53 protein-coding genes (2 of these 53 only partly in view) are annotated in these 56612 nt (G+C 66.8%); 24 read left to right on the top strand and 29 right to left on the bottom strand.

Annotation, left to right across the window (positions count from 1 at the left end; all coding sequences use genetic code 11):
• The 5 genes from CYU89_RS17840 to CYU89_RS17820 form a co-directional block, all read left to right on the top strand.
• Positions 1-433, top strand: the 3' portion of a protein-coding gene (locus CYU89_RS17840; protein ID WP_296282881.1) for an efflux RND transporter periplasmic adaptor subunit. The gene continues 773 nt to the left of window position 1, outside the view; the window shows 433 of its 1206 coding nt (coding positions 774-1206); its start codon lies beyond the left edge, outside the window; its stop codon occupies positions 431-433.
• Between the two features lie 139 nt (positions 434-572).
• On the top strand, positions 573-3743 hold the full coding sequence (locus CYU89_RS17835; protein ID WP_296282880.1) for a multidrug efflux RND transporter permease subunit: 3171 nt from the start codon (positions 573-575) through the stop codon (positions 3741-3743).
• 30 nt (positions 3744-3773) lie between these two features.
• Positions 3774-4523 carry an SDR family oxidoreductase gene (locus tag CYU89_RS17830; protein ID WP_296282879.1) on the top strand — a complete coding sequence of 250 codons (750 nt, stop codon included), beginning with the start codon at positions 3774-3776 and terminating at the stop codon, positions 4521-4523.
• Positions 4517-5932: an efflux transporter outer membrane subunit gene (locus CYU89_RS17825; protein ID WP_296282878.1), complete on the top strand. Its 1416-nt coding sequence runs from the start codon at positions 4517-4519 to the stop codon at positions 5930-5932. The genes CYU89_RS17830 and CYU89_RS17825 overlap by 7 nt, the downstream gene beginning before the upstream one ends.
• A gap of 149 nt (positions 5933-6081) precedes the next feature.
• Positions 6082-6600, top strand: a complete 519-nt coding sequence (locus tag CYU89_RS17820; RefSeq protein WP_296282877.1) for an acyloxyacyl hydrolase — start codon at positions 6082-6084, stop codon at positions 6598-6600.
• Positions 6601-6728: 128 nt separating this feature from the next.
• Here the strand turns inward: CYU89_RS17820 and CYU89_RS17815 are convergent, their stop codons facing one another.
• Positions 6729-7223, bottom strand: a complete 495-nt coding sequence (locus CYU89_RS17815; RefSeq protein ID WP_296282902.1) for a lipocalin family protein — start codon at positions 7221-7223, stop codon at positions 6729-6731.
• 171 nt (positions 7224-7394) lie between these two features.
• Positions 7395-7748: a BON domain-containing protein gene (locus CYU89_RS17810; protein WP_296282876.1), complete on the bottom strand. Its 354-nt coding sequence runs from the start codon at positions 7746-7748 to the stop codon at positions 7395-7397.
• Positions 7749-7915: 167 nt separating this feature from the next.
• Here CYU89_RS17810 and CYU89_RS17805 point away from each other — a divergent pair, with 167 nt between their 5' ends.
• Positions 7916-8956: an oxidoreductase gene (locus tag CYU89_RS17805; protein WP_296282875.1), complete on the top strand. Its 1041-nt coding sequence runs from the start codon at positions 7916-7918 to the stop codon at positions 8954-8956.
• 156 nt (positions 8957-9112) lie between these two features.
• On the opposite strand, the gene CYU89_RS17800 is transcribed toward CYU89_RS17805, so the two are convergent.
• Positions 9113-9703, bottom strand: a complete 591-nt coding sequence (locus tag CYU89_RS17800) for an HAD family hydrolase (RefSeq protein WP_296282874.1) — start codon at positions 9701-9703, stop codon at positions 9113-9115.
• A 4-nt stretch (positions 9704-9707) separates the two neighbouring features.
• Positions 9708-10172: a redox-sensitive transcriptional activator SoxR gene (gene soxR / locus CYU89_RS17795; RefSeq protein ID WP_296282873.1), complete on the bottom strand. Its 465-nt coding sequence runs from the start codon at positions 10170-10172 to the stop codon at positions 9708-9710.
• A gap of 65 nt (positions 10173-10237) precedes the next feature.
• On the opposite strand from soxR, the gene CYU89_RS17790 reads away from it, so the two are divergent.
• Positions 10238-10810 carry an NAD(P)H-dependent oxidoreductase gene (locus tag CYU89_RS17790; protein ID WP_296282872.1) on the top strand — a complete coding sequence of 191 codons (573 nt, stop codon included), beginning with the start codon at positions 10238-10240 and terminating at the stop codon, positions 10808-10810.
• Positions 10811-10862: 52 nt separating this feature from the next.
• Complete coding sequence (locus CYU89_RS17785; RefSeq protein WP_296282871.1) at positions 10863-12710, top strand: ABC transporter ATP-binding protein; 1848 nt, start codon at positions 10863-10865, stop codon at positions 12708-12710.
• 279 nt (positions 12711-12989) lie between these two features.
• On the opposite strand, the gene CYU89_RS17780 is transcribed toward CYU89_RS17785, so the two are convergent.
• From CYU89_RS17780 to CYU89_RS17750, 7 genes are all read right to left on the bottom strand, one after another.
• The gene (locus tag CYU89_RS17780) at positions 12990-13427 is read right to left on the bottom strand and encodes a hypothetical protein (RefSeq protein WP_296282870.1); all 438 of its coding nucleotides are present in this window, start codon (positions 13425-13427) and stop codon (positions 12990-12992) included.
• A gap of 65 nt (positions 13428-13492) precedes the next feature.
• A complete protein-coding gene (locus tag CYU89_RS17775; protein WP_343125270.1) occupies positions 13493-14803 on the bottom strand; it encodes a sorbosone dehydrogenase family protein in 1311 nt (436 codons plus the stop codon).
• A gap of 73 nt (positions 14804-14876) precedes the next feature.
• A complete protein-coding gene (locus tag CYU89_RS17770) occupies positions 14877-15071 on the bottom strand; it encodes a CPXCG motif-containing cysteine-rich protein (protein ID WP_296282869.1) in 195 nt (64 codons plus the stop codon).
• Positions 15071-15358 carry a DUF3247 family protein gene (locus CYU89_RS17765; RefSeq protein WP_296282868.1) on the bottom strand — a complete coding sequence of 96 codons (288 nt, stop codon included), beginning with the start codon at positions 15356-15358 and terminating at the stop codon, positions 15071-15073. The genes CYU89_RS17770 and CYU89_RS17765 overlap by 1 nt, the downstream gene beginning before the upstream one ends.
• Before the next feature lie 62 nt (positions 15359-15420).
• A complete protein-coding gene (locus tag CYU89_RS17760; RefSeq protein WP_296282867.1) occupies positions 15421-16098 on the bottom strand; it encodes a type 1 glutamine amidotransferase domain-containing protein in 678 nt (225 codons plus the stop codon).
• Positions 16099-16155: 57 nt separating this feature from the next.
• Positions 16156-17064 (bottom strand): phosphogluconate dehydrogenase (NAD(+)-dependent, decarboxylating), encoded by a 909-nt coding sequence (gnd, locus tag CYU89_RS17755; protein WP_296282866.1) that lies wholly within the window; start codon positions 17062-17064, stop codon positions 16156-16158.
• A gap of 37 nt (positions 17065-17101) precedes the next feature.
• Positions 17102-17872, bottom strand: a complete 771-nt coding sequence (locus tag CYU89_RS17750; RefSeq protein ID WP_343125269.1) for an alpha/beta hydrolase — start codon at positions 17870-17872, stop codon at positions 17102-17104.
• Between the two features lie 41 nt (positions 17873-17913).
• Here CYU89_RS17750 and CYU89_RS17745 point away from each other — a divergent pair, with 41 nt between their 5' ends.
• The 3 genes from CYU89_RS17745 (at position 17914) to CYU89_RS17735 (ending at position 20514) form a co-directional block, all read left to right on the top strand.
• Positions 17914-18813, top strand: coding sequence for a TIGR01777 family oxidoreductase (locus CYU89_RS17745; RefSeq protein ID WP_296282864.1), 900 nt, complete (start codon positions 17914-17916; stop codon positions 18811-18813).
• Between the two features lie 392 nt (positions 18814-19205).
• Positions 19206-19679: a GNAT family N-acetyltransferase gene (locus CYU89_RS17740; RefSeq protein ID WP_296282863.1), complete on the top strand. Its 474-nt coding sequence runs from the start codon at positions 19206-19208 to the stop codon at positions 19677-19679.
• Between the two features lie 316 nt (positions 19680-19995).
• A complete protein-coding gene (locus tag CYU89_RS17735; RefSeq protein WP_296282862.1) occupies positions 19996-20514 on the top strand; it encodes a transposase in 519 nt (172 codons plus the stop codon).
• A 396-nt stretch (positions 20515-20910) separates the two neighbouring features.
• Here the strand turns inward: CYU89_RS17735 and CYU89_RS17730 are convergent, their stop codons facing one another.
• The gene (locus CYU89_RS17730) at positions 20911-21303 is read right to left on the bottom strand and encodes a low affinity iron permease family protein (RefSeq protein ID WP_296282861.1); all 393 of its coding nucleotides are present in this window, start codon (positions 21301-21303) and stop codon (positions 20911-20913) included.
• A 176-nt stretch (positions 21304-21479) separates the two neighbouring features.
• Complete coding sequence (locus CYU89_RS17725) at positions 21480-21953, bottom strand: hypothetical protein (protein ID WP_296282860.1); 474 nt, start codon at positions 21951-21953, stop codon at positions 21480-21482.
• A gap of 198 nt (positions 21954-22151) precedes the next feature.
• Between CYU89_RS17725 and CYU89_RS17720 the strand changes: the two genes are divergently transcribed.
• From CYU89_RS17720 to CYU89_RS17710, 3 genes are all read left to right on the top strand, one after another.
• Positions 22152-22517, top strand: coding sequence for an MmcQ/YjbR family DNA-binding protein (locus tag CYU89_RS17720; protein WP_296282859.1), 366 nt, complete (start codon positions 22152-22154; stop codon positions 22515-22517).
• A 120-nt stretch (positions 22518-22637) separates the two neighbouring features.
• The gene (locus CYU89_RS17715; RefSeq protein ID WP_296282858.1) at positions 22638-23051 is read left to right on the top strand and encodes a VOC family protein; all 414 of its coding nucleotides are present in this window, start codon (positions 22638-22640) and stop codon (positions 23049-23051) included.
• Positions 23052-23142: 91 nt separating this feature from the next.
• The gene (locus CYU89_RS17710; RefSeq protein WP_296282857.1) at positions 23143-24405 is read left to right on the top strand and encodes an RNA polymerase sigma factor; all 1263 of its coding nucleotides are present in this window, start codon (positions 23143-23145) and stop codon (positions 24403-24405) included.
• A gap of 33 nt (positions 24406-24438) precedes the next feature.
• On the opposite strand, the gene CYU89_RS17705 is transcribed toward CYU89_RS17710, so the two are convergent.
• Complete coding sequence (locus CYU89_RS17705) at positions 24439-26598, bottom strand: DNA/RNA non-specific endonuclease (protein WP_296282856.1); 2160 nt, start codon at positions 26596-26598, stop codon at positions 24439-24441.
• A gap of 239 nt (positions 26599-26837) precedes the next feature.
• Here CYU89_RS17705 and CYU89_RS17700 point away from each other — a divergent pair, with 239 nt between their 5' ends.
• Positions 26838-27947, top strand: coding sequence for a patatin-like phospholipase family protein (locus CYU89_RS17700; protein ID WP_296282855.1), 1110 nt, complete (start codon positions 26838-26840; stop codon positions 27945-27947).
• A 3-nt stretch (positions 27948-27950) separates the two neighbouring features.
• Here CYU89_RS17700 and CYU89_RS17695 read toward each other — a convergent pair whose 3' ends face one another.
• A complete protein-coding gene (locus CYU89_RS17695) occupies positions 27951-28463 on the bottom strand; it encodes a DUF1993 domain-containing protein (RefSeq protein WP_296282854.1) in 513 nt (170 codons plus the stop codon).
• Between the two features lie 166 nt (positions 28464-28629).
• Here CYU89_RS17695 and CYU89_RS17690 point away from each other — a divergent pair, with 166 nt between their 5' ends.
• Positions 28630-29148, top strand: coding sequence for an adenine phosphoribosyltransferase (locus tag CYU89_RS17690; protein ID WP_296282853.1), 519 nt, complete (start codon positions 28630-28632; stop codon positions 29146-29148).
• 386 nt (positions 29149-29534) lie between these two features.
• Here the strand turns inward: CYU89_RS17690 and CYU89_RS17685 are convergent, their stop codons facing one another.
• A complete protein-coding gene (locus CYU89_RS17685; protein ID WP_296282852.1) occupies positions 29535-30020 on the bottom strand; it encodes a transposase in 486 nt (161 codons plus the stop codon).
• Positions 30021-30290: 270 nt separating this feature from the next.
• On the opposite strand from CYU89_RS17685, the gene CYU89_RS17680 reads away from it, so the two are divergent.
• The 3 genes from CYU89_RS17680 to CYU89_RS17670 all read left to right on the top strand — a co-directional run bounded on the left by CYU89_RS17680 (position 30291) and on the right by CYU89_RS17670 (position 32052).
• Positions 30291-30953: an ECF-type sigma factor gene (locus tag CYU89_RS17680; RefSeq protein ID WP_296282851.1), complete on the top strand. Its 663-nt coding sequence runs from the start codon at positions 30291-30293 to the stop codon at positions 30951-30953.
• A 167-nt stretch (positions 30954-31120) separates the two neighbouring features.
• Entirely contained in the window at positions 31121-31375 is a 255-nt protein-coding gene (locus CYU89_RS17675) for a hypothetical protein (RefSeq protein ID WP_296282850.1), read from the top strand.
• A 254-nt stretch (positions 31376-31629) separates the two neighbouring features.
• On the top strand, positions 31630-32052 hold the full coding sequence (locus CYU89_RS17670) for a hypothetical protein (RefSeq protein ID WP_296282849.1): 423 nt from the start codon (positions 31630-31632) through the stop codon (positions 32050-32052).
• A 101-nt stretch (positions 32053-32153) separates the two neighbouring features.
• Here CYU89_RS17670 and CYU89_RS17665 read toward each other — a convergent pair whose 3' ends face one another.
• Complete coding sequence (locus CYU89_RS17665; RefSeq protein ID WP_296282848.1) at positions 32154-32990, bottom strand: hypothetical protein; 837 nt, start codon at positions 32988-32990, stop codon at positions 32154-32156.
• A gap of 176 nt (positions 32991-33166) precedes the next feature.
• Here CYU89_RS17665 and CYU89_RS17660 point away from each other — a divergent pair, with 176 nt between their 5' ends.
• Complete coding sequence (locus tag CYU89_RS17660) at positions 33167-33604, top strand: hypothetical protein (protein WP_296282847.1); 438 nt, start codon at positions 33167-33169, stop codon at positions 33602-33604.
• A 113-nt stretch (positions 33605-33717) separates the two neighbouring features.
• Positions 33718-34296: a mechanosensitive ion channel family protein gene (locus CYU89_RS17655; protein WP_296282846.1), complete on the top strand. Its 579-nt coding sequence runs from the start codon at positions 33718-33720 to the stop codon at positions 34294-34296.
• Positions 34297-34304: 8 nt separating this feature from the next.
• Here CYU89_RS17655 and CYU89_RS17650 read toward each other — a convergent pair whose 3' ends face one another.
• On the bottom strand, positions 34305-35546 hold the full coding sequence (locus CYU89_RS17650; protein WP_296282845.1) for an MFS transporter: 1242 nt from the start codon (positions 35544-35546) through the stop codon (positions 34305-34307).
• A gap of 248 nt (positions 35547-35794) precedes the next feature.
• Between CYU89_RS17650 and CYU89_RS17645 the strand changes: the two genes are divergently transcribed.
• Both CYU89_RS17645 and CYU89_RS17640 read left to right on the top strand, forming a co-directional pair.
• A complete protein-coding gene (locus tag CYU89_RS17645) occupies positions 35795-38677 on the top strand; it encodes a serine/threonine-protein kinase (protein WP_296282844.1) in 2883 nt (960 codons plus the stop codon).
• 47 nt (positions 38678-38724) lie between these two features.
• A complete protein-coding gene (locus CYU89_RS17640; RefSeq protein WP_296282843.1) occupies positions 38725-39111 on the top strand; it encodes a DUF6165 family protein in 387 nt (128 codons plus the stop codon).
• Between the two features lie 25 nt (positions 39112-39136).
• Here CYU89_RS17640 and CYU89_RS17635 read toward each other — a convergent pair whose 3' ends face one another.
• The 6 genes from CYU89_RS17635 to CYU89_RS17610 form a co-directional block, all read right to left on the bottom strand.
• Positions 39137-40444, bottom strand: a complete 1308-nt coding sequence (locus tag CYU89_RS17635; RefSeq protein ID WP_343125268.1) for a glycoside hydrolase family 2 TIM barrel-domain containing protein — start codon at positions 40442-40444, stop codon at positions 39137-39139.
• A gap of 72 nt (positions 40445-40516) precedes the next feature.
• On the bottom strand, positions 40517-40717 hold the full coding sequence (locus tag CYU89_RS17630) for a hypothetical protein (protein ID WP_296282842.1): 201 nt from the start codon (positions 40715-40717) through the stop codon (positions 40517-40519).
• Between the two features lie 58 nt (positions 40718-40775).
• The gene (locus tag CYU89_RS17625) at positions 40776-42947 is read right to left on the bottom strand and encodes a hypothetical protein (protein ID WP_296282841.1); all 2172 of its coding nucleotides are present in this window, start codon (positions 42945-42947) and stop codon (positions 40776-40778) included.
• A gap of 145 nt (positions 42948-43092) precedes the next feature.
• On the bottom strand, positions 43093-43590 hold the full coding sequence (locus CYU89_RS17620; protein ID WP_296282840.1) for a hypothetical protein: 498 nt from the start codon (positions 43588-43590) through the stop codon (positions 43093-43095).
• Between the two features lie 193 nt (positions 43591-43783).
• Complete coding sequence (locus tag CYU89_RS17615; RefSeq protein WP_296282839.1) at positions 43784-47713, bottom strand: hypothetical protein; 3930 nt, start codon at positions 47711-47713, stop codon at positions 43784-43786.
• A 421-nt stretch (positions 47714-48134) separates the two neighbouring features.
• A complete protein-coding gene (locus CYU89_RS17610; protein ID WP_296282838.1) occupies positions 48135-51044 on the bottom strand; it encodes a hypothetical protein in 2910 nt (969 codons plus the stop codon).
• 186 nt (positions 51045-51230) lie between these two features.
• Between CYU89_RS17610 and CYU89_RS17605 the strand changes: the two genes are divergently transcribed.
• Entirely contained in the window at positions 51231-51614 is a 384-nt protein-coding gene (locus tag CYU89_RS17605; RefSeq protein WP_296282837.1) for a hypothetical protein, read from the top strand.
• Positions 51615-51997: 383 nt separating this feature from the next.
• Here the strand turns inward: CYU89_RS17605 and CYU89_RS17600 are convergent, their stop codons facing one another.
• From CYU89_RS17600 to CYU89_RS17580, 5 genes are all read right to left on the bottom strand, one after another.
• Positions 51998-53017 (bottom strand): hypothetical protein, encoded by a 1020-nt coding sequence (locus tag CYU89_RS17600; protein WP_296282836.1) that lies wholly within the window; start codon positions 53015-53017, stop codon positions 51998-52000.
• Positions 53018-53080: 63 nt separating this feature from the next.
• Positions 53081-54268, bottom strand: coding sequence for a CDP-glycerol glycerophosphotransferase family protein (locus tag CYU89_RS17595; RefSeq protein ID WP_296282835.1), 1188 nt, complete (start codon positions 54266-54268; stop codon positions 53081-53083).
• Between the two features lie 107 nt (positions 54269-54375).
• Positions 54376-54765, bottom strand: a complete 390-nt coding sequence (locus tag CYU89_RS17590) for a hypothetical protein (protein ID WP_296282834.1) — start codon at positions 54763-54765, stop codon at positions 54376-54378.
• A gap of 3 nt (positions 54766-54768) precedes the next feature.
• Positions 54769-56049 carry a glutamate carboxypeptidase gene (locus CYU89_RS17585; protein WP_296282833.1) on the bottom strand — a complete coding sequence of 427 codons (1281 nt, stop codon included), beginning with the start codon at positions 56047-56049 and terminating at the stop codon, positions 54769-54771.
• 42 nt (positions 56050-56091) lie between these two features.
• Positions 56092-56612, bottom strand: partial view of a hypothetical protein gene (locus CYU89_RS17580; RefSeq protein WP_296282832.1) — the 3' portion only. It continues 262 nt past the right edge of the window; only the last 521 of its 783 coding nucleotides appear in the window; the start codon falls outside the window, past its right edge; it ends in the stop codon at positions 56092-56094.

The raw sequence follows: 56612 nt of genomic DNA, 5'->3' as shown, positions 1-56612 counted from the left end.
CGAAACCGACTTCCCGCATGCGGGCGTGGTCGACTTCCTCGACAACCAGGTCGACCGCAGCACAGGCACCATCCGCGCCCGCGCGCTGCTCGACAATGCCGACCGCACGTTCACGCCGGGCCTGTACGCCCGCGTTCGCCTGCTCGGCAGCGGCGAGTTCAAGGCCGCGCTGGTCGACGACAAGGCCGTCCTGACCGACCAGGACCGCAAGTACGTCTACGTGGTCGACAAGGAAGGCAAGGCGCAGCGCCGCGACGTGAAGATCGGCCGCATGGCCGATGGCCTGCGCATCGTCGAACAGGGCCTGGCCGCCGGCGACAAGGTGATCGTCAGCGGCGTGCAGAAGGTTTTCTTCCCCGGCATGCCGGTGCAGGCCAAGGCGGTGGCGATGGGCGCAGCGCAGGCGCCCGCCACGACCGTGGCCATGAAGTAACCGCATCACCCGCGCAGGCGGATCCGGGTCGCCCACGGGTGCGCGGATCCGCTGACATGCCGCGTCGAACCGCCGTTTCCGACCACCGCCCCTCGGCGGTGGCCAGCCCCTTGCATCTTCATTTCCAGGAAATCCACCCATGGACTTCTCCCGTTTCTTCATCGACCGGCCGATCTTCGCCGCCGTGCTGTCGATCGTGATCTTCGCCGCCGGCCTGATCTCGATTCCGCTGCTGCCGATCGGCGAGTACCCCGAAGTGGTGCCGCCGTCGGTCGTCGTGCGCACGGTGTATCCGGGCGCCAACCCCAAGGTCATCGCCGAGACCGTCGCCACGCCGCTCGAGGAAGCGATCAACGGCGTCGAGGACATGATGTACATCAAGTCCGTCGCCGGCTCCGACGGCGTGCTCTCGCTGACCGTGACCTTCAAGCCGGGCACCGATCCGGACGAGGCCGCCGTGCGCGTGCAGAACCGCGTGGCCCAGGCGCAGGCGCGCCTGCCCGAGGACGTGCGTCGGCAAGGCGTCACCACCCAGAAGCAGTCGCCCGTGTTCCTGATGGTCGTGCACCTGACCTCGAAGGACGGCAAGTACGATTCGCTGTACCTGCGCAACTACATGCGCCTGCACGTCAAGGATGAGCTGGCGCGCATCCAGGGCGTCGGCGATGCGCAGCAGTTCGGTGGCGGCGACTACGCGATGCGCCTGTGGCTGGACCCGGACAAGGTGGCCGCACGCGGCATGACCGCCGGCGACGTGCTGCGCGCCGTCCGCGAGCAGAACGTGCAGGTGTCGGCCGGCCAGCTCGGCGCCGAGCCGATGCCGAACGGCAGCGACTTCCTGCTGCCGATCAATGCCAAGGGCCGCCTGGAAACCGTCGAGGAATTCGGCAACATCGTGCTGAAGAGCGGCACGGATGGCGAGATCGTGCGCCTGGCCGACGTGGCCCGCATCGAGCTGGCCGCCGGCGACTACACGCTGCGCGCGCGCTTGGACGGCAAGAACGCCTCGGCGATCGGCATCTTCCAGGCCCCCGGTGCCAACGCGCTGGAAATCCGCGACGCGGTGGTCGCCAAGATGGACGAGATCCGCCCGACGTTGCCGCCGGGCGTCGAGATCCAGTCGATCTACGACACCACCATCTTCGTCCGCGACTCCATCAAGTCGGTGGTCATGACCCTGCTGGAAGCCACCCTGCTGGTGGTGCTGGTGGTGATCCTGTTCTTGCAGACCTGGCGTGCGTCGATCATCCCGCTGCTGGCGGTGCCGGTGTCGGTGGTCGGTACGTTCGCGGTGCTGTATGTGCTGGGCTACTCGATCAATACGCTGACCCTGTTCGGCCTGGTGCTGGCCATCGGCATCGTGGTGGACGACGCCATCGTGGTGGTGGAGAACGTCGAGCGCCACATCGAACTCGGCGCCACGCCGCTGGAAGCGGCCCACCTGGCGATGAAGGAAGTCTCCGGCCCGATCATCGCCATCGCGCTGGTGCTGTGTGCGGTGTTCGTGCCGATGGCCTTCCTGACCGGCGTCACCGGCCAGTTCTACAAGCAGTTCGCCGTCACCATCGCCATCTCCACGGTGATCTCGGCGATCAACTCGCTGACCCTGTCGCCGGCGCTGGCCGCCAAGCTGCTGAAGTCGCACCACGCGCCGAAGGATGGCCCGTCGCGACTGATCGACCGCCTGTTCGGCTGGCTGTTCCGTCCGTTCAACCGTTTCTTCAACCGCAGCTCGGAACGTTACGAGGGCGCAGTCTCCCGCAGCCTCGGCCGTCGCGGCGCCGTGTTCCTGGTCTACGCCGTGCTGCTGGTCGGTGCGGGCGTGATGTTCAAGGCGGTACCGGCAGGCTTCATCCCGGTCCAGGACAAGCTGTACGTGATCGCCGGCGTGAAGATGCCGGAAGGCGCCTCGATCGAACGCACCGATACCGTGCTGAAGAAGATGGCGGCCCTCGCCAACGAGGTCGACGGCGTCGCCAGCGAGATCGCGTTCCCGGGCCTCAACCCGCTGCAGTTCACCAACACGCCCAACAATGGCGTGATCTTCTTCACCCTCGACCCCTTCAATGAACGCTCGCGTTCGGCCGAGGAGATCACCGCCGAACTCAACCAGAAGTTTTCGACCATCCAGGAAGGCTTCACCTTCGCCTTCATGCCGCCGCCCATCCAGGGCCTGGGCAACGGCTCCGGCTGGTCGCTCTTCATCGAGGACCGTACGCGGCTGGGTTACGGCGAACTGCAGAATGCCGTCCAGGCGTTCCAGGGAGCGGCATCGCAGACGCCGGGCCTGGGCTTCCCGATCAGCAGCTACCAGGCCAACGTGCCGCAGCTGGATGCCGACGTCGACCGCGTGAAGGCGAAGGCGCAGGGCGTGCCGTTGACCGAGTTGTTCGACACGCTGCAGACCTACCTGGGTTCGGCCTACGTCAACGACTTCAACATGTTCGGCCGCACGTGGCAGGTGATCGCACAGGCCGATGGTCCGTTCCGCGACAACGTCGAGGACATCGCCAACCTGCGCACGCGCAACGCCAACGGTGAAATGGTGCCAATCGGCAGCATGGTCAGCGTCAAGCAGACCTATGGCCCGGACCCGGTGATCCGTTTCAACGGCTATCCGGCCGCCGACCTGCTGGGCGACGCCGACCCGCGCGTGCTGTCGTCGGGCGAAGCGATGGCCAAGGTTACCGAGCTGGCCCAGCAAGTGCTGCCGACCGGCATGGGCATCGGCTGGAGCGATCTCAGCTACCAGCAGATGACGCAGGGTGGCGCGGCGCTGGTGGTGTTCCCGCTGGCCGTGCTGTTGGCCTTCCTGGTGCTGGCCGCGCTGTACGAAAGCTGGACGCTGCCGCTGGCTGTGATCCTGATCGTGCCGATGACGCTGCTGTCCGCCCTGTTCGGCGTGTGGCTGGCCGGTGGCGACAACAACGTGTTCGTGCAGGTGGGCCTGGTGGTGCTGATGGGCCTGGCGTGCAAGAACGCGATCCTGATCGTGGAGTTCGCCCGCGAACTCGAAATGCAGGGACGCGGCATCGTCGAAGCGGCCCTGGAAGCCAGCCGCCTGCGCCTGCGCCCGATCGTGATGACGTCGGTGGCCTTCATCGCCGGCACCGTCCCGCTGGTATTGTCCAGTGGCGCCGGCGCCGAGGTGCGCTCGATCACGGGCATCACGGTCTTCGCCGGCATGGTCGGCGTCACCCTGTTCGGTCTGTTCCTGACCCCGGTGTTCTACGTGGCCCTGCGCAAGCTCGCCAACCGCCCACTGGTGTCCCACGCCCCCGTCGCCGACACGGCGACGACACATCACTGATTGAATTCCCCCACCCAACGAGGTCACACCATGAACACGTCTTCCAAGATCGCGCTGGTCACCGGCGCCACCCGCGGCATCGGCCGTGAAACCGTCCGTCAGCTGGCCGAAGCCGGCGTGCACACGATCCTTGCCGGCCGCAACCGCGACAAGGCCGTCGAAGCGGCGCTGGAACTGCAGTCGCAGGGCCTGCCGGTCGAGGCCATCGCGCTCGACGTCACCGACGCGGCCAGCATCGCGTCCGCCGTCAAGGAGGTCGAGCAGCGCCACGGCAAGCTCGACATCCTGGTCAACAACGCCGGCATCCTGGTCGACGACGCCACCCTGGGCGTCTCCGGCCAGTCGCTGGCCACGTGGCGCACCACGTTCGACACCAACGTGTTCGGCCTGATCGAAACCACGCAGGCGTTCCTGCCGTTGCTGCGCAAGTCCGATGCGGGCCGCATCGTCAACGTGTCCAGCCTGCTGGGCTCGCTGTCCGAGCACCAGAACCCCGGGTCCTTCATCTACGAGTTCAAGGGCGTGCCGGCGTACAACGTCTCCAAGAGCGCGGTCAACGCGTGGACCATCCACCTGGCGCACGAACTGAAGGACACCGGCATCAAGGTCAACACCATCCATCCGGGTTACGTGCAGACCGAAATGAACAAGTCCGGCGACCAGCAGAATGGCGAGCTGTCCGTGCCGGACGGGGCGCGCACCAGCGTGCAACTCGCGCTGATCGGCAACGACGGCCCGACCGGTGGCTATTACTACTTCGACCAGATGCTGCCATGGTGATCCGTCCGCTCGTCATCGCCGTCGCATCGGTGGTGCTGGCCGGTTGCGTCACCGTGGGTCCGGACTACGTGGCCCCGCAGACGGCACCCGCGGCGCTGCAGCAGGCGGGCGCCGTCGACTACGTGGCCGACCATCCGGTCGCCACGTGGTGGAGCCAGTTCGACGATCCGGTGCTCGACCAGCTGGTGCGCGAAGCGCTGATCGCCAACCTTGACGTGCGCATCGCGGTTTCCCGTGTCAACGAGGCCCGCGCGGTGTTCTCCGAACGCCGCCTGGACCTCGCGCCGCACGTCACGATGGGCGTCGAAGGCACCCGCACCAAGCAGCCGGTGGAAGGCCAGGGCCGCGTGGAGACCGACAGCTACTCGGCCGGCTTCGATGCGGCCTGGGAACTGGACCTGTTCGGCCGCGTGCGCCGCAGCGCCGAGGCCGCGCATGCGGACCTGCAGGCGCAGCGCAACGACCTGCAGGCGATGCAGGTGACGGTGGCCGCGGAAGTGGCGCGCAACTATTTCGAGTTGCGCGGCACGCAGCAGCGACTGGACGTGGCGCGTCGCATCCTGAAGACGCTGGGAGAAACGCAGCGCCTGACCGAGTCGCGCTTCGACCTGGGCGCCGGCAGCCAGCTGGAAGTACAGAGCAGCCTGGCCCGCGTGCGCGCGGTCGAAGCCGATGTCCCCCTGCTGGAAGCCGTCGAGGGCCAGTCGCGCCACCGGTTGGCCGTACTGGCGGGCAAGCGCCCCGGCGAGCTGGATGCCCTGCTTGCGCCGCGTCCCGCACCGGCCTTCGCCAAGGCCCTGCCGATCGGCGACACCACCGAGTTGTTGCGCCAGCGACCGGACGTGCGCGCGGCGGAGCGTCGCCTGGCGGCCGCGACCGCACGCGTCGGCGTCGCCACGGCGGATCTGTTCCCGCGGGTCAGCCTGCGTGGCTTCATCGGCTTCCTGTCCGGGGGCTGGGGCAACCTGGTCAACGGCGACAACCGCGCGTGGCAGGTCACGCCATCGATCAGCTGGGCTGCGTTCGACATGGGCAGCGTGCGTGCGCGGTTGCGCGCGAGCGAAGCACAGGCGGACGGCGTGGCGGCCCAGTACGAGAAGGCGGTGCTGGGCGCGCTGGAGGAAACGGAAAATGCCCTGCTCTCCTACGCCAAGCAGCAGGCGCAGCTGAAACTCAGGCTGGAACAATCCGTTGCCGCGCGCCGTGCGGCGGAGCTGGCCGAAGTCCGGTATCGTGCCGGCTCGTCGGATTTCCTGACGCTGCTGGATGCCCAGCGCACGCAGCTCGCCGCGGACGATGCGCTTGCGCAGGCCGAGGCCGGCGTCAACGTCGGGGTGGTGGCCATCTACAAGTCGCTGGGCGGCTGGGGGGAACAGGACGTCGTGCCTGCCCTGGCCGCACAGCCCTGAGCCGACCGTCACGCCGCCTCTCCGATAATCACGCGAACGCCGCGCCCCCGGCGCGGCCCCCTATCCCCCTCCGAGTGTCATCCGTGTCCGTTCCGCATCGTCGCGTCCCGCACCCTGCTTCGCCCGCCCCCTCCCTCCTCCCACTGTCCGTGCGCCGGCTGGCGCTCGCCGCGCTGCTGGCGCTGCCCGTGGCACCGGCCTTCGCGGCCGAGCCGCGCAGCGCGTGGTACGTGCAGGGCGGTATGGCCGAGGACGCACAATCGCTGACGGTCGGCATGAGCCGCGATTGGCGCTGGGAGAAGCAGTACCGCTACGGCCACATCAGTGGCCAGTGGCAGGGCGAAGCCGCGCGCTGGCACAGCGACAGCCAGAACAGCACGCAACTGGGCGTGACCCCGGCCCTGCGCTGGCGCCCGAACGGATGGGACCACGGCTGGTTCGTCGAAGGCGGCATCGGCGTCAACGTCATCTTCCCCAAGTACGACACGCGGAAGAAGGAATTCAGCACCACCTTCAACTTCGGCGACCACATCGCGATCGGCAAGCGCTTCGGCGCCGACCAGCAGCACGAGTGGTCGCTGCGCTTCCAGCATTTCTCCAACGGCCGGATCAGGAATCCGAACCCGGGCGAGAACTTCCTGCAGTTCCGCTACACGCAGCGGTTCTGAGGGCCACGGAGCCAGCTGTGGGAGCGACGTAAGTCGCGATCGCGAGACGCACGTATCACCCATCCTTCCGGCGCGACCAATCGCGACTTACGTCGCTCCCACAAATGCCGCCCCCGCCTCGATGCGACCTACTTCAGCGGCGCCGCCACGATCAGCGGCGACAGGTCGTACCCCATGGCCTCGGCTTTCGCCTTGAGCTGTTCGAACTGAGTACGGTCCATCGACGGCCCGCGCGACAGGATCCATAGGTACTTGCGGTCCGGTTCGCCGACCATCGCCCACTGGTAGTCCGGATCGAGCGCGATCACCCAGTAGTCGGCCCACACCATGGGCAGCCACGACAGCCATCCGGGCGCGAAGCGCACCTCCAGCCTGCCGGGATGGCCCTCGACCGGACGTGCCTCCCCGGTCGACTGGTCCATGCTGCCGTCCTTCGTGCGGCATGCGTTCACCACGCTGATGGTGCCGGCCTTCTCGACGCCGTAACGCGCGGTAATGTCGCCCACGCACTGGCGCTGGAAGAACATGGGCAGGTGTGCGATCTCGTGCCATTGACCCGCATAGCGGGCGATGTCGAGGTGCGGCACCGAGGTGACGGGTTCAGCGGCGTGCGCGGCGGTCATGCCGGCGGCCAGGCACAGGGCCAGCGCTGCGCGCGCGGCCAGGGAGCGATGTGTCATGCGGATGTCCCCTGTCGTGGGAAATGAGAGCGGCTTACGGCACATATAGAGAAGCGGATGCATCCTTCGCTGGGATGCACCCGCTTCGTGCCACACCAGTCGTGCGGAAAGGGATTACTTCGCAGCCAGGGTCAGGCCACTGGCGTCGACCTTCTTCACGCCCTTGATCTGCTTGGCAACGGCGATCGCCTTGTCCTTCTGCGCCTGGCTGGCGACAGCGCCGGACAGCATCACGGTGCCGTCGACGGTCTCGACCTTGATGTCCAGGCCCGACACGTTCTCGGTTGCCAGCAGATCGGCCTTCACCTTGGTGGTGATCCAGGTGTCGGTCACCGGCTGGTTGGAATCGTTCTTGGTGTTCTCTTCCGGCTCATTCGGCGGGTTGTCGGCCATGGCCTGCGCCGCGGAGAACAGCAGGGCGGCGGACAGCGCGGCGGCCAACATCGAGCGGGTTCGTGCATGGGTCATGATCGTCTCCTTGGTCGTGGTGCGGTCGCAGTGTCGGCGCCATCCCGTACAACACGCGTGAAAAACGCACGCGGATCCGGAAAGGTGTTGCGGGGGGTTCATGCTCGTGCACGTGAGGTCAACGCTCACCTTCGCTTACCATGCGCGCAGACACGGGAGCATCGCGCATGGGCACTCATCTGAATGTGGCGCTTGTCGGGTACGGCTTCGTCGGCAAGGTCTTTCATGCACCGCTGATCCACGCCACACCCGGTCTGCGGCTGCATGCCGTGGTATCGCGCGACGCCACCAAGGTGCATCGCGACTGGCCCGATGCGGTTGTCGTGGCAGACCCGCTGATGGCCTTTGCCGATCCGGCAGTGGACGTGGTGGTGATCGCATCGCCCAACGCGTCGCATGCGCCGCTCGCGATGGCTGCCCTGGGCGAAGGCAAGCACGTGGTGGTGGACAAGCCCTTCACGATCACGCTGCACGAAGCGCACGACGTGGTAGCGGCTGCATCGCGCGCCGGCCGCGTCGTCAGCGTGTTCCAGAACCGGCGCTGGGACGCGGACTTCCTGACCGTGCAGCGCCTGGTCGGCGACGGCACGCTTGGCCGCATCGCGGAATTCCATTCGCACTTCGACCGTTTCCGGCCCGTCGTGCAGGACCGCTGGCGCGAACACGACGCGCCCGGCGGCGGCCTCTGGTACGACCTGGGGCCGCACCTGATCGACCAGGCCCTCCAGCTGTTCGGCATGCCGGAAGCGATCTGCGTCGACATCGCCCGGCTGCGCGATGGCGCGCAAGCGCCGGATTACGTCCACGCGACGCTGCGCTACCCGACGCTGCGCGTGCACCTGCATGCGGGCACGCTGGTGGCCGGCAACGGCCTGCGCTTCGCCGTGCATGGCACGCGCGGCAGCTACCTCAAGCACGGCCTGGACGTGCAGGAAGACCAGCTGCGCGCGGGCGTGGTACCCGGCGCGCCGGGCTGGGGCGTGGACACGCGTGCGGGCGAACTCGTGCGTGAGCGCGACGGACGGCTCATCGCGGAAGTCGCCCATCCCGAGGCCGGCGACTATCGCCGCTACTACGCCGCGTTCCGCGATGCCGTCCTGCAGGGCACCGCACCGCCGGTAACGCCGCAGCAGGCGCTGGATGTCATGCGGCTGATCGAGCTGGGCGTGCGGAGCAGTGAGGAACGGCGCAGCCTTCCCGTGGACTGACCGCTTCTCTGTAGGAGCGACGTCAGTCGCGACCGCACGCCCGCCGCTCTGTGGAACGATCAAAATGCATGCGCAGGTGGTTCGCACGGAGAAAAGGCAACGACATGCGAGGTTTGCGGTCGCGACTCACGTCGCTCCTACAAAAAAGCAGAGCCCTCAGGCCACCGCCTGCCCGCGATAGGTCCGGTGATGCGCCATCGCCAGCATGGCGTTGTCTTCATGCGTATCGCCGTAGGCGTGGATGGCGGCGTAGGCCTGCGGGTCGCACAGCGCGCGCACGCGCCGCACCTTCTCCTCGCCGACGCATTGCGCCCCGGCATAGCCGGTGATGCGCCCATCGCGTTCGGCCAGCACCGAACACAGCAGTTCGACGCCCTGCGTGGCGCACCACGGCGCGAGATAGACATCCAGCCCACCCGACACCACGATGATGCGATCGCCGCGCTCGCGGTGCCACGCCAGTCGCGCCATCGCCTCCGGACGCAGCACGTCCGGCAGCACCTCGCGCGCGAAGGCGTCGCCCTGCGCACGCAGGCGCGAGGCGTCCACCCCGCGCAATCCCACCTGCACGATGCTGGCGCGGGTCGGATTGCCGGCCACCCAACCGCGCCGGTAGCCGAACACCACCGGCGCCAGCAGCACGCCGCCGACCAGCAGTCGTGGCCGCGCGACGGCGTAGCGCATGAAATCCGGAAACGTCTCGCGCGTGGTCAGCGTGCCGTCGAAGTCGAAAAGGGCCAGATCCATTGCGTCAGCCCTCCGCTTCCAGCAACCGCGCCCCGGGTCCGTCCTCGCCCAGTTCGTCCCATGGATTGCGCAGCGGGCAGGCCTTCAACGACAGACAGCCGCAGCCGATGCAGCCGTCGAGCTGGTCGCGCAGGCGGGTGAGGCTGGCGATGCGCGCATCGAGCGCGGCGTGCCAGCGCGCGGAGAGTTTCTTCCAGTCGGCGGCGTTCGGCGTGCGGGTCTCCGGCAGCGACGACAGCGCGGCCTGGATCTCCGCCAGCGGAATGCCGGTGCGCTGCGCCACCTTGATGACGGCCACGCGGCGCAGCACGTCGCGCGGATAGCGGCGCTGGTTGCCGGCATTGCGCCAGCTTTGGATCAGCCCCTTCGCCTCGTAGAAGTGCAGCGTGGACACCGCGACGCCCGCGCGCGCGGCCACCTGGCCGACGGTGAGTTCCGTTTCGATGGGCGGATGCTGCTTTCCAGGCATGGCAGATTGACCTCAAGAATGGTTGAGGTTCTAACCTGCCGCTCCCTCGCTTGGCAACCGTCACGATGCAAGATCCGCTTCATCTGGCCCTGCTGTACGGCAGCACGCGCGAAGGCCGCTTCTGCGACACCGTCGCCGACTGGTTGCGCACACAGCTGGCCCTGCGGCGCGACTACACCGTCGACGCCATCGATCCTGCCCTGCTCGATCTTCCGCACCGCCACGGCGGCGCACCGAGTGCCGACCTGGTGAATCTGCAACAACGCGTCTGGCGCGCCGACGCCTTCGTGGTGGTGGTGCCGGAGTACAATCACGGCTATCCATCCGCGTTGAAGTTCGTGATCGATTCGGTCCAGGCCCACTGGCAGGCCAAACCGGTCGCGTTCGTCGCCTATGGGGGCCACAGCGGCGGCGTCCGCGCGGCGGAACAGCTGCGGCAGGTGTTCTCCGGCCTGCATGCGGTGCCGGTCCGCGATGGCGTGTATTTCACCCAGGCGTGGGACCGCTTCGACACCGGAGGCAGGCCGCGCGACGGCGACGCCAGCGAACGCGCCGCACGCCGCATGCTGGACCAGCTCGCCTGGTACGGCCACGCGCTCCGCCAGGCGCGCGCGGCCTGGCCCTATCCCGCCGGCTGAGCCGGTACGTTTTCCCCGGCGCGCCGATGCGCGCCCACGATGGACCGACCCGATGTTCCGATTCTTCGAAACCCGCATCAATCCGTATCCGAAGGGCGAGCCGAGCACGCCGCCACGGAAGCTGCTGCCGTTCCTGCTGCACTATTCGCGGCCGCTGCTGCCGTGGCTGATCGCCATGTCGGTGCTGACCGGCGTGATCTCCGCACTGGAGATCACCTTCTTCGACTACATGGGCCAGCTGGTCGACTGGATGGGCAGCACCGGCCGCGACAGCTTCCTGCAGGTGCATGGCCAGAAGCTGCTGTGGATGGGCGTGCTGGTGCTGGTGGCCTACCCGCTGCTGGTGCTGGTGCAGTCGCTGATCATCCACCAGACCATCTTCGGCAACTACCCGATGATCGCCCGCTGGCTGTCGCACCGTTACCTGCTGCGGCAGAGCGTGGGCTTCTTCCAGGACGAGTTCGCCGGCCGCATTTCGCAGAAGGTCATGCAGACCGCGCTGTCGATCCGCGAGACGGTGATGAAGCTGATGGACGTGTTCGTCTACGTCGTCGTCTACTTCGTCGGCACCGTAGTGCTGGTGGCGCAGGCCGATGTGTGGCTGGTGCTGCCGCTGGTGGTCTGGCTGGTCAGCTACCTGCTGCTGGTGTTCCACTTCGTGCCGCGCCTGCAGAAGGTATCGATGGCGCAGTCGGACGCGCGCGCGCAGATGACCGGCCGCATCGTCGACAGCTATACCAACATCCAGACCATCAAGCTGTTCGCCCACACCATGCGCGAGCAGGACTACGCCCGCGGCGCCATGGACGAGTTCATGGTCACCGTGCACGCGCAGATGCGGCTGGTCACCCAGCTGACCGTCAGCCTGCACACGCTCAACGCGTTCCTGCTGGCGAGCGTGGCCGGTGTGGCGATCTGGGCCTGGCTGCAGTCGTCGATCTCGATGGGCGCGATCGCGGTGGCCATCGCCCTGGTGATGCGCATCCGCTCGATGTCTGACTGGATCCTGTGGGAAGTGGCCGGGCTGTTCGAGAACATCGGCACGGTCGAGGACGGCATGGGCACGCTGGCGCAGCCGCTGGCCATCGCCGACACCAAGGACGCGAAGGACCTGGACGTCGCGCATGGCGAGATCCGCTTCGATCACGTGACGTTCCACTACGGCCGCGAGGCCAAGGTGATCGACGACCTGTCGCTGGTCATCAAGCCCGGCGAGAAGGTCGGCATCGTCGGCCGCTCCGGTGCCGGCAAGTCGACGCTGGTGAACCTGTTGCTGCGCTTCTACGACGTGGAAGGCGGCCGCATCCTGATCGACGGCCAGGACGTGGCGCATGTCACCCAGGAATCGCTGCGCCGGAACATCGGCATGGTCACCCAGGACACCTCGCTGCTGCACCGCTCGATCCGCGACAACATCCGCTACGGCCGCCCGGACGCCACCGAGGAGGAACTGCTGCAGGCCTCCGAGCGCGCGCACGCCGACGAATTCATCCGCGGGCTCACCGATGCCAAGGGCCGCAGCGGCTACGACACCCAGGTGGGCGAGCGCGGCGTGAAGCTCTCCGGCGGCCAGCGCCAGCGCGTGGCGATCGCGCGCGTGCTGCTGAAGGACGCGCCGATCCTGGTGCTGGACGAAGCGACCTCCGCGCTGGATTCGGAAGTCGAGGCCGCCATCCAGGAACAGCTCTACGCCCTGATGGAAGGCAAGACCGTCATCGCCATCGCGCACCGCCTGTCCACCATCGCCGTGCTCGACCGGTTGATCGTGATGGATGGCGGCCGGGTGATCGAAAGCGGCAGCCACGAGGAATTGCTGCAACAGGACGGCTTGTACGCGGCGTTGTGGCGCCGGCAGTCCGGAGGCTTCATCGGCGTGGATCTGGAAGACGTCGAGGCGTAATGCTTCATCCCTCACCTGGTGCAACGGGAAGGCGATCACATCCCCCTCTCCCCGTGAAACGGGGAGAGGGTGCCGAAGGCGGGTGAGGGGCGACGAAGCCAGTGGCATCGACGCGGCATCGCACCCTCCGACGTCGCCATGCCAAAGCGCAGTGCTTTCCCGGTCCGTCATCGCGCGCGCCCCTCATCCGGCCTCCGGCCACCTTCTCCCCGCCGCGCGGGGAGAAGGGAACAAAAAAGCCGCCGGTTTCCCGGCGGCTTTTTCTTTATCCAGCGACGCTCAGGACAACCAGCCGCGCGCCTTCGCCTTGTTGGCGTACCACAGCAGGAACAGCGCGATCAGCAGTAGCACCACCGGCATCACCAGTCCGACGGGACCATACGCGGCCCATGCCGGCGTCACCACGTAGGCACCGATCATCTGCACCAGCAGCGCGATCAGCGACAACAGGAACATGGTGCCCGCCCAGCGCTTCTTCATCAGCAGCCCCAGCGCACCCAGCACGCCACCGAGTACCGCCACCGCGAACACGATGTTGATCCAGCCGGGCGTGCCCTCGTACACCTGCCGCTGCGTCTCCGGCATCGCCGCCAGTTGTTCAGGCGTCATGCTGACCTGCAGGTACCACATGGCCACGCCGATCAGATTCCAGACCAGCGCGAACACCGCGACAATCCAGTAACCCACCGAGCGCTTCGTCGCTGTCGTCGTCATCATTGCCCTCCCCAGGGTCGTTGTCGGAACCGGGGATGAGCATAGCGCCGGGACATGCGATACCGCCGTTACGGTCCGCCGGTCGGCGCTACCCGCCACACGACATTGCCCACGTCATCGGCCAGCAGCACGCCATTGCGCGCGTCCACCGCCACGCCCACCGGCCGTCCACGCGCGTTGCCGTCGGCGTCGAGGAAGCCGGTCAGCACGTCCACCGGCATCCCCTGCGGACGGCCATCGGCAAAGCGCACGAACACCAGCGTGTAGCCGGCGGGATCGCGCCGGTTCCAGGATCCGTGCTCGCCGATGAAGGCGCCACCCTGCAGCGCCGCCGGCCAGCCCGCGCCGTCATGGAAGGCCAGCCCGAGCGCCGCGACATGCGCCCCCAGTGCATAGTCCGGCGCGATGGCGCGCGCCACCAGATCCGGACGCGGCGGTTCGACGCGCGTATCCACATGCTGGCCGTAGTAGCTGTACGGCCACCCGTAGAACGCGCCTTCGCGCACCGAAGTCAGGTAGTCGGGCACCAGTGCGTCGCCGAGTTCGTCCCGCTCGTTGACCACGGTCCACAGCGCACCGGTCTGCGGTTCCCATGCCAGTCCGACCGGATTGCGCAGGCCACCCGCGAACACGCGGCGCGCGCCGGTCGCGATCTCCACCTGCAGCACCGCCGCACGGTCGACCTCCATGTCCATGCCGTTCTCGCCGACATTGCTGTTGGACCCGACACCGACATAGAGGAACCTGCCGTCCGCGCTGGCCAGCAAGCTCTTGGTCCAGTGATGGTTGAGCGGGCCACCCGGCAGGTCGACCAGTTTCACCGGCGTGGCGTCACTGCGGGTCTGTCCGTTGCGATACGGCACGCTGACGATGGCATCGGCATTGGCGATGTACAGGCGGCCGTCGACCAGCGACATGCCGAACGGCGACATCAGGTTGGCGAGGAATACGTCACGCACCTCCGCCATGCCGTCCCTGTCCGCGTCCCGCAGCAGCGTGATGCGATTGGCGCTGGGCACGGCGGCGCCGGCCTTCTTCATCGTGCGTTTCATGAACCAGGTGCGCAGCCCTTTCTTTTCGGCCGGCTTCGGTGGCGCGTTCGTTTCGGCGACCAGCACGTCGCCGTTCGGCAACACGTACAGCCAGCGCGGATGGTCCAGTCCGCGGGCGAAGGCGGTGACCCGCAGGCCAGGGGCCGGCGTGGGGGCGGTCCCCTCCGGCCAACCCACGGCGGGCGCCACGTTGACGGTGGGAATCCAGCGCTGCGACGGTGCGGGCAAGGCGGGCTGCGGCCCGGTCTCGCTGGGCGCCTGCGCATGGCTGGAACACGACAGGCAGCCCAGCAGCAACCACGGCAACAGGCAGCGGATCATCGTCATCGCACGCACTCCCGGGAGGAAGCGGCGAGCCTAGGCGCGCCGGTGCGAACGCGGCGTCAACCTGCCTGCCGGCTCAGGCGTCGTCCTGCCCCCACGCATCGACCTCGACCGCGCCGTCATCGTCGACACGCACGCGCACCTCGATCGGCTTGCAGCACACATGGCAGTCTTCGATGTACTGCTGGTCGCCGCCCGAATCGTCCACCACCAGCGTGATGGTCTCGCCGCAGTAAGGGCAGTCGATGTCGAAGGCGGGCAGGTGCGGCATCAGGCCGATCCCAATGCGGTGACCGACGCGATGCGGTCCAGCCACAGGTAGTGGGTGACGTCGGGCCGCGTGTGGTCCTCGATGCGGACGACCGCGTTGAATCCCTCCCCGCCCTGCGCGTCGCGGAAGACCTGCACCGTCGGACGCGCAGGCACCACGCCGGTGATCGTGCCGCCATCGGTGAGCACGATCTCCACCCTTGCTTCGTCCGGCAGTTGGCCTATCAGCGCCTCCATGCGCGCGATGTCGGCCTGCTGCGTGTAGAGGTGCCCTGGCCCATCCGTCATGTCGTGCTCCTGCGATCGGTGACGCACCCTAGTCCTTCCGGAGTAAGGCGCCGTGAATGGCGTCAGCGCAGCAGCCGCAGCACCTCGTGGGCCGCTGCTTCCGACGAAGCGGGGTTCTGCCCCGTCACCAGCCGGCCATCGGTCACCACGTACGACTGCCACACTGCCCCGCGCTCATAGCGGGCCCCGTTCCGCTTCAACGCGTCTTCCAGCGAGAACGGCACGATGTCGGTCAAGCCGACCGCCGCTTCCTCTTCATCGGAAAACCCGGTCACGCGCTTGTCCTTCACCAGCGGCTCGCCCAGGGCGCCACGCGGGTGGCGGAACACGGCGGGGCCGTGGCACACCGCCGCCACCGGCTTGCCGGCCGAGAAGGTCTGTTCGATCAGGCGGATGGAATCCGCATCCTCGGCGAGGTCCCACATCGGGCCGTGTCCGCCGGGGTAGAACACCGCGTCGAATTCCGCGTCCACCACGTCCTTCAATGGCCGAGTGTTGGCCAGCGCCGAGAGCGCCTCGGCATCTTCGTTGAAGCGCACGGTGGCAGCCGTCTGCGCGTCGGGGGCATCGCTCTTCGGGTCCAGCGGCGGCTGGCCGCCCTTCGGCGAGGCCAGCACGATGTCGGCACCGGCTTCCTTGAACACGTAGTACGGCGCGGCGAATTCCTCCAGCCAGAAGCCAGTCTTCTGCCCGGTCTCGCCCAGGCGGTCGTGCGAGGTCAGCACCATCAGGATCTTCATCGGCATCTCCTGCAATCGGGCGCACAGGCTAGCGCCGGATGCGATAAGACCGGGTGATCAGTCCGCCTTCTTCACGGCATGGCCGCCGAACTCGTTGCGCATCGCCGACAGCAGCTTGTCGGCATAGGCGTCGTGTTCGCGCGAGCGCAGGCGCTCCAGCAGCGACATCGTGATCACCGGCGCGGACACGTCCAGGTCGATCGCCTCTGCCACCGTCCAGCGGCCCTCGCCGGAGTCCGCCACATACGGGGCGATGCCGTCCATCGCCGGATTCTTCTTCAGGGCATCGGCGGTCAGGTCGAGCAGCCACGAGCGCACCACGCTGCCGTGCCGCCAGATTTCCGCCAGTCCCGCCAGGTCGAAGTCCATCGCCTCCTTCTTCTCGAGGATGGCGAAGCCTTCGGCGTAGGCCTGCATCATTCCGTATTCGATGCCGTTGTGGATCATCTTGGCGAAGTGGCCCGCGCCGCTCGGCCCCACCCGTCCCCAGCCGGTCTGCGGCGTGGGCGCGAGCGTGGCGAATACCGGCGCCAGCGCATGCGCGGCATCCACGTCTCCGCCGATCATCAGGCTGTAGCCTTCGGCCAGCCCCCACACGCCGCCGCTGGTGCCGCAATCGAGGTAGTGGATGCCGGCGGCGCCGAGTTCCAGCGCGCGGCGCTGGCTGTCCTTGTAGTAGGAGTTGCCACCGTCGATGACGACGTCGCCCGCGCCGAGCAGCGGGCGCAGCTGCGCCAGCGTGTCGTCCACCACCTGTCCGGCGGGCACCATCAGCCACACCACGCGCGGCGAAGGCAGCGCCGCCACGGCGTTCTGCAGGCTGGCATGCGGCACGATGCCGCGCGCTTCGGCCTGCTGGCGGGCCGCCTCGCCCGGATCGTAGCCGCGCACGGCATGGCCGCCGCGCACCAGCCGTTCGGCCATGTTGGCGCCCATGCGCCCGAGTCCGATCATCGCCAGTTCCATGTGTACTCCCGGGTATCTGCAGAAGGAAAGAAAGGGGTCATGCCGTCAGCCACTCGCGCAGCACGGCCGTGGTGTCCTGAGGCACTTCCATCGGCGGCAGGTGGCCGCAGCGCGGGAACACGTGCAGGCGTGCGCCGGGAATGCGCGCATGCATCAGCCGGGTTTCCTCCGGCAGCGTCATGCGATCGTCCTCGCCCACGCCGAGCAGGGTGGGCACGGCGATGGTGGGCAGCAGCGGTTCCGAATCGGGGCGGTCGAGGATGGCACGCTGCTGGCGCAGGAAGGCCTCGCGCCCGACGCGCTGCGCCATCGCCATCACGTCCTCGCCCACGTCGCTGTCCACGCGGCTTTCGTGCACCAGCTGCGGCAGCAGCTTGCGGGTGACGCCGGCGAAGCGCCCGGCCTCCGCCAGCGCCAGCCCGGCCTGGCGCACCAGCCGGCGCTTGGGGGGATCCAGCCGCGCACTGGTGTCCAGCAGCGCCAGCCGCGCGACGCGCTCCGGTGCCTGCCGCAGGATCTCGAACGCCACGTAGCCCCCCATCGACAACGCCGCCAGCGCGAACACGGGCGGCGCGGTCGCCAGCACGCGGGCGGCCATGCCGGCCACGCTGTCGTCCCGGGTCAGGTCGGCCTGGTGCACCGGGGCGATGTCGGCCAGCGCCTCGGCGGGGTCGCGCCACAGGCGCGCGTCGCACAGCAGACCGGGCAGCAGGAGCAGGGGGAGCGGTGACATGTGCCTAGTGTAGTGACCACGCCCGGGCAGGACCGTCGCCCGCCCTCCACGGTCCGTTCCACATCCGCAACACACGCCCCTGCGTATGCTGCCCCGGATTCCCCGCGAGACCGCGCATGCATGTTCTGATCACCGGCGGTACCGGCTTCATCGGCCAGGCGCTCTGTGCCCGGCTGCTGCAGGCCGGCCACACTCTGAGCGTGCTCACCCGCGACCCCGCCCGTGCGCGCGGCACACTGCCGGCACCGGTGCGGACGCTGGCCACGCTGGAAGACGCGCGCGACGTGGAAGCGGTGGTCAACCTGGCCGGCGAACCGCTGATGGCCGGCCGCTGGAATGCGACGCGCAAGGCCATCTTCCGCGCGTCCCGCCTCGACACCACGCGCAGCCTGATCGCCTGGATGGCGCGCCAGTCGGTACGACCGCGCGTGCTGGTGTCGGGTTCGGCCATCGGCTACTACGGCCCGCGCGGCGATGAAGCGCTGGACGAGTCGGCCACCCCGGGCGACGACTTCGCGGCCCACCTGTGCCGCGACTGGGAAACCGAGGCCATGCAGGCCGAAGGTCTGGACGTACGCACCTGCCGCGTGCGAACCGGCATCGTGCTCGGCACCGACGGCGGCGCCCTGGCGAAGATGCTGCCGCCTTTCCGGCTGGGCGTCGGTGGACCGATGGGCGACGGCCGGCAGTGGATGAGCTGGATCCATCGCGACGATCTGGTCGGCATGATCCGATGGCTGCTGGAACGCGACCAGACCGGCGGTGCCTACAACGGCACCGCACCCGAGCCGGTGACCAACCGCGACTTCGCCCGCACCCTGGGCAAGGCGCTCCATCGCCCCGCCCTGTTGCCGACCCCGGCGTTCGCGCTGAAGGCGGGATTCGGCGAAATGTCGCAGCTGCTGCTGACCGGCCAACGCGTGCTGCCCGCACACGCGCTGGCCGAAGGATTCACGTTCCGGTTTCCGACGCTGGACGCAGCGCTGGACGACCTGCTGCATGACCCGGTCGACTGATCACGGGATGCGCGAGGCTTTCCGGCGCTCGCGACAGGCTTGGTGAGAGAAGAACGGGCCTCTCTGGTCCTCGCGACATCCTTAGTGAGAGAAGAACGGGCCTTTTTGGTTCTCGCGACATCCTTAGTGAGAGAAGAACGGGCCTCTTTGGTCCTCACGACACCCTTAGTGAGAGAAGAACGGACCTCTCTGGTCCTCGCGACACCCTTAGTGAGAGAAGAACGGACCTCTTCGGTCCTCGCAACACCCTTAGTGAGAGAAGAACGGACCTCTTTCGTCCTCGCGACACCCTTAGTGAGAGAAGAGCGGACCTTTTCAGCGCTTGCGTCGGGCCATGTGTGAGTAGAGGCAGGCAGAATGGCGGCCAACAAGCGCCCTCAGCACCCCATCGCATGCCCATGCTCCGTCGCTACCAACCCGCCGACGCGACCGCACTGACCGACCTCTACGTCCGTTCAGTGCGGCACTACGGACCCCGCGCGTACACGCCCGAACAGGTCGACGCATGGGCGGCCACCGCCGACAGCGCGCGCACGGCAGCACGCTGCAGCGACGGCCGCATCGTGGTGGTCGCACAGGATCAGGCCGGCACCGTGCTCGGCTTTGCCGAACTGGAAACCGACGGCCACCTGGACATGCTGTACGTCGCACCGGATGCGGAAGGGCTGCACCTCGGCACCCTGCTGTACACCGCCCTCGAAACACAGGCGCGCGATCTTGGCCTGCACCGCCTGTTCGTCGAAGCCAGCGAACTCGCCCGCCCCCTGTTCGAACGCCAGGGTTTCACCCTTCTCGGCCGGAATGATCGGGTGCTGGCAGGCGTGGACATCCACAACTACCGGATGGAAAAGCGGCTGCCGCCGTGATGACACCACCGCCATCGTCCCGCACCGTAGGATGGGATGAAGCGAAGCGTAATCCCAGCATCCATGGACGGTGATGCGGCCCGGACAACGATTTACCGCGATGCTGGGATTCCGCGCTGCTCCATCCCAGCCTACAAACTATCCCGCCACCCTGACGTAGGCTGGGATGAAGCGAAGCGCAATCCCAGCACCCACGTTCTGTGATGCGGCACGGACAACGATGCACCGCGATGCTGGGATTACGCGTTGCTCGATCCCAGCCTACGACGATCCTGTCATCGTGGAATAGCACTGCGATCCCCGCTACCCTCGTGCGATGAGGACCTATCTTCGGGACAGGACGCCCGGCGGCTGTTACTTCTTCACCGTGAATCTGGCGGACCGGAAGCGCAGCACGCTGACTGAACACATCGATGCGCTGCGCGATGCCTTTCGCAGGACGTTAGCCGATCACCCCGTGCAGGTCGATGCCATCGTCGTGTTACCGGACCATCTGCATTGCCTGTGGAGACTTCCACCCGGCGATTTCGACTACCCGATGCGATGGCGATTGATCAAGACGCGCTTCGCGGCTCAGGTGGCAGATGATGTACTGCCGAATGCAAGCCGCCAGCGCAGAGGCGAGCGTGGCGTCTGGCAGCGCCGCTACTGGGAACATCTGATCCGCGACGATGCCGATCACGCCCGCCACCTGGACTACATCCACTTCAACCCCGTCAAACACGGACACGCGGCCAGCGCATGCGATTGGCCGTACTCCTCCTTCCACCGCTGGGTCGCACGCGGGGTTTATACCAAGGAGTGGGGCAGCGCATCATGCCCGCCCCCTCCGTAGGCTGGGATGGAGCGAAGCGTAATCCCAGCACCCATGGACGGTGATGCGGCCCGGACAACCATGCATCGCGACGCTGGGATTCCGCGATGCTCCATCCCAGCCTACGAGTCGTCCCGCCACCCTGCCGTAGGCTGGGATGGAGCGAAGCGCAATCCCAGCACCCATGGACGGTGATGCGGCCCGGACAACCATGCATCGCGACGCTGGGATTCCGCGATGCTCCATCCCAGCCTACGAATCATCCCGCCACCCTGCCGTAGGCTGGGATGAAGCGAAGCGCAATCCCAGCACCCATGGGCAGTGATGCCGAGAGGGCTACGACGTAACGCGATGATGGGGTTTCACACTGCTCCATCCCCGCCTATGCCCTCAATCATCCACGCTTCCATCCCGTGCTCAACGCAGCCGACGTGCCTGCTGCGCATCGCGCGCTTCGCGTGCCATCCGTTCATAGCGTTCGCGCAGCGCGTCGAGTTCCTTCTCTTCCAGTTCTTCCAGGTCGAGTAGCGCGTTGTTCGCGCTGCGCGAAACGCGGATCAGTTCATCCAGCTTGATCTGCATCGCCTCGGTGTCGCGGTTCTGGGTGTTCTGGATCAGGAAGACCATCAGGAAGGTGATGATGGTCGTGCCGGTATTGATCACCAGCTGCCAGGTATCGCTGAACTTGAACAGCGGTCCGGTGACCGCCCACACCGCGATGATGCCCAGCGCCAGCGCGAAGCACGCCGGGCGCCCGGTGAAGGTGGAGGCCTTCTTGGCGAGGCGGGTGAAGGCGGATGGGGTGGTCATGACGGGCTCCATGCGAAACCGAAACAGGGCTCAGAGTACCTTTTCCAGATCGCCATGCATCTTCAGAACCGCACCGTGCCTTTCGCTTCCGGCTGACTGATCACAACAAGGCCCGCTGATGCGGGCCTTATGCTTTAGAGAAGAAGGAAAAAACTACTCTGACCCCTGTCTCGGAGTCATTCGAGAGATGCCGCCTTAAAAGGCATCCAATCAGTTCGAGATACAACTTCATTGCCTGCAACCAGCAAAGCTCTGAACAGGTACTCCTCTTCTGGAGTAAGGCAGCGCGTGGCTGTCAGTGCCGTCAACTGAACGCGCAGGACTACTTCGTCGCCAGGCGACAAAGACAAACGAGATCCGGTGCCTACGTAGTCAAGGTAACCGCACGGCGCGACAACCGCTCCGCCAGGACGCGCAACTTCCACTTTGACAGAAGACTCCGCACTCAGACTAAACAAGCGGTCATCAATCACCAGCGCATCTTCAGATCTGTTACTGACAGTAACTATGAACTCTTTTCCTTCGACAGTATCAACTTCGACGTCCGTGCCATATCGCTTACAGGAAAGAAGAGATGCGGCACACGCCAACGCCATAAGAAAACACAACACCGTCGACTGCGAAGCGACACTTTTTCTCACTGCACTCATCTTGAATGCTCCCGATTTTCCGAAACCGAAACAGGGCTCAGAGTACCTTTTCCAGATCGCCACACGTCACCAGAATTCAGGCGCAAGCGGCGGTGTACTCCGCGGGCTGCAACGGCGGCATCCGCTTTAGGACACCCGCCGCCCTCGACCCACACCGTCCGCACACCATGCAACCCATCGCGGCGCTAGCATCCATGCATGGACGTCGCCGCCCTCAAACGCCACTGCCGTTCCCTTCCCGGCTCCGTGGAGGAATTGCACGCACCGCCCGCCAACATTCTGGTGTATGCCGTCGGCGGCAAGCGCTTCGCCTACTTCAAGACCAGTGAACCGGAGCGCTGGCGCTTCAGCGTCAAGGTCTCGCCGGAGCGCTTCCTGGAACTGACCGACCAGCCCGGCATCAAGCCGGCGCGCTGGCTGGGGCACCATCGCTGGGTCACGGTCGTGGACGTGTCCTCCGTGCCCAGCGCCTACCTCACGGAGCTGGTGGCGTGGTCGTACCGCCATGCCTTCGCGCGACTGACCCGCCGCCAGCGGGCCGACATCGGGGAGCCCGTCCTGTGAGGGCGGCGCATGGCGAATCCCTCTTCACTGCCGACGTTGTCGATCCCGGCCCTGCCGGTTCGTCGGAAGACATGAGCAGGCCATGCCGGCCCTGCATCCGTCCCACTCCTGGAGTCCACCATGAACGTCAATCCCTACCTGATCCTCAATGGCACCTGCGAAGCCGCCTTCACCTTCTACGCGCAGGCCACCGGCGGCACGCTGGGGCCCATGATGCGGTTCGACGGTGCGGAAGGCTGCGAGAACATGCCTGCCGAGCACCGGCAGAAGATCATGCATACCAACATCACGTTCGGGCAGACGGTGCTGATGGGCTCGGACAACCATCCGGACTACCCGTGCGAAGCGATCAAGGGCTTTTCGGTGTCGCTGTCGGTGGACAGCATCGCCGATGCCGAGCGCATCTTCGCCGCGCTGTCGGACGGTGGGCAGGTGAACATGCCGCTGGCGCAGACGTTCTGGGCGGTGCGGTTCGGCATGCTGGTCGACAAGTTCGGCGTGCCGTGGATGATCAACTGCGAAAAGGATGCGTGATGGCGGCGGAGGCGTGTCGTGGATACCGTGACGCCCTCCTTCGCTGCGCCGCGGCTTTCACCCGCCGCGGCGCCGTGGTCTGATGCACGGCATGTCCGATTCCGCAACCCATCGCGCCATCGATGCCGTATGGCGCATCGAATCTGCGCGCGTCATCGCCGGTCTCGCACGCATGCTGCGCGACCTGGACCTGGCCGAGGAACTGGCGCAGGACGCGCTGGTCGCCGCGCTGGAGACCTGGCCCCGTGACGGCGTGCCCGACAACCCGGGGGCGTGGCTGATGACCACCGCCAAGCGCCGCGCGATCGACCGCCTGCGCCGGGTGCAGTTGCTGGATCGCAAGCACGAGGAACTGGCGCGGGAACTGGACGACGCGCACGAGGACCGGCGCGCACGCGAAGAGGATGCGCTGGATCACGACATCGACGACGACCTGCTGCGGCTGGTGTTCGTGTCGTGCCATCCGCTGCTGTCGATGGACGCGCGCGTGGCGCTGACACTGCGCCTGCTGTGCGGGCTGACCACGGACGAGATCGCGCGGGCCTTCCTGACGTCCGAGCCCACCGTCGCGCAACGCATCGTCCGTGCGAAACGCACGCTGGCCGATGCCGATGTCGCCTTCGAGGTGCCCCGCGGCGAGGAACTGGAGGAACGGCTGTCGTCCGTGCTGGGCGTGGTCTATCTGGTCTTCAACGAGGGGTATTCGGCCACCAGCGGCGATGGCTGGACACGGCCTGCGCTGTGCGAGGAAGCCCTGCGGCTGGGCCGCATGCTGGCCGCGCTGTCCCCGCGCGAGCCCGAGGTGCACGGCCTGGTCGCGCTGATGGAAATCCAGGCGTCGCGCCTGCATGCGCGCACCGGCAAGGACGGCGCGCCGGTGCTGCTGCTGGACCAGGACCGCAGCAGGTGGGACTACCTGCTGATCCAGCGCGGCCTGGACGCGCTGGCGCGTGCGGAGCGGTTGGGCGGTGCATTCGGCCCGTATGCGCTGCAGGCCGCCATCGCCGCCTGCCACGCGCGGGCACGCACGGCCGACGCGACGGACTGGGTCCGCATAGCGACCCTGTATGCCGCATTGGCCCAGGTCAGTCCATCGCCCGTGGTCGAGCTCAACCGCGCGGTGGCAATATCGATGGCGACCGGGCCCGCGAGCGCATTGCCGCTGGTCGACCGTCTGCTGGACGAGCCGGCCATGAAGCAGTACCACCTGCTGCCCAGCGTGCGGGGCGACCTGCTGTTCAAGCTGGATCGTCGCGACGAAGCGCGCAGGGAGTTCGAGCGCGCCGCCACGCTGACGCGCAACGCACGCGAGCAGGCGCTGCTGCTGGCGCGTGCGCGGGACTGCATGGCGTGACAGCGCGCGGATCCGCGCGCGCCGGCTGCGCGGTCACGCGTCCAGGATGATGGACGGCAGTCCGTCCAGCGCGTGGTAGCCGGCGGGCTGTCCGCCCGCGACGGCCGACTCCTGCATGCGCACCCGGCTGCGCGATCCGCGACGGCGTGGCGATTCCAGCGGATCCAGGTTGCGCAGCAGGCCCGCCTTGCCGTAGCCGAACTGCAGGTCGGTCAGGCGCTCGATCTCCGAGATCTTTACCTGGAAGGTGCCGTAAGCACCGTAAGGCGCCTGCGGCGCGGCCTCGATGCCGTGCTCGGCGATGACGTCGCTCTGGTCCAGCAGGTAAGCCGTGGCGGAGAGCTGGCCATCGCTGCGCTTGGCGACCACCACCTTCCAGAAACGCACCGGATACTGGATGGTCGGGAACGCGTCGTGGACCGGGTCGTCTTCCTCCAGCAGCGGACCGGTGAAGACCTGCACGCGCAGTTCGTCATCCTCGCCAGCGGTCTGTTCCAGGATGTAGCGCTCCAGGCCGTGCCAGAGTGCAGGGTTCTTGTTGAAACGCTCGTGCTGCGGGGTGCAGTTGGTCCAGTGGCAGGTGTCGGCCGCCGACAGCAGCGCGGCCTTGCGGGTGGCGCCGTACTCCAGGTCTTCGCGACGGGTCAGATGACCCCGGTCGAAGCGGTTGTTGCGGTAGTAGAAGTTGCCAACCTGCGCTTTCTCGGCGATGCGCGGATCGAACCGCCACACATCGGCCGGCCGGGTCATGTGGTAGCGATGGGCGGCGTCGAGGTTGGCCGCGGTGTAGATGGCGAAGCGGCGTTCGGCATGCATCACCACGCTGAAGTTGTGGTACTTCAGGACGCAGTCGTCCTTGCCGGCACCCTTCTGCACGATCAGCCTGGCGGCGGCCGCCTGCAACGCGGGCGACAGGCGCGGAAGCGGAACGAGGCGTTCCTCGCGACCGAGGAAATCGGCGCGGTATCCCTTGCGATCGGCATAGGCATCATCGAAGGGGAGTTCCCTTTCCGAGACCGGCGTCCCCGGCGCACGGCTGGCCTCGCGCAGGGCGAAGGTGGATTCGTCGGCACCGGTACCCTGCCGGGCGATGCTGACCGAGCCGCGTGGATCCACTGCCAGGGTCACGGTGACGTAGCGGGATGACGGCGTGCTCATGGCGGACTCCGGCGGTTCGGCGGAAGGAAGGGGTGTGGGCGCGGCGGCATCGAGCTGCAGCCGGGTGTAATCGGGATCGGCGCGAAGCATGGGCTGCAGCAGCGGATGCGCGGGCAGTGCGCCGCGCAAGGTGTTGACGATGCGCGACACGCGGATGCCTTCGTTGGCGATCCACTTGATGTCCGACTCGGCATGGCGCGCAGGGTCGAACGGCTGTCCGTCGTGCGTCAGGATCTGGCCGTCGCGCGTCTCCGGGATGCCGGAATGGTGCAGCGCCACCACGTGCCAGTCGTTGTTGAACACCGGCGATCCGGACGATCCGCCCAGCGTGTCGGTCGAATACCAGAGCACGTCGTCGGTGCGCTTGAGCAGCTTGTTCTCGCGCACGCAGAGTTGCTTGCGCTCGCCGTTCGGATGCTGCACCACCGTCAGCCATTCGCCATCGGCGACCTTGCCGGTGACGCCGATCAGCGGCAGGAACCCGAAGGCATCCAGCGTGCCGTCGGCATTGTCGGAACGCGGCGCCACCGCCACCACGGCGAAATCCAGGGCTTCGTCGGCGAAGAACAGGCGCTGCGGCTCCAGCGCGAAGACCTGCGGCGCCATCGGCTGGTCGTACAGGTCGGTTTCGTAGCGGAAGTGCGCCTGCGAGGTCGCCGCCGTGGTGGAATCCGGCACGACGTGGTGATTGGTGATCAGCACGCCGGGCGCCACCAGGAAGCCGGTGCCCCAGCCGCGCAGCCGGCCTGCGCCATCACGGATGGCGATGCGGGCGACCGCCTCGGCGACCCGGACGCCCTTGGCGAGATAGTTGACCGGCTGGATCTCGTTGCCGTGGATGATGCGTTCGTAGACGCGCCTGGCCTCGCCCGCATCGCCCAGGCTGTCGCGCAGGAACCGCAACCGTTCGGCCTTCTGGCGGGCGGTGGCGATCTCATCGGGCGGCGCATCGCGACTGCTGGACGCGATCTTCCTGACATCGACGCCCGCGTCGCGCTCGAGTGCCTTCTGGATCTGTTCGGTCAGGATGCTCACTGCGCACTCCCTGCATGACGGACGCCACCATCGAACGGGTCACACCAACCGATGCCCGCCACTGCACTCCTGCCAACGCGCGGCCACGCACGCAACGGCCAACCGCTCACGACATACATGCATGTACTGGCGGTGCAGCCTGTCCGTCTCTTGCGCGTGGCCGCGTTGCCATGAAGGATCGCAAGGTGCGAGACCTCGCCGCGCGATCCTTGTCTCCCGTCCCTGCCGAGCGCCCCACCATGTCCGCATCGATCGCATTGAGCCTTTCCGGAGGCGGCTACCGCGCCACGCTGTTCCACGCGGGCGCGCTGCGTCGCCTGGCGGAACTGGGCGTGCTGGACCGCATCACCCATGTCTCCGCGGTATCCGGTGGGGCCATTGCCGCCGGCGTATGGGCCGACGACCTGCGCACGCATCCCGGCGGCGATGCGCGGGATCGCGCGCGGCGCATCGAAGCGCGCATCCTGGCTTTCTGCAAGGAGAAGATCGATACGGGCACGATCATCGGCGGCATGCTCAACCCGTTCAAGAGCGTCAACGAAACGCTGATCGGTGCCTACCGCAAGCATCTTTTCCGCGACGACCCGCGGCTCGACCAGCTACCTGCCGCGCCGCGCTTCACCTTCTGCGCCACCAACCTGGCGACCGGACGGCAGGTCTACCTGGAACGCGACGGCATCCGCGACTATCGCGTCGGCGAACATCCCTATGTCGCCACGCTGTGCGAAGCCGTGGCGGCCTCCAGTGCGTTCCCGCCCTTCCTTTCACCGATGGACCTCGTGCTGGATCCGGCGTTGTGGCGCCTGTCGTCACATCGTCGGGCCAGCGGCTTCGGCGCTCCACCCACCCTGCACCTGACCGACGGCGGCGCGTACGACAACCTCGGCCTGGAGCCGGTCTGGATGAAGGGGTACGACTACGTGCTGGTCAGCGATGCCGGCGCGCCCTATCTCGAGGACACCGAGGTGAAGACCGACTGGTTCTCGCTGGTCAATGCGGCGATGGAAATCGCCACGGACCAGTCGCGGGGGCTGCGGAAGCGCTGGCTGATTTCGCGCTTCAACCAGGCACCCGGAACGCCCGGCCATGCACGCGGCACGTACTGGGGCATCGCGAGCGACGTGGAAGACTACGGACTGGCGGACGCCATGCCGGTGAAGCACGCCAAGTCGCAGCCGTTGCGGCGCATCGCCACGCGCTTGGCACCGTTCGACAGCGGCGTGGACGAGCGCCTGGTCAACTGGGGCTACGCGATGGCGGACACCGCGATGCGCAAGTGGCGCGGTGACCTGATCGCCGTCACCGCGCCGCCGCCCGCGTGGCCATTGCCGGCGCAGTCGCTGGCGTAGGCCTCATTCGCCCAGGTAGTCGCGCTTGCCGAGAGGCACGCCGTTGTGGCGCAGGATGGCGTGCGATGTCGCCACATGGAAGAACAGGTTCGGCAGGGCGAACCCGAACAGGTAGCTGCGCCCGTCGAAGGTCATGTCGCCGCGCGTGCGCGTGGACAGCGTGACGGTGCGTGCTTCGCTGCCCTCCAGGGCGGCTTCGTCGAACGTGCGCAGATAGTCGCTCACCGCGTCCAGTCGCGCATACAGCTCGGCGAAGGTCGACTCCACGTCCTCGAAGCGCGGCGACTCCACGCCGGCCAGCCGCGCCGGCGCGAACTTGGCGGTGTCGGCCGCGATCTGTACCTGTCGCACCAGCGGCAACATGTCGGGATACAGCCGCGACTCCAGCAGCACCGCCGGTTCGTATCCCTGGGCAAGGGCGTGCGCTTCGCCCTTCGCCAGCGAGTGACGCAGGTTGCTCAGGGCACGCAGGAAGACGGGGACGGAGGCTTCGTACATCGACAGGACGGCGCTCATCAGGGGTTCCGGGCAGTGAAAACGCGAGGATACCCGCGCGCCTGCACCCCGATTAGCCGGTCGACGCGGGAGACTGCATCCCATGACGTGGCACCCGGGGTGTCGCGTTCCGGTGCGGTCACCGCGCATGCGCTAGCATCGCCTGCCCTTCCCACACCCTGCCCCCATGCCCGCCTGGACCGACCTGATCCGCGATGTCCCCGATTTCCCCAAGCCGGGCATCCTGTTCAAGGACATCACGCCGGTGCTGGCCGACGCAGGCGCCTTCGCCGATGCCGTCGATGCGATGGCCGCGCCATGGCGCGCGGAATCGCTCGCTGCGGTCGTCGGAGTGGAAGCGCGCGGCTTCATCCTCGGCGCCGCACTGGCGCGCGAACTCGGGGTGGGCTTCGTGCCGGTGCGCAAGCCGGGCAAGTTGCCCGCCCACACCCTGTCGCTCGACTACGGGCTGGAATACGGACGCGATCGCCTGGAGATTCACGCCGATGCGATGCCGGCGGGTGCACGCGTCCTGGTGGTCGACGACGTGCTCGCCACCGGCGGCACGCTGAAGGCGGCCGTGCAACTGGTCGAGCGGCAGGGCGGCGTGGTGGCGGGGACGGCCGTGCTGGTGGAGCTCGGGTTTCTCAACGCACGCGCGGGGTGGCGCCACGCCGCACCGCTGCATGCGTCGGCGGTGTACTGAAACCGCTCTACCTTGCCGTCATCTTCTTTTCCTTCGCCCCGATGCGGCGGCGCCGTGAGGGTCGCCATACACGGTTCAGCAGCGGCAGGACATCAGAGCAAGGGAGCGCTGCCTGTGTGTGACGGCAAAGAAAGAGGGGGAGGCATTGCACCTCCCCCTCCGGCGCCGTAGCGCGATGCCGGCCATGTGTCGGGCATGGACGGCCACGAGCCGCTTCTTGGGGATCGAAGCGGGTCGCCTAGCCGCCGACAGGGGATCGTCGGCGGTTAGCGGGGCGCGTGTGACGGGCCAAGGGCGCTTGCTTCACTGACCTCGGCCGGCACCGCGTGTTTCGCTGATTCCTTCTTCCCTCGTCTCCGTCGCGGCATGGGCCGCGTGGCATGCCTTCAGGACGCCCGCATCGCGCGGCTGAGATGCTTGGTGTTGTTGCGGTGGAGGTAGCGTTCCACCAGCGCGTGCAGGTCGATGGCGCGCTGGTCTTTCGGATCGAAGCGCGCGAGCACCTCATTCCAGTTGCCGTCCTGCGACCACCGGATGAAACGCACATAGATGCCATGCCAGGAACCGTAGTCGCGCGGCAGGTCCGACCAGTACGCGCCCGTCTGGGCGACCCACAGCACGGCCTCGATGAAACGGCGCGCATTGCCGCCATGGCGGGCGCGTGCGCCTACACGGCCCGGCAGTGCCTGCATCACCAGCTTCCACTCCTCGGCGGTCAGGCGCTGCATGATGGGCCACTGGCTGATCGCGCGCGGCCCCACGCCCTGCGGGACCGAAAGATTGGGGGCCTGGGGCACGACGACCACGGCGGGTTCGTCCCGCGTGGTGTCGCCTGCGACAGGAGGCGTGGTCGTGGTTCCGTCGTGCGTCATGCGCGATCCCCCATCGCCACCGCGGCGATGCCTGTCGCCGTCGGTTCGTACATTCCGATTACCGCTTGCCCGACCCTCTTCACACTCCGCATGACATCCCCTTGTGGATCCCGTTCTATCGATGTATCCCTGCCGTCCAGGCCCTGCCTCCGCGCAACTCCGGTTCTGATGGGCAAACAGCTGCGAAGCCGGCATTACGGCTTGCACGTTCGCCCCGCGGCGGTTCATATATGCAAGGGACGAGATCGTGATGAAGGACACAGTCCGGACATGGCACAACAACCAGACATCGACGGATCACCGCCTGCGGGGACCGGCATGCCTGGGGCGCTGGACATCGCGACGATTCCGCCGCCGGACCCCGACTCCGTCACCCAGTTGCTGGGGGAGGTCGAGAATGGACAGCCCGAGGCCTGGAACCGCATCTATGCCCTGCTGTACCGGGACCTGCACCAGATCGCGCGATCGCAGATCCGGCAGCAGCGCCGCGGCCACGTGCGGTCGCCGACCTCGCTGATCAGCGAGACGTGGCTGAAGCTGGCGAGTGCCGATTTCAGTGTGGAGAACCGCGCCCATCTGGTCGCCCTGGTCGCGCGCGCGATGCGCTTCGTCCTGCTGGACGAGGTACGCCGCGCATTGGCCGAAAAGCGCGGCGAGGGCATGGACCTGCTGCCGCTGGACGAGAGCACGGAGCCGGGCCAGAGCCCGCGACTGGAACAGTTGCTGATCCTCGATCAGGCGCTGAACGATCTTGCCAAGCTCGACGCACGGCTCGCCCAGGTGGTGGAGATGCGTTATTTCGGCGGTCTCAGCGAGCTGGAGATCGCCGACGTGCTCAAGGTGACCGAGCGCACCGTGCGGCGCGACTGGCGCAAGGCCCGCGCTTTCCTGTTCAGTCACCTGGGCGACGGCGAGCTCCCCGAGCCCCTGTGAGCCATCGGTCGATCGGCCTGCCGTGGGACGCACGTCCGGAATCCTTCCCGCGTGTCGAAAGCTCCTGGTGTGGACCCCCGACCTCGCCTCGAAGAAGCCCCGCACCGGACCGCGTCGCGCGCCCGGCAGCCCTCCGTCGCGGTCATCCGCAAACGTGGCCTGCGCGGATGAAACGTTCCCGCGCGCGCGCGATGTGCCTGTTCGACCTTTACTCGGACATGGCGGATGACGAACAGGCGCGTGCGCTGGCGCTGCTGAAGCACTCCGATACCGCGCTCCACGATGCGCTGGTGCAGTTGCTGGTCGCGGATGCCCTGGCGCACGATCTGGATGCGCCGCCCTGGCTCCGCCAAGCCGATGTGCAGGAAGCGCTTCGCGACCTGCAGGTTCCGGTCACCGCGCCGGACCGCCCGCACCGCTGATCGCCGGCGCGGCGCATTTTTCATCTCACAATGGGTGACCGGCTTCTGTCCGGCGCGGGCCTTGCGGCATACGCCGACGTGCGGTGCCTGCACGATGTGGCCGCCATCGCATTTCTCGCTTCAACCACTGTCATTTCCCGTCCCGGCGTGATCGCCGCATGCGGAATTGGGACCGTGTTGGCAGCCGCCATACCGGGGGGGCTCGCTAGCATGACCACTCCTTTCCGACCGGTCCCCGCGCACAAGGAGTGCAGATGACGATCCATGCCGCCGCCGCCTTCGAAGGCACTTGGGATTTGCTGCCCGAGCAGTGCGATTACCAACTCGGCCGCGCGCCCCGCAGCGCGCACTATCATCTCGCCTGCGCGGAGGACGGCGCCCTGTCGATCGCGTCGGAGTGGCTGGGCCGCAACGGCAAGCGCCATCGCGCCGCGTTCGATGGTCGCGCCGACGGCACGCCCTATCCGTACCAGGGCACGCCCCATGCCGACGCGCTCAGCTTCGAGTCGGTGTCACCCACGCAGCTGCATTCGACCACCTGGCACGAGGGCAAGGAGGTCCAGTGGTCGGAACGCGAACTGGTCGACGCGGACACGCTGGTGATCCGCATGCGCGGCCACCTGAGCGACGGCCGCAGTTACACCAATGTCGGTGTCTTCCGCCGCCAGGACAGCTGACGCGCGACCGATCGCTTCCCGCGGACGGACACGAAAAGGGCGCCTCGCGGCGCCCTTTTCATTCCTGCCGTGCAAGAACCTTCGGTCCTTGTACGGTTTCCTCAGCGCGTCTGTACGCAGTTCTGCAGCCACAACACGCGCTTGACGTCGTCGTAGCGCAGGAACTGCCCCTTGAACGTCACCTTGTCGCCCTTGCGGAACGTCAGCACGTTCGCCAGCTGGTTCGGCTTGAACAGGCAGGCCACGCCCACCCGCGGCTCGTTGTCGCCCGGTACCTGCAGCAGGCCGGAACCGGGCTGGGGAATGTCGAACGAGACGTTGTAGTCCTCGCCGTCTTCCTGGATGTAGTCCACGCGCCCACGCAGCGCATAGTTCCGGCCCTTGTGGCGCGCCGTCACGGCCAGGGCGTTGCCCTTGGCCTCGCGCGCGATCTCGCGCGAGAAGACGTAGACGTCCTTGACCGTCACGTCGGCGTTGTTCTGCGTCTTCGCCCCCTGCGCCGCGGCAGTGCGGCCTTCCTTGCCGCCCTTCACCTTGCCCAGCAGCTGGCACATGTAGGGACGCATCGCATCCGCCTTCGCGATCTGGCCCTTCTCGGTCTTCACCGTCATCTGCACGACGGCGCCCGTTCCCTCGGCACTGATGTTGATCAGCGTCGGGATTGCCCGCGTGGTACCGGTGGAGCGCTGCTCGACGAGCATCGTGCCGGTCTCGGCATCCTCGGTGATCACGTCCATCTTCTCGGCGATCATGATGCCGCGCATCTGCCCCATCGCATCCTTGAGCGACAGGTCAGGCACGGTGACACGGCTGGAGAAGTCGTTGCCTGAGAAGATGCTGCCGGACTTGCTGAAGTTGTCCTCGCATTCACCCGCGATGGCGGCGGGCGCCACGCTCGACAGGACGAGCGCGATGGCGGCAAGTAGCTTGTAGGTCATGTGGTCCTCACATAGTGGAAGTAGTGGGCATCCCGGACATCACGCGGCGATGTCCGCCCGCGCCCGATCCGTCCCCGCGGCATTCTGGCAAGCCCGGGCAGCGCACCACAAGCGCCAAGCACCCTAGAATCGCGGCTTTCCTTCAAACCCATGTCAAATCCATGACCCCTCGCTGCATGGCGCCTCGACGCCGACGACGCCACGCGTTCGCCGCCATCGCGTGCCTGCTGCTGTTGCCGGCAAGCGCGTACGGCCAGGACACGCCGACGCCGCGCACCCTGCCTGCGGACGTTCAGGCCGATGTCGACGCGATCGCCGCGCAGCTGGCGCGGGTCGGCGACACGGACGTGGCGCTGGCGTGCGACAAGGCGGTCGACAATGCCCGCTACGGCGTGGAGACCATGCTCGAGGTCGGCGAAAGGAACCTGCTTGGGGGCTACATGACGCAGGCCGCCTACGATGCCGTGACACCTTCGCTCCGGTCACTGCTGGACGTGCTGACCGTGCAGGACTGCGAGGCCGCCCACGGTCCGCGGCGCGATTTCTACCAGTGCATGTCCAGCGACCACAACCATGTCGTCGCCTGCGGCAAGGCACATCCTTTCGATCCGTGACGTCGGCGTGCTGTTGACCATCGCGCGCCGCCGCGCCACCCTTCCGGCATGAACCTGATCCTCGGCATGTCGGCGGCATCGCCGGTGCTCCCTGTTTCCGGATGCCACGTCCGATGACGTCGCTGCGCATACCTTCCCTGCTCCAGGAATGGGCCGGCTTCGCCATTCCCGTGGCGCAGGCACTGGCGATCCTGCTGGGCGCCTGGCTGCTGCTGCGAGTGCTGCGCATCGTGGTCCGGCGCATCTGCGATCACTACCGCCTGCCCGCGCAGGTCGCCGTCAGCGCGCGCCGGCTGCTGGGCGTGCTGGTCTACGTGTCCGCCTTCATGGTGGCATTGGGCCGGCTGGGCGTGTCCGGCAGCGTGCTGTGGACCGCGCTGACCGGGTTCACCGCGGTGGCGGCGGTCGCGTTCTTCGCTGCGTGGAGCGTGCTGTCCAACATCTTCTGCAGCGTGCTGATCCTGACCACGCGGCCGTTCCGCGTGCACGACCACATCGAAGTGCTGGAGAACGGCGACAAGCCCGGCCTGCGGGGCCGCGTGATCGACATCAACCTGCTCTACACCACGCTGCTGGAAGAAGACGCGTTGCGTGGCGACACGGTGCTGCAGATTCCCAACAGCCAGTTCTTCCAGCGGACGACGCGGCGCTGGCGTTCGGGCTCGCCGCCGTCGCCCTCCGCGCCCGAATAACGCCTGCGTCAGCCCGCGGTTTCGCATGCGACGGCAGGCGTCGTCGCCCTCCCCCGCAACGTCCGCTGCGCCCACAGGTAGAGCAGCAGGCCGGCGACGGCCATGGCCGCACCCACATATCCTGTCGACGTCCAGCCGTACCCCGCCGTGATCGCCATGCCGCCCAGCCAGGGACCCAGCGCGTTGGCGGTGTTGAAGGCGGCATGGTGCGAGGCGGCCGCGAGCGTCTGCGCGTCGCCCGCCACGTCCATCAGGTGCGACTGGAGCAGCGGACCGAGCGCCCCCATCAGCCCGATCATCACGGTCGCCAGCAGGATCGTCGGCAAGGTGTTCGCGAGCAGCGGGAACAGCAGCAATGCGACCGTCGCCCATGCCAGCACCATCCACGCACCGCGAAGGCGGAACCGGTCGGACAGCCAGCCCCCGACGAAGTTGCCCACCACCCCGCCCACGCCGAAACCCGCCAGCCCCAGCGGTATCCACGCCGGCGACACCTGCGTCACGTCCAGCATCGTCGGCGCCAGGTAGCTGAAGACCGAAAACATGCCGGCGAAACCGATCGCGCCGATGGCGAGCGCCTGCCACACCGGCAGGCGGTTGAACGCGCGCAGTTCATCGAGTGGCCTGGGCTTGGCGCCGTCGATGCCGGCCGGCAGCCAGATGGCGAGCAGCAGCACCGTGCCCAGCGCGACCAGCGCGACCACGGCGAACACCCATCGCCAGTCGATCACCTGCCCCAGCCACGTGGCGAGCGGATTGCCGATCAGGATGGCCAGCGTCAGGCCCAGCATCACCAGGCTGATCGCACGGCCGCGCTTGTTCGGCGGACTGATCGCCACGGCCGTCAGGGCGGCGACACCGAAGTACGCGCCGTGCGGCAGGCCCGCGACGAAGCGGAACACCAGCAGGCTTTCATAGGTCGGTCCGAGTGCGCTGGCGAGGTTGCCCAGTGCGTAGAACCCCATCAGGGCCAGCAGCAGGGTCTTGCGCTTCCAGCCCGCACCGAGGATGGCGAGCAGCGGCGCGCCGACGACGACGCCCAGTGCGTAGGCACTGATGAGGTTTCCCACCTGCGGCTCGGTCACGCTCAGCGACGCCACCATGTTCGGCATCAGGCCCATGCTGGCGAATTCGCTGGTACCGATGGCGAAACCACCGAGCGTCAGCGCGAACAGGATGAGTCCGGCCTGTCGTGGCGGCAGCGGAAGATCGCTCGGCGCCCTGGCCGGCAGAGGAGAAGACGTGGTCATGTCTCATTATGCTGCATGGCAACACGCCGCCGTTGCAGCCGGGCATGGAACGCTGCGTCGGGTGTCTGCGAATTCTCGTTACGCTCGACTGTGAATCGAGCCCAATGCGTTCACAAATGTGTACGCCATGCGGTACAAGAACGTGTCAGGCGACCGCGCGCGGAAACGCACTCCGCCAACGCGGCCCCAGCGGTTTCCGATCCCTGCGCACGCGGCGTCTCCCGCTCGATCGCCCCGACTACCCTGCCATGACGACCCACGCCGCCAAACTCCGGGCACTGTCCCTGTTCGAGGACTTCGTGACCCTCGATCAGCCGTCGCGCGAACGCGCGATGCAAGGCCTGCACACGGACGAGCCCGCCGTGCACGCCGTGCTGGAGGCGATGTTGGCCGCGGATGCCCGTACACAGTGGGTCGACCACGCACCTCCCGACCGCCTGCTGGAGGAGATCCCGTCAGCCGCCACCTCCGCACTCGACCTGCGGGTCGGCAGCCGCATCGGCCCTTGGCGAATCACGGCTGTCCTCGCCAGCGGCGGAATGGGCACGGTCTACGAAGCGCAGCGCGACGACGGCCAGTACCGCCAGCGCGTCGCCATCAAGTGCATCCGTCCAGAACTGACCTCGCCCCGGCTCGTCGATGCGTTCCTCAACGAGCGCAACACGCTCGCCCAGCTCGACCACCCCGGCATCGCCCATCTGCTGGACGGCGGCATCGATGACCACGGCGTGCCGTGGTTCGCCCTGCGCTACGTGGAGGGCGAGACCATCGACCAATGGTGCGAGCACCATCGCAGCACCGTCCGTGAGCGTGTCGAACTCATGTCGCAGGCCTGCGAGGCGCTGGCCTTCGCCCACCAGCGTGGCGTGCTGCACCAGGACATCAAGCCGTCCAACCTGCTGGTGACCGTGGAGGGACAGGTCCAGATCGTCGACTTCGGCCTGGCCGCCACGCTGGCGGGTGATCGGCCATTGCGCCGCATCGCGGTCTCCCAAGGCTACGCTGCGCCGGAATCGCTGGCGCCGGAGCGGCCGACACGGGCGGCGGATGTCTATTCGCTCGGTGCGGTGATGTACCAGCTGCTGTGCGGACGCCTGCCGCAGGCATCGAACTCTCTGCGATCGAAGAACGCAGCGGCGGATGTCCACGCCGAGCCGGCGTCGCGCCTTGCGCGGGACGCGACGTCGGAGGCGGCGCGGTCCCGGGGCGCGCCCGACGGCCGTGCGCTGTCGCGCCAGTTGCGCGGCGACCTGGATGCCATCCTCGCCCGCTGCTGCGCGATCGACCCCGCCAAACGCTACCCCTCCGCCACTGCGCTGCGCGACGACCTGCGTCGCTGGCTGCGCCGCCAACCAGTCGCTGCGCGCGAGGGACTGCCAGGTTACAGGGCGCTCACCTTCATGCGTCGCCACCGCAACGCCTGCGCGCTGGCGGCATTGCTGGTCGTCTCGCTGGGGGCCGCCGCGACGGCGGCACATCTGCAATCGCAGAAAGCCGCGGGGGAGGCCGAGGCCTACACCGCGCTGTCGGCCCTCTTCGAACAAACGCTTGGCAATGCGACGCTGTCGGGGCTGGGACACCAGGGGTTCTCGTCCAAGAACCTGCTCGCACGGGCCGAAACGCAGGTGCGCGCACTGCCGTTCCGGGAGCATCCCGATGTCCTGGCGCGCGGCCTGCTCATGCTCGCGCGCAACCACGCCGTGATCGGCGATTACCGTCAGGCGCAGGCGTTGACGGACGAAGCGGCGCGGCTCCCGGATACCGACATGGGCACGCGACTGGACGTGCAAGCGACGCTGGCCGCGATGCAGACCGTCGCGGGCGAGCCGGAACGAGCGCTGGCCACGGCGCAGGCCGCGCTGGCTGCGCTGGACGAGGTCGACGACGGCAGCGCACCGCGCGTGCGCGTGCAACTGCTCGCCCACGTGGCCGAAGCGCAATGGAACCTCGCGCGGCGCGAAGAGGCCATTCGCACGCTCGACCGCAGCCTGGGCTACGCCATGGCGCAACTGGACAGCGATCCCGGCGACGTGATCGCCCTGCTGCTCCTGCGTGGCCAGTGGGGGATGCGGCTGCAGGACTTCACGACCGCCGATGCGGACCTGCGGAAGGCGGTCGGCATGGCGTTGGGGGCCTATCCCCTGCAGGCCGCGGATGCCGAGCGTGCGCTGGCCACCAGCCTTCTGGCGCAGGAGCGCTTCGACGAGGCCCTGCCTTTCGCCGTGGCGCAATGGCAGCACACGATGCAGTTCCTGGGCCCGACCCATCCCAAGACCGGCAGCGCGCTGACGACGCTCGGCAATGCACGTTGCCTGGCGGGCGATCTGCCCGGGTGCCGCCGGGCGATCGAACAAGGCGAAGCGCTGATCCTCGCTGCCTACGGCGAGAACCATCCGGCCTACGGTGAAGCACTGCTTGCACACGCGGGTCTGTTGCGCCTCGAGGCCAACCAGTCGAAGTGGCAGGAACTGCTCGCGCGATCGCGACGCGCATTGGCCATCCTGGAGCGCCACTACCCGCCCGGCAACGATGTCGTGCTGGATGCACGCGTGCAGCTCGCGAACTACCTGACCCTGACGCCCCGCGGCAGGCAGGACCGTGCGTTCTACCTGCGCGAGTCGAAGACCCTGCTGGAGGACGTGCTGGCCGTCTCCGCGCGGGTGCGTCTGCCGCCTCCGGCAATGACACGGACGCTCCTCGCGCGCCGGCTGATCGATTCGCCTTCGAGCGAGGACGACGGACCGGCGGAACAGCTCATCCGGGAGGATGCCCGGTTCCTGGCGCAGCACTATCCGCCGCAGCACAGCCACCACGACTTCGTGCAGATCGTGCTGGCCGACCTGCTGGTCGCAAACAGGAGGTTCGACGAAGCCGAGCGCATCCTGGACTGGGTGGACCGGCGCAATCGGCCGCAACTGCCCAAGCCGAAAGCCCATTCCCGTTTGAACGCCGTCCTGATGATCCGCGCGACGATTGCGAGCGACCGGGGCGAGCGCCCACGCGCGCGCCAGATCCTCGAGGAAGCACTCGCCATCGCCTCGAAGGACTATCCACCCGAGCACCGGTTCGTGGTGACGGCCAAGCGCGCACTCGAGAACCTGAGGACCAAAGGTGATTTCCGTGAGGATTGAATACCGCAGGGCCGCGGGAGGCGATCGGCGGGGCGTAGAATGCCGCCATGAACACAATCCTGATCCCCGTCGCCGTCGGCGAGCTGGCCGACAAGCTCTCCATCCTCGAGATCAAGGCCGAGCGCATCGACGATGCGGCCAAGCGCACCCATGTCGAGGTCGAGCGCGACGGCCTGCTGGCGCTCTGGCAGGGACTGGTCGCCGCACAACCGGGACTCGAACCGCTGAAGGACGAATTGCGCCGGATCAACGAGCGCATGTGGGACGTGCAGGATGCGCTGCGCGCCAAAGAGGCCGCGAAGTCCTTCGATGCCGGATTCGTCGAACTCGCGCGTTCGGTGGCCAGGCACAACGGCGAGCGCATCGGGGTGAAGAATGCGATCAACCGGCAGGCCGGTTCGCGCTTCATCGAGGAAAAGCAGTACCAGGCCTGATCCGACCGACGGCTCGCGGCCGCGATCAGTACGGATCGACCCGGAACGGCACGTTGGCGTAGGCGGCATGACCCTTGCCGTCGTGCGCCTCCACGAACAGGCGATACGCACCGGGGGTCGCCGGCGCAACGAAGCGCACGCCGCCCTCGCCGTCGTTCTCCATCGCCACGTCCAGCGACGGCGGTACGTCTTCGCGGTCACCGCCGATGCTGGTGGCCGTGCTCTCCGGCAGCATCGTCCACCGGAAGCGCAGCGCGTCGCCGTCCGGATCGTGCGCATCGACGCGCGCGACCGTGGCTTGACCCGTCTTCAGCACCACGCTCTCCAAAGCGGTTCGCCCGGCCAGCGTCAGGGGCTGGATCGAAGGCGCACGGTTGGCCGGCCAACGACCCGTCCACACGAACTCCATCGCATCCACGGACGGGGTGCTTTCGCCGGTCGGCAGGAACAACCCGTACCACGTCGGCGTGCGCTCCTGCTTGTCGCCCCACAGGAACACGTAGGAGCCCAGCCCCTGTTTCATGTCGGCGGCGATCACTTCCTCGTAGCGTTGCCGCAACAGTGCCGCCTTGCGTGAGGCATCGTCTTCGATGGGCGCCTTCCACGCCGTCAACGGGCTCTCCCAGTGACCGGTCGGACCCCACTCGGTGACGACGTAAGGACCGGTCCATCCACTGTCCACGAGCTTCTGCGGCAGCGCGTCGATGTCGCCGTACAACTGGATGCCGATCAGGTCGAGCGACGGCGCGCGCGCCTTGAGCAGGTCGATCAGCGTCCTGTCGAAGCCGGCCAGCGTGGTCATGACGGGATGGTGAGGGTCTTCGGCATGGATCGCGTCGGCGATGTCGCCGATCGCGTTCCATACGTTCGGATTCCTGTAATGCAGGTTCAGCTCGTTGCCGGCCACCCACATCAGCACGGCGGGATGATCTTTGTACAGGCGCACTTCGCGGCGGATGCGTTCGCGCTGCTTCGCGACGGCGGCGACATCGTCGTAATCGAAGCCATGGCGTTCGTTGCCGACCTCGATCCCCATCGCCACCTTCAATCCGTTGCGCTGCGCGCGGTCGAGCATGGCGCGCACGTTCGCCTCGTCGGTGCCGGTGCTCCAGGTGCGGAAGGAGTTGCCGCCGCGCGCGGCCAGCGTTTCCTGGCCGCCGTCAGCCATGCCGGCGCCCTTCACCACGTAGGGCTGTCCGTCGACGAGCAGGCGATAGCGGCCGGCTTCGTGGACGATACGGACCTGCGAGGGGGATTCGGCAATCGCCGGCAACGGCGCCAACCCGGCGAGGGACAGGATCGTGACCAGGCTGCCGGTCAATCGCGCGTGCATGCATTCTCCACGAGGTCCGATGGATCCAGCGGCATCATGCCACGCGTACCGTGCCGACGACGCCACGACGCGTCATGCCACGCCGTGGCGCTCGCGGATCACCTGCAGGCGTTCGCGGTAATACAGCCCATCCGCCGCCTTGGCGGGCGGATGCGACGCAAGCCAGTCCAGTGCATCGCGCAGGATGGACGCCTTGTCGGCTTCCGGGGCTTCCAGCGCCGTGTCGACGCGGTCGAGTTGCAGGATGACGTCCTCGCGGGTGGACTGGGTCATGGATACGGCTCGATGGGGAGAGAGTCGGCACCCTACCCGCGCCCGTGTGTTCGCTCCGTTACGGCACGCCACTCGCGGTGACGCGGCATTGCAGGGTCAGGACCACCTGTCCGCCGACGGGCAGGCTGGGCAGCGTCACGCCGCCGCCAAGCAGCGTACTGACGGGCACCGTCGGCGATGGACACGTGGCGCCACCCGTCGCGGCACAGGTGGCGTCCGGTGCCGGCACCGTGCAGTCCTGGCCCGCACCTGTGGCGTCGGTGACCAGCACGTCCACGGCATCCACCGGTCCGTTGTTGCTCACGACGATGCTGTACGCCACCACCTCGCCCGACACCACAGCGGAAGGCGACGCCGTCTTGACCACCTGGACGTCCGCCTGCTGCAGGGTATTGGTGAACGTGCACACGATGTCGCTGCCCGCTGCGGTCGCGGCTGCGTCGAGCGTGATCGTGCGCGCGACGAGGTCCGGCGTCGCGGTTCCGCCTGCGCCAAGGCCCGTGCAGCGGATGTCGGTGGTGCGGTAGGTCGCCGGTGACACCCCTTCGGCTACGGTCGTCGCGGTGGACACGGCCGCCAGCGCCTGCGGCGCACCCGCCTGCGGCGTGCCTGCGGTGGTCGTTGTCAGCGTCTGGGCCAGCACGCCGTTGCTGCCGCTGAACCCGAAGCTGTCCACGCCCCCCACGCTGATCTTGCGCAAGGTCAGCCGCGCAATCGCACTGTCGCTGTCGGTGGCGGTGTTGTTCGCCGGGACGGGATCGGTGTAGCCGTCGGGCAAGCGGATCGTGGCCGTGTTGATGACCGGCGAGACACCCGCGACCACCGTCGCGGTAACCGTGAAGGTGATGGTGCTGTTGGGCGGCAGGGTGGGAATGGCGATGCCGCCCGCGCTCTCGAGTGCCGCAACCGTCAGGGCGCCGGAGGCCGGACATACGGCGCCTCCGGTCGTGGCCGTGCACGCCACCGATGTCTTGGTCAGGCCGTTGGTGGCCGGGTCGACCAGCGTCGCCAGGTCGGCATAGTTGATCGATGCGTTGCTGACCACCAAGGTGTACGTGGTGGTGGCGCCGGGCGTGACGGTATCGCTCGTCTGGTCGACATCGCCATTGACGCCGGGCGTATTGGTCTTGGTGATGGACAGGTCAAGCAGCGCGCGCGTCAGCGTGAACTTGGCCGCCATGCCGCCCGACGTGCTCTGGCTCGACGTCAGCGCACCGTTCTGCGACTGCATCGTGATGTTGGCCGCCGGTATGCCGCTGGCGAACTGGAACGACGTGCTGAAGCCGTCCGATTCCGTGGCGGCCAGGAAGTGCGCACCCGCCACGCCTGCCGTGCCGGGGTCGGTGTTGATCGCCGCAGGATTCGCCACTTCGGTGAAGCCGGGAACCGTGGCGAAGTCCATCGGCCCGTTGCGCGCGTAGCCGTTGAAGCCCATCAACAGCACGCCGTCGCCCGCGTTCACCGGCGCCTGGCCGGCGTCGTAGCCGTTCAGGCACGCCGACCAGTTGCCCGGCGCGTTCACGCCGGCCAGGTAGAGCAGGCCGGTGCTGCACTCGGTGCCGGAAACGAAGCGGGACCGCACGATGCCCGTCCCGGGATCGCCCGTCGCCAACTGGCTGACATGGTTGAACTGCAGGGCCGACAGCAGCGCTTCGTCGCCAGCCCGGTTCGGCGCATCGATGGCCGGCAGCGTGATCGTCAGCGTGCCGCTGTCGGCACCTCCCAACAAGGAACGCAGCTGCGACTCGTAGAGCGCGGCGAAGTAGACCTCCTGCGAATACGTCGCGCGGTCGGCATTCCCGTTGCTGATGGTGAAAAAATTGTTGACGAGCCGCAGATCGCCGGCCGGCGGCGCCAACGGGTTGGTCACCGTCGTCGAGCCGCCCGGGCCGGTGACAGTGAACTGGATCTGCACGTTCGCACCGTTCGTGGCCACGAAGGCGGGTGACGCGAAGTTGCTGTTGGCGGATGTCTCGTCGCTGCAGGTCCCCGAGACCTCCGAGGTGTCGGTCGTGCAGTGGTCGCGCTCGAACGCGGCGGTGATGAAGACGACGCGGTTCTGGCCCGCCGTCACGTTGAAGCTGAGCGAGGGAGTGCCGGAAGCGCCCGTGCCGATCGCGGTCGAGGCACCGCCATGATCGAACGCCACGGTCTGCGCCTGTGTCGTGTCACTCCAGCCCGAGGCCAGCCCGAACGCGAGCACCCATCCGGCAAGTCGTCTGCTTTTCATGCGGTCCCTGTCTTTCCTTCCGATGGAGGTCGAGTCCGTCCCGTCGCTGCGCCGCATGGAGCGGAGCCGAAGCGGCGTGCCGGGACACGGGCCTGTTCCCAGGACCGTGCCGGGCACCTCGGCAATGGCGATGCGGAGGCCGGTATCAGCCGTTGGTGCCGCTGCCGCCATCGGTGCACGTACCGGGCCCGATCAGTCCGTTGTTCCAGTCGTCGAGCGTGCGGGAAAGTGCGATCAGCTCCTGACGCACGCTGCTGCTCTTGGGCTGCGCGGCGATCTGGTCCGGTGTGTACTGGCCAAGCAGCTGGCTGGAACGGGTCAGCGCATCCGCGACCGCCAGGGAGGTCTGCGCACCCAGTGCATAGTTGGCCTGCGCGGCGACCAGCTGGTGGGCCAGGATCCAGTAGGCATTGCCACGCGAGGGCTCCTGCAGCACTTGCTGGTACGTGAGGCCGGACAGATAGAACGGCTGGTAGCGGAGTTCCAGCCAGACGTCGGTGCTCAGGTCGCCGGCGTTCTGCGCGCGGTTCTGCCAGTAGCCCTGGGTGAACTGGCAACCGGCGTCCGCGTGTGCGTCCGCCATCACCGACATACCGGCCATGGCGATCAGCCATCCTGCCGCCGCGCTGCGAAACAGATTCATGCGTGTAATCCTCGATTTCATGTGAGATGAAGAGCGGGCGCCTGGCCCGCACTGTCCGCATGAATTCGTGACGACGATCAAGAAAAGGACAACGCACGCATACATGTGAGTCGACTGATGCGGGCCGTCACGCCGCGCCTGCTCGCGATGATGCGAGCAGGAACGCGGGCGACGCGCGACCCGCGCGGTGAATTCAGGGGTTGCCGGTGGCCGTCACAGTGCACTGCAAGGTGACGTTGACCTGTCCGCCGACCGGCAAGGTCGGGATAGTGACGCCGCTGCCCAGCAGGCTGCTCACCGGGATGGTGGGCGAAGGACACGTCGCGCCGCCGGTGGCCGCGCACGTGGCCGTCGTGGAAGGCGTGGTGCAATCCTGGCCGACACCTGCCACGTCGCTCAACAGGATGTTGCTAGCCGCGAGCGGACCGTTGTTGGTCACCACCAAGCTGTAGGTCACCACCTGCCCACTCAGCACCGGATCCGGCGAAGCGCTCTTCACCACCTGGATGTCGGTCTGCTGCAGCGTGTTGGTGAACGTGCACTCGATGTTGGCCCCCGTTGCGGTGGCTGCGACATCGAGTGCCACGGTGCGATTGGCCAGGTCGGGCGTCGCCGTACCGCCGGCACCGAGTCCCGTACAAGTGATGTCGGTGAGCTGGTAGGTGGGCGGTAAGGTGCTTTCGGTGATAGTGGTGGCGATGCCGGCCGCCGTCAGGACTTGGGTTGCGCCGCTGACCGGGCTGCCGGCAGTGGTCGTGGTCAGGGTCTGCGTGACCACGCCATTGGTACCGGTGAAACCGAAGCTGTCCACGCCGCCGATGCTGATCTTGCGCAAGGTTAGCCGCGGCGCAGACGAATCCCCATCCGTCGCTGTGTTATTGGCGGCGTTCGTGTCGTTGATGGTGCTCGGCGGAGTGACCGTGACCGTGTTGGATAAGTCGCCGGCGAAGGCTGCTGGTACCGTCAGGGTAACCCTGTAGATCACGCTGGAACTCGGTGGCAGGTCGAGCCTCGTGTCCAGCAAGGCACCCACGCCACTGGCAGCACCGCAGACTGCACCACCTGTTGCAGTACCGCAGGTCCAGCTGATGCTCGCCGCATCGATGCCGGCAGGGACCGGGTCGCTGACGGTGGTACCCTGCGAACCAAAGGCGCCGGCATTGCTGACCACGATGGTGTAAGTGCGCGTCTCGCCTGGCACATAGGCATCGTCTGCAAGGTCGTTCGGGCCAGATGCAGGCGTGTTGGTCTTGCTGACTGACAGGTCGGCGTCGAACTGGATGTTCGCTGTGGAGCAGTTGGTACCGTCGCCATTACTCGTAACGGGCGCGGGGCTGACAACCATGGTGCGCCCTGTCGCTGGGTCGATTGAATAAATCAACCCAGCCCCGGACTGGTACGCGTAAATGCCGTTGGCAAACGCCCACATGGCAAGCGCGTTGGTGACAGGCGCCACTGTGCCTATGGTCGTCACTTGACCCGTTGTCGGATCGATGGTGATCAAGTCCCGTGGCACGGGATTGGCCAGGTTGACCGCATACAGCAAGCCGTTGTACCAGGCCATGTCGGTCGTCGATACCGTCGTGGACAAGGTGATTGGCGTAGCCGTCAGCGTATCGATATCAATCCGGTACATGGTGGTACTGGTGCCCGGTATCACGTACATATCGTTGGCAGGCGAAATGGTGCCGTTGTTGTAGCTGCTCAGTGGCAAACCCGCTACCGGACCCAAGCTGACACCACTGCCATCCGAGCCGACTCTAACCAATTCGTTGTCGGACAGCGTCCCGGTGGACCGGATGCCATAGATGTAATTGTCCACCACGCTGTAGCCAATGCCATTGCGCCTGACAGTGGAGGAAGAACCCAGCAAGTTGTAGGTGAACGGCGAGGTGGCATACTCCATCTCGTAGAGGTTGGTAGTAAGTACGGGCGTTGCCTCGAAGAACATGCGCGCATCGCAAGTGCCGAAGCTGGGCTGCACGGGCACGGTGTTGGCGAAGGTGCAGGTCAGGTTGTCGCCTGCGGCAGGGGTCAGGCTGAAGCTGGTACCCGTGCCGCTGGGCGTTTGCCCACCGACCCGTGTATTGGTACATGCCCAGGTGCTGGTGTAGTTGGCAAGCACGGTATTACCTGCTGCCGTTTCTGTAATGGTATAGGCCGTGCCAGGCGTAGCCGTGGCATGCGTGAGCGTACCGGTGGCAGTGGAGCCCGTGCCAGTGGTGGTGATCGCCGCAGGCGCGCCCGTGCCCGTCATCGACAACGTGAACTGGTTGCTCGCCACCAGACGGCCGGTGGGCAGTGCCTTTTCGACATTTATTACGGCGGGTGCCTGCACGTTGGTGAATGTACACGTGATGTTGGCACCCGCATTCACCGATGCCCCGGGGATGGAGACCGTGCGATTCGGCAAGTCGTAAACCGGTGAGAACGTCACGCCCGTGGTCGCGTTGCTGCACGTGATCGAGGACAGGTTGGCTGTGGCAGGCAACGTGCCCTCCGTGATACTGAGTGCCGTGCCTGCCGAAACGATGGCGAAAGGCTGGGTGCCGGCAACGCCCGTATTGCCGTCGACCGTCGTGGTGGCGCTTGCGGCCATGGTGACGGTCCCGGTGGTTTGCACGGTACCCGTCAGGGCAAAGGCGAACGTACCCGCGGCCTGGACCGTCGTCTTGATCAGCGTCAATGTTTCGGTGCTGTTGGCAAGGGTAAAGATCTCTCCATTCGCCAAGGTGACGTTGAAGCTGATCTGGGTGCCGGACACGCTCCGCCCCGCCCTCACCACGCGCGTGCCGCCGTTGGTGTAGTTGCCGTCGTTATCGACCAGCAGGACCACATCGTTCAGGTCACCTCCCAACGCCGTCACACCGGCCGCAGGCACATTGAACAGCAAGCTCACTGCACCGACCGCACCCGTGTTCTGTACCCGCCACAAACGGTTAAGACGCGACCACGTCCCGTTATCCAGAGGCGTGGCGACACCGGAAACGCTGGTGCCCGTCGCAGCGGTCGTCAGGCCGCCGTTGTTGCCCACCATCAGGTATTGGCCCTGCGCCAACTGCGCCCCTGTACTTTGGTGCGTGTACACAAACTGCGAGGGCGCCGACAGCGTGCCGGTCGCCACGGTCAGGATATCCAATGGATACGTCGCTGCCGGACCCGAGTCATTCATGTTGGTGGCAATGCGCTGATCCAGCGCGCTGTCACGCCCCAGGCCAAATACGTTGCGGTGGTAGGCATTGACGCTCGTCGTGCCGTTGCCCGCCCAGACCACCGTGCCCGCAGCACTCAGATAATCGTAGTTGGTCGCATTGTTACGCGTGGCATCGCCGTCCAGCGTTACGCCATACTTGATGCCAAGATAGCTGGTGACACGTTGCGCCTCCTGCTCGCTGAGCTTGCGGTCATAGTAGAAGACTTCCGCAACCTGACCGTCTTTGGAGAAGCCGGGGAAGCTGCCGATGGTGAACTGATAGTCGGCGGCTGCCTGCTTCGTGACGCCTGGGCCGGTGCGTGTCCAGCCATTGCGCGTATTGCGGTGCAGATTCGCACCTGAACTAGCCCACAGGCCGTAGACATTGACGGTGGGCCCCAGGTTGCCTGGATTGACTGCGTTGGCATACGCCGTAACTGACGGGTTGCCACCGAAATTGGTTCCAGTCGTGTCGGCACGGAACCCTACATTACAACGCCCCAGATCTGCGCCGCACGTACTGCCGGCGCCGCGGGCAAGAATGGCCGACTGCTCGCTGGCGCTTGCCACCGCAAACGCCGAACCCGTGGTGCTGGGCGTAATCCAGTTTTGATCTCGCGTCTCAGGCCCCCCGTAGTGGCGACCACTCCCTGGGCCGCCTGGGTTGTTGAAGCGGATGGCCGGATTGAAATTGAACACCCCGACCTGTGAGTCGATCGACCCCGTTGAGCCCAGAATAGTCAGCGGGGTTTCACCTGCGCTGCCTGCACGTTGCGACCAGCTGGCAGTGAGGTTGGTGCTATTTTGGGGAATTCCTGTTCCGGCGTCATACCAGACCGTAATGCCCGACGCGACACCACCTGGGGCTTCTTGGGCAATCGCAACCGTTGGCGCACACAGTACGCTCACGCGCACCAGGACGGCTGCCACCACCCTTGCGAGTCTGAGCACGTAGAGAGAGACAGGGCGTGCAGCGGGCTTTCGGGAATGTATGAACATGGGGCCGCTATTGGGTACGAGCAACTGTCTGAAAGATATTAGCTTGGAGGCGTACGCACGCCGGCGTGCGCCGAAAGTCCGTAATTTCGGTTATTCGAGCGCAATGCGCACGCTTCAACATTCGGGACGTCATTTGCAGAAAGTACGGAAGAGCCATGGCCAGGGTTCCGTCTACTCTTTGCTTCCTGCCACGCAATGACACCCCGTCCACCTCATCGCCACTGCGGAGCCGGCATCACCCGGATCGCGGCAAAGGGGTAACACTGACCGAGCGCCTACCCAACATATGAAACATCATGGGTCGTGCGCCTTCATACGGGAGCGTGCCGCCCGCGACTTTGATCGCATTGCGTCAGAAGCCGGTGGCCGTCACCGCACACTGCAGGGTGAAGGTCACGACACCGCCGCTCGGGAACACGGGAATCGCAAGCCCCGCCTGCAAACTGGAGGGCGTCACACTGGCCGGCGCTGGACATTGCGTGCCACCGGTGCCCGATACCGCGCAAGTCGCCGGGCCGGCACTGCAATCCAGACCAGGCGTCGCGGTCCAGTCGTCGCTCACGAGCGCATTATCTGCTGCAGAAGGACCATTGTTGGTCACCACGATGGTGTAGGCAATGGTGCCACCTGCAGTCACCGGATTCGTCGCACTCGCCTTGTTGATCGCCACATCGGCACTCGCTCGGGTGTTGGTGATCCGGCACACAATGACCGTGTCCGCCCCCCCTACCGTCAGGCTGGTTCCCGACAGGTTCGCCGTGCCGGTGCATGACCATGCGCCAGCAACGTAAAAGCCGGTGTTGCCAGCCCCCAGGGTTTCCGACAGCGTCAGTACTTCGCCCGCGAATACAGCGACGGCTGATCCGCTATCGGTTTCGCTGGCGTTGTTGGCCACCGATGCCAGCGTGGCCGTATTCGCGCCTCCGGCGGCTTGCAGGCTGGCCGTATCGTTGACTACTGCGTTTACCCACGTCTTGGACAATGCCAAGGTGGCTTGGCGACGCGCGTTGGTCAGGGTGCACACCAGCGTGCTGCCTGCGCTGCTGGCCGGAATGGTGAGGCTGCCGCCCTGTGCCACGTTGACCGTGCTGCCACCGTCCGTGCAGACCCACCCGGTGGTGAGGTAGTTGCCTGCCGAACCCGTGGTGAAGCTTTCCGTCGGCAAGGTGCCGGTGGCGCCCACCAACACGTTGACCGCCGTACTGCTGTCGGATTCATTGGCGGTGTTGGCCACCGAACTGAAAGCCGTGGTGTTGGTGGCAAAGCCGCTGGTAGCAGGAATACTGACCGCGTCGTTCACGCGCGCATTCGCCCATGTCTTGCGCAGTTGCAGTTGTGCGTTGCGCGTATTGACGAAGGTGCACTGCACTTCAGAGCCGGTAGCAACACTGCCCAGCACGACTTGCCGGCTGGCCAGCGTAACGGTGGCCGACGGTGTGGTGCCGGTGTTCAATGCCGTGCCGGTGGTCAGATTGGTGCAGTTGATGCTGCTCAGGGTAAAACCGGCCGTCACCGCTTCGGTGATGGTCACGTTGGTGGTGGTGGCACCACTCAACCCGGCGATGGTGGTGTTGACCGTGGCCGATCCGCCCGAGGTCACCAGGTTGATCGGGCTGGCCGGTGACAGCGAGGTGCCGGCCGCCGAGCTGGCTTCGGTGAAGGTGAAGGTGCCATCGCCACCCACGGTATTCTTGACGATCACGACGCGCGGGTTGCGCACGTTGTTGAACGTGCAGGTCACGTCAGCCCCGGGCACCAAGTTGATTGTGGCGGTGCCCATGGGCGATCCGTTGGGTGCTGCGTTGTTGATGCTGGTCGGGAATGTGCTTCCTGTCGGCGCACCCGCCGCGTTAGTGCAGACGATGTTGACCAGCGAGTACTGCGCAATATTGGACGACTTGAGCTCGTTGACCGTGATCGTCGTGCCGGGAGTCACGTTGCTGTAGGTCTGGGTGGCCGTCAGGTTGCCGCCCGCCACCACGCTGGGATTGAGCGTGAATGCCGTCGCCGTGGCTGCGTTCGGCGACCCGATTGCCGTGGCCGGCATGCCGGACTGACTGAAGTCGAAGGCGGTTCCCTGCCCCGACGGAACCGATTTGATAATGGTCAGGCGCGCCGCCGGGGAATCCGTATCGATCGCGGTATTGTTGGCAGAATTGGTGTCGTTGATAGTACTTGGCGGCGTGATTGTCGCCGTGTTGGTCAGATCGCCGGTGAAAGTGGTCGGCACGGTCATGGTGACCAGATACGTTGCTACCGCGTTGGGCGGCAGGTCAAGGCCGGTGTCATTGAGCGCACCAGTGCCACTGGCTGCACCGCAGCGGGAGCCACCGGAAGTGTTGGCACAGGTCCAGCTGACCGTCGCAGCACTGATGCCGGCGGGAAGCGGATCGCTGACCGTGATGTTCTGGGCACCGAATGAGGCGCTGGTGTTGCGCACAACGATCGTATAAGTGCGTGTTTCGCCGGCCGTGTAGGTGTCGTTGGCCAGGTCGTTAGGCCCCGATGCCGGCGTGTTGGTCTTGGTCACCGACAGGTCGGCATTGAACTGGATGTTGGCACCCGGACAGTTCGCACCGTCGGCGTTGGTGGCAGACGGCGACGTACTCATCAACGTGACCGCGCCCGTCGCCGTATCAACCGCGTAGATAGCGGATCCGGTGCCCGCGAAAAGACCGTTGTTGAAACCCCACATCGAAATCGCATTGTTGACAGGGGACGATGACCCAATCGTGGTCACGGCACCATTCGCAGGATTGATGCTGATCAGCGAGCCCGTAGTCGAGTTGACACCCCACAACAAGCCGTTGTGCCAAGCCAGATCAGACACGGTGATCGACGAACTCATCGTGATAGGCGTAGCGACCCGGGTGGTCAGGTTCACCCGGTACAGCGTCGTCCCGCCAAAACCTGAGGTCAGGTAATAATCGCCGGTAGGCGAGATCACACCGTTGTTGTAGTTGGACACGGGCAAGCCGGTGACCACGCCCAGGTTGGTGCTGCTGCCGTTTGCCGCTACGCGGATCAGTTCATTACCGCTGCTACTGCCCCACTCCATACCATAGATGTAGTTGTCCAGCGTGTTGTAGCCAATGCCATTGCGGGGCGAACCCGTACCCAGGCTGGCATACGTAAACGGTGCGGTGGTATAGACCACGTTGTAAAGCGTGGACAAGGTGGTAGCCGAATTCGTCTGTTCCAGGAACATCCGCGCATCGCAGGTGCCGAACGACTGTGCCTGCGCCTGCTGGGATACCCCCATCAGCAGCGTGGCTGCAATTCCCAGCAGCGATTTCCAGGACCACCTCTGTGGGTGTGCATTGGCACGCGAAATTAATGTAGTCACGAATAATTCCCCAAATTTCCTTTAGCAAACTGATTTCAGTAACGGATCGACGCGACCCGCAGGCAATCAGCATTTCCCGAAGATGTTTATCAACCAACCGTTGTGGTCGGAATCGTCGTAAGCGAGCTCTTCACTGAAGTCATCGACATCGTCGGCATTCGCCACATCGAAGTTCTTCTGGCTGGCCAGACCCAGCCTGATTCACCAGCCGCACCCGGCACCATCGACCCTTCCGTCCATTCTTATCTTGGCCAACATCTGGCGCTGCAGGTGCGCTCCGGTGCGAATACGGCGCACATGCGCCGAGCGCTCCCCACGCCCCCGAAACCGGGCCGGCTGTCACAATTGAAAGTCACTTTCGCGCTACTCATCATCTACCGGACAAGGCAGGAAAGACGTGTAACTGTGACTACAGAATTCGGCATGAGGGTGATCCATCGCGTCGGTGAACCGCTCCCCCGAAGGGCCGGACGGGACCGCGCGTGACACGCCTCCGGCACGCCCGCGACGGCGCTCGCGCCCACCGACGACGCAGGCTGCCTGAAAACATTCATTCCGCTATCCCCGACTGGATTCATTCTCAGTGAGCCGGCTCGGCCCACACAGGCACACTCGCAGTGGCTACCCCGCAAAGGACATGCCTTTCCCACAGTGCGACTCGATCTTGTCCTGAGGTGCCCTGAAAGACCGATATTTGGCGCGCGCAATTACATTCGACCACCTGAAGTCTGGCCGACAGGTCGACAGTCCGCAGGAACGTAGGACGGGGGCGCCTCGCCCCGCCCGCCGGGCCACCCGGCTCGTCGACACCGCCAGGCCCAGCCAGCTTCCGGACAACCCGGTACGCATCAACCGCGTGTTGTACGGTCCTACCACCCGAACCATCCGCGCTCGGCCCCTTCGTGCCACCGGGTGGGTTGCGGTTGCCACGGCCCATCGCCCAACACCGCTTCCACCAGATGCGCGATGGGGAAGCCGAGGTGGTGCTCGGCGGCCAGGCCACCGTCCTGCAGGTGCGCCTGCGCGACGAATGCGCGGAACGCTGCTTCATCGCGCGCGGACAGCGCGGTGATCTTCTTCGCCAGGTCGTAGGACAGGCGGTTGCCGTCGTCGGTGGCGAGGAACGACTTGCCCGACCAGAACGCCTGGATGCTGTCGGCATTCCAGTGCGCCGCATGCTGCGCCGCGATCTCGTGCGGGAAGTAGAGCTGTGCGGATGGCGCGGCGAGCTGCGGGAACATCGTGTGCTCGGTGTTCATCGCCAGGCCTTCGTTGAGCCAGGCGGGGATCGGCAGGTGCGCCAGCAGGCAATGCGTGAGCTCGTGCGCGATGACCGGTTCCATCGCATCGATCTGCTCCAGCGGCATCACGAAATGGCCGTAGCCGGCCTGGATGAACATGCCGGACGACATCGCGTACTCGCCGTCGTCCGGATGGGAATGGCCGACGTAGTCGTAGTAGTCGTCGGGGTCGTCGAACACCATCACGACGTACCGTCCCCAGCCGCCATCATCGGCCAGGGAACCCAGGTTGCGGCGGATGCGTGCGTGCATGCGCTGGCATGTCGTCAGGAAGACCTGGGCCGGCCGCGCCTCCAGCGTGGAGAGCAGCAGGAAGTCATCCGATCCGGTGACGTGGTACGGGCTGCCCAATGCATCGCGCAAGGCCTCCAGCCACGCCTGCGCGGCCGAATCCCAGTACACGTGCGCCTCCTCGCCGTGCGGCGGCGCGTTGCCCGCTTCGTGCAGGCGTTCCCAGTCGACGATCGGCAGGCGCGTGTCGGCGAACCAGTGCATCGCCACGGGCACGCGCGGCCGCGCGTCTGCGGCAGACGCAGCAGACGCGGTGCGCTCCTGCGGAGAGAACAGGCGGGTCAGGTAGCGGAGCATCGGGCCCCCGGCGTGGTGTCGAACATGCGGAACGTCTTCCCTATTCCCTCTTCCATCCATCCATCATCCTGGCAACAGTTCGCGCAACATCCTCCATGACCGCCACGCGCGACGCCAGAGCGGGCGCCTGCGGGGCCGCACGGCCACGTGCGCGCCGCGCAGGACGGCGGCCGCGGCATCCAGCACGCGATCCGCCGCCCCGCCATCACGCGCGGGATGGAGGCCTGCCGTGTAGGCATCGGCATGCGCGCGCCGCTGCTGCGGATCGGCGAGCGCGGCACTGACCGCGGCGTCGATGGCCTGCGGCGCCGATACCGCATGCATGAACGCCTGCGGACGACGATGGCGGACGGCGACCACCGGCTTGCCCAGCAGCGCGAATTCCTCGATCACCGACGACGTGTCGCAGACCAGCACGTCGGCCGCGTGGAGCATGTCGGTCATGTCTTCGGTCTCCACGAAGCACGCATGCGGGCCGGCCAGCCGGCGATAACGGTCCCGCAGCGCGGGCGGCGCCATCGGGTGCAGGGTCAGCAGCCAGTAGCGGTCGCCGCGCGCCACCAGCGCGGCGATCACCGGCAGGCATTCGGGCGCCTGGCTCAGCGGTGCGTTGAAGGTCGACGCATACATCACCACGGGACGCCCGGCCGCGACGCGACGCATCTCGTGCGCGCCTTGACCCGGCGCCCGGAACAGCGGATCGAGCTTCGGCCAGCCGGTTTCCACCACGACGAATCCGCCGTGATCATGCGCCAGCGCCTGCAGCGGCTGCGTGGTCGCGGGGCCGTGCGTGCAGTACAGATCGTAGAGATCCTGCATGCGGAACTGGCCGAGCGAGGGATCACGCTTGTGCAGGTTCAAGCCATGGAACAGCTGCACCTGCAGCCCGGGCAACCAGGGCGGAATGCGGTCGACCGTCGCGAACACCGCCTCCGGTGCGAACGACCGCAACGCCGCGAAGCTGCGCACGCGTGTTTCGTCGGGCCCCAGCGCCGGCGCCAGTGCGTCGCGCACGATCCATGCGACCTGGTCGCCCCGTGCCAGCGCGCGCGCCGCGACGGGACGCAGGATGGGCAGCGAATAGCGTTCGGACACGAGCATCGCCCAACGCCGCGGCGATGCCGGATCGTCGCGCACCGGCGATGTCGGCAGCCTGACGCGTCGGGGCACCGCGGCCAGCTCCAGCATCAGGCGCGCACGCCGTCCCCAGCCGATGTCCTCGCTCCGCCCGCCGACGTATCCCGGTTCCATGCCTGCATCCATGCACTGCCGCCCGGCCCTTCTGCCGGGGATCGGCAGCACGGCGCGGCCCCGCCACTGTGTGGGTGGGGCCCCGGCTTGGCAAGCCGGGCGTGCGCCTACCGGCGCGCGCGCCGTGGCCAGCGCAGCCATGCCTCGCAGAGGAACGAGGCGGCGATCAGCGCGCTGGCCACGATGCCGAGCAGCTGGAACCACCGGTTCTCGAACACGCGCTCGGCCAGGTCCTGTTCCTGCAGTTGCAGGCGGAGCAGCCGCAGTTCGCGCACGATCGCTTCCGGAGGGCGGCGGCCATCGGCAAGGGTGGTGTCGTCGTGCAGCTGCGCGCGCAACAGGGTCACGCGCTGGTGGCTCTTCACTTCCTGGCGATGCTCGGCCACGCCGACCACCAGGCTGGTGAGCAGCACCAGGCTGAAGCCCAGTCCGCGCAGCAGCGGCGGGACGTGCTCGTACGTCTTCGGCACCCGTGTCGGCGGATCGCCCTGCGCCATGCGTCAGCGTGAAGGCGCGTGCGCGCGCTTGCCCAGTTCGATCAGCATCCGCGACGCCAGATAAAGGCGCGGTGGAATGGAATCGATCTCGATGTACTCGTTGCGTGCGTGATAGCCCCAGCCCGCCAGGCCCAGGCCTTCGAGTACCGCCGCCTTGCCGGAGCGCCCGGCGAACCCGGCGTCGGTGCCGCCATTGGTGGTGGGATGCATGAGCAACGTGCGACCATCCAGTTCGCCATAGATCGCGCGCGCCAGGTCGGCCAATGCGCGGCCGCGTTCGCCGGCTACATAGATGGGGCGCAGCGGTTCCAGCGTCACCGTGGTGGTGGTGTCGGGAACCAGCGGACTCTCCTTCACCTTGGCCTGCAGCGCGGCCAGCAGGTTGTCGTTGCTGTCGGCCTGCATCACGCGCACGTCGCCGCCCGCTTCGGCGCGCTCGGGGATCTGGTTGCGCGCGGTTCCCGCACTGGCCGTCGTCCAGTTGAGTTGCGCGCCGGGCACGCCGGCCGCGACATCCTTGGTCTGCAGCACCTGGTGCGCCAGTTCGACCAGCGCGTTGCGGCCCTGCTCGGGTGCCGCGCCGGCATGCGCGGACAGGCCCTGCACGGTCATCCGCACCTGCGACGTGCCGGCCGCGCTCAGCAGCACGCCTTCATGTTCGATCACCGCCTTGGCCGGCGAGGGTTCGAACGACAGCACCACGTCGTGCTCCGCCGCCAGCGTGGCGATGGTCTCGCCCGAGCCGGGCGAACCGATCTCCTCGTCGGGATTGAACAGCACGGTCACCACTGCGTAGTCGCTCCATCCGCGCGCCTTCAGCAACGCCATCGCATGCAGGATCACCGCGATGCCGCCCTTGTCGTCGGCAATGCCGGGACCGTAGAGCAGGTTGCCTTTTTGGTGGTACGGCTCTTTCGCCAGCGTGCCGCGGTCGTACACGGTGTCGGCGTGGGCGATCAGCATCACCTTCAGCGCGCCGTTGCCGGTGAACACGCCGCGCACCAGATCGGGACCACCGGTGGCCGACGCCACGCGGTCGACGTTGGCGTCCAGCGTGCGCAGCCGCTGTTCCAGATAGGTCATCACCGTGGCGACACCTTCGTGGTCGGTCGACCCGGATTCCGTCGTCACCAGTTCACGCAGCGTGTCGATCACCGCTGGCTGTTCCTTCGTGGCGGCGCTCCGCAGCGCTTCATCGGCGGGCGCGGCGTGGGCCGGCGCGGCGAGGCCGGCGGCGCCCATCATCCACATGGCGGTGCAAAGCGCGGTACGTGCGATCCCCATGGCGTCACTCCTGTGGCCGCGAGCGCGGCGCGATGATGGCGGTCAGAACCGGTATTCGATGCCCAGGCCGGGTCCCTGCATGGTGGTGTCGAAGCGGAAGCCTCCCGACGTCTCGAAGTCGGTCGACAACCGCCGGTAGCCGGCGATCACAGCGAAGCGCTCGTTGATGTCGTAGCCGGCCAGCAGCATGAGGTCGGTGGACAGGTCGGATTCGCCCGCCCCGGCCAGCACCCAGCCGCCGACGAACACACCGTTGCCGAATCCGTGCCGTCCCTTCACGCCCACCTGCGCGTCCACCCAGCGATGCGACTGCTCGCCGGCGTATTGCTGCGGGATCGGCGGCGGTGTCGGCACGGGCACTGCGTACGCGATGCGCACGCGCGCCGACCACACGCGCACGCCGGCCACCAGGTCCAAGTGCGTGGCGTCGCGTTCGACCAGGCCGTAACGCCACGCCACCAGCCCGCTGGTGGTGCGCGTCTTCAGGCGGACCGGCAGTGCCGCACCGGCGACCGGCACCTGTACGGTGCTGGAGAGTTTGGCGAACTGGCCGTCGAGCAGCA

The sequence above is a fragment of the Pseudoxanthomonas sp. genome (assembly GCF_002863005.1).
Taxonomy (GTDB): Bacteria; Pseudomonadota; Gammaproteobacteria; order Xanthomonadales; family Xanthomonadaceae; genus Pseudoxanthomonas_A.
This window is presented reverse-complemented; position numbering and strand designations above follow the sequence as displayed.

Excerpts from the sequence above, each read along its gene's own strand:
- CYU89_RS17835 (WP_296282880.1), top strand. The coding sequence starts at position 573 with ATGGACTTCTCCCGTTTCTTCATCGACCGGCCGATCTTCGCCGCCGTG.
- CYU89_RS17830 (WP_296282879.1), top strand. The coding sequence starts at position 3,774 with ATGAACACGTCTTCCAAGATCGCGCTGGTCACCGGCGCCACCCGCGGC.
- CYU89_RS17825 (WP_296282878.1), top strand. The coding sequence starts at position 4,517 with ATGGTGATCCGTCCGCTCGTCATCGCCGTCGCATCGGTGGTGCTGGCC.
- CYU89_RS17815 (WP_296282902.1), bottom strand. The coding sequence starts at position 7,223 with ATGACCGCCGCGCACGCCGCTGAACCCGTCACCTCGGTGCCGCACCTC.
- CYU89_RS17810 (WP_296282876.1), bottom strand. The coding sequence starts at position 7,748 with ATGACCCATGCACGAACCCGCTCGATGTTGGCCGCCGCGCTGTCCGCC.
- CYU89_RS17805 (WP_296282875.1), top strand. The coding sequence starts at position 7,916 with ATGGGCACTCATCTGAATGTGGCGCTTGTCGGGTACGGCTTCGTCGGC.
- CYU89_RS17800 (WP_296282874.1), bottom strand. The coding sequence starts at position 9,703 with ATGGATCTGGCCCTTTTCGACTTCGACGGCACGCTGACCACGCGCGAG.
- soxR (WP_296282873.1), bottom strand. The coding sequence starts at position 10,172 with ATGCCTGGAAAGCAGCATCCGCCCATCGAAACGGAACTCACCGTCGGC.
- CYU89_RS17790 (WP_296282872.1), top strand. The coding sequence starts at position 10,238 with ATGCAAGATCCGCTTCATCTGGCCCTGCTGTACGGCAGCACGCGCGAA.
- CYU89_RS17785 (WP_296282871.1), top strand. The coding sequence starts at position 10,863 with ATGTTCCGATTCTTCGAAACCCGCATCAATCCGTATCCGAAGGGCGAG.
- CYU89_RS17780 (WP_296282870.1), bottom strand. The coding sequence starts at position 13,427 with ATGATGACGACGACAGCGACGAAGCGCTCGGTGGGTTACTGGATTGTC.
- CYU89_RS17775 (WP_343125270.1), bottom strand. The coding sequence starts at position 14,803 with ATGACGATGATCCGCTGCCTGTTGCCGTGGTTGCTGCTGGGCTGCCTG.
- CYU89_RS17770 (WP_296282869.1), bottom strand. The coding sequence starts at position 15,071 with ATGCCGCACCTGCCCGCCTTCGACATCGACTGCCCTTACTGCGGCGAG.
- CYU89_RS17765 (WP_296282868.1), bottom strand. The coding sequence starts at position 15,358 with ATGACGGATGGGCCAGGGCACCTCTACACGCAGCAGGCCGACATCGCG.
- CYU89_RS17760 (WP_296282867.1), bottom strand. The coding sequence starts at position 16,098 with ATGAAGATCCTGATGGTGCTGACCTCGCACGACCGCCTGGGCGAGACC.
- gnd (WP_296282866.1), bottom strand. The coding sequence starts at position 17,064 with ATGGAACTGGCGATGATCGGACTCGGGCGCATGGGCGCCAACATGGCC.
- CYU89_RS17745 (WP_296282864.1), top strand. The coding sequence starts at position 17,914 with ATGCATGTTCTGATCACCGGCGGTACCGGCTTCATCGGCCAGGCGCTC.
- CYU89_RS17740 (WP_296282863.1), top strand. The coding sequence starts at position 19,206 with ATGCCCATGCTCCGTCGCTACCAACCCGCCGACGCGACCGCACTGACC.
- CYU89_RS17735 (WP_296282862.1), top strand. The coding sequence starts at position 19,996 with ATGAGGACCTATCTTCGGGACAGGACGCCCGGCGGCTGTTACTTCTTC.
- CYU89_RS17730 (WP_296282861.1), bottom strand. The coding sequence starts at position 21,303 with ATGACCACCCCATCCGCCTTCACCCGCCTCGCCAAGAAGGCCTCCACC.
- CYU89_RS17725 (WP_296282860.1), bottom strand. The coding sequence starts at position 21,953 with ATGAGTGCAGTGAGAAAAAGTGTCGCTTCGCAGTCGACGGTGTTGTGT.
- CYU89_RS17720 (WP_296282859.1), top strand. The coding sequence starts at position 22,152 with ATGGACGTCGCCGCCCTCAAACGCCACTGCCGTTCCCTTCCCGGCTCC.
- CYU89_RS17715 (WP_296282858.1), top strand. The coding sequence starts at position 22,638 with ATGAACGTCAATCCCTACCTGATCCTCAATGGCACCTGCGAAGCCGCC.
- CYU89_RS17710 (WP_296282857.1), top strand. The coding sequence starts at position 23,143 with ATGTCCGATTCCGCAACCCATCGCGCCATCGATGCCGTATGGCGCATC.
- CYU89_RS17700 (WP_296282855.1), top strand. The coding sequence starts at position 26,838 with ATGTCCGCATCGATCGCATTGAGCCTTTCCGGAGGCGGCTACCGCGCC.
- CYU89_RS17695 (WP_296282854.1), bottom strand. The coding sequence starts at position 28,463 with ATGAGCGCCGTCCTGTCGATGTACGAAGCCTCCGTCCCCGTCTTCCTG.
- CYU89_RS17690 (WP_296282853.1), top strand. The coding sequence starts at position 28,630 with ATGCCCGCCTGGACCGACCTGATCCGCGATGTCCCCGATTTCCCCAAG.
- CYU89_RS17685 (WP_296282852.1), bottom strand. The coding sequence starts at position 30,020 with ATGACGCACGACGGAACCACGACCACGCCTCCTGTCGCAGGCGACACC.
- CYU89_RS17680 (WP_296282851.1), top strand. The coding sequence starts at position 30,291 with ATGGCACAACAACCAGACATCGACGGATCACCGCCTGCGGGGACCGGC.
- CYU89_RS17675 (WP_296282850.1), top strand. The coding sequence starts at position 31,121 with ATGAAACGTTCCCGCGCGCGCGCGATGTGCCTGTTCGACCTTTACTCG.
- CYU89_RS17670 (WP_296282849.1), top strand. The coding sequence starts at position 31,630 with ATGACGATCCATGCCGCCGCCGCCTTCGAAGGCACTTGGGATTTGCTG.
- CYU89_RS17665 (WP_296282848.1), bottom strand. The coding sequence starts at position 32,990 with ATGACCTACAAGCTACTTGCCGCCATCGCGCTCGTCCTGTCGAGCGTG.
- CYU89_RS17660 (WP_296282847.1), top strand. The coding sequence starts at position 33,167 with ATGGCGCCTCGACGCCGACGACGCCACGCGTTCGCCGCCATCGCGTGC.
- CYU89_RS17655 (WP_296282846.1), top strand. The coding sequence starts at position 33,718 with ATGACGTCGCTGCGCATACCTTCCCTGCTCCAGGAATGGGCCGGCTTC.
- CYU89_RS17650 (WP_296282845.1), bottom strand. The coding sequence starts at position 35,546 with ATGACCACGTCTTCTCCTCTGCCGGCCAGGGCGCCGAGCGATCTTCCG.
- CYU89_RS17645 (WP_296282844.1), top strand. The coding sequence starts at position 35,795 with ATGACGACCCACGCCGCCAAACTCCGGGCACTGTCCCTGTTCGAGGAC.
- CYU89_RS17640 (WP_296282843.1), top strand. The coding sequence starts at position 38,725 with ATGAACACAATCCTGATCCCCGTCGCCGTCGGCGAGCTGGCCGACAAG.
- CYU89_RS17635 (WP_343125268.1), bottom strand. The coding sequence starts at position 40,444 with ATGCACGCGCGATTGACCGGCAGCCTGGTCACGATCCTGTCCCTCGCC.
- CYU89_RS17630 (WP_296282842.1), bottom strand. The coding sequence starts at position 40,717 with ATGACCCAGTCCACCCGCGAGGACGTCATCCTGCAACTCGACCGCGTC.
- CYU89_RS17625 (WP_296282841.1), bottom strand. The coding sequence starts at position 42,947 with ATGAAAAGCAGACGACTTGCCGGATGGGTGCTCGCGTTCGGGCTGGCC.
- CYU89_RS17620 (WP_296282840.1), bottom strand. The coding sequence starts at position 43,590 with ATGAATCTGTTTCGCAGCGCGGCGGCAGGATGGCTGATCGCCATGGCC.
- CYU89_RS17610 (WP_296282838.1), bottom strand. The coding sequence starts at position 51,044 with ATGGGGGTATCCCAGCAGGCGCAGGCACAGTCGTTCGGCACCTGCGAT.
- CYU89_RS17600 (WP_296282836.1), bottom strand. The coding sequence starts at position 53,017 with ATGCTCCGCTACCTGACCCGCCTGTTCTCTCCGCAGGAGCGCACCGCG.
- CYU89_RS17595 (WP_296282835.1), bottom strand. The coding sequence starts at position 54,268 with ATGGAACCGGGATACGTCGGCGGGCGGAGCGAGGACATCGGCTGGGGA.
- CYU89_RS17590 (WP_296282834.1), bottom strand. The coding sequence starts at position 54,765 with ATGGCGCAGGGCGATCCGCCGACACGGGTGCCGAAGACGTACGAGCAC.
- CYU89_RS17585 (WP_296282833.1), bottom strand. The coding sequence starts at position 56,049 with ATGGGGATCGCACGTACCGCGCTTTGCACCGCCATGTGGATGATGGGC.